Genomic DNA, 42,423 nt, shown 5'->3' on the forward strand with positions numbered 1-42,423 from the left:
CTCAGTCCTTTGAAACGACCACCCCCGCTGGGGAGGTTGCTGCACCCGTAGCGGACGCTGCTACAGCGACCGTTGCGGCTCCCGTAACGGCACAAGCTACGACCCCAGCAACGGCGACTGCTACAGCGCAAGCTACGACCACGGCTACGACACCAGCTACAACTCCGGCTACAGCTTCAGCAACGGCCACAGCTACAGCAACCGCTACGGCATCAGCTACGGCCCAAGGTCCGGCTCCGGTTACGGGTACAGCAACGGCGCGTGCAACGGCCAGAGTTACGACTCCGGCTACGGCTCAAGCAACGGCCGGAGCAACAGCACCAGCCACGGCTTCAGCCAGAGTTCCAGCTGGCGCACTCGCCACCACATCCGCGCCGCTCCTCCACCCAAGTCGCCTCCAAGACGAGTGTCTTCTCCGGTGTCCGCTGCGGTAACAACGCCGCTGAGTTCGTCGTCAGGAACGGGGCAGTCGTGTTGACATCCGTCTGACCAGAGGTATCCTATGGACGTGAAGCAACGGCCACTGCTGTACATCGAGACCTCGGTCTTCGGTTTCTACTACGGCGAAGAACCGCGCAACGCGCTCAGACGAGAGGGAGTGCGGGAATTGTTCAGGCAGCTCGAGCTGGGCATCCTGAATGCCGTCGTATCAAGATTGACGCTACGCGAACTCAATCGCTCCCCCGAGCCGCGCCGAACGGGGACTTTGTCGCTTGCCCGCCTTGCCCAACTGCTTGAGACTGACGATGAGAAAGCGGAGAGACTGGCCTCCCTGTATGTTACCGAAGGAGTGATTCCCGCTGCATTCGAGGCCGATGCGCTTCACGCCGCCTATGCGACAGTGTCCGAATGTGACGTACTGGTAACGCTCAACCTGAAGCACCTCGCGAACGAGTGGGCAGGACGGAAACTCAACGCCGTGAACGTACGTGAAGGCTACCCGCCCGTCAGCATCAGAACTCCCGAGGAGGTAGTGCGCTATGAAGAGTGAGAATCAAGATTGGCTCGACTGGCTGCACAACATGCGACGCGAGGAAGAGGAACGCCGGGTCCGCGAAGGCAAGAGCCTGCGTGAATGGCTGCGTCAGGTCAATGCCGAGGCCGACGCCATGATGGCCCAACTGACAGACCAAGGCCATCCTGCCGTCGCCCGCGACAAGCCGCAGTCGGGCAAGTGAAATATCCCGCCCCGGACTTGACGGGTCCCGAGTTAGGTTGTGTCCCCGTTTCTACCCGTAGTTCCATCATGTCCGCGATGAGGATCGGCGTCCTGCTCTTGTTGCTCGCGTTCTCTCTGGCCGCGGCGTGGGGCCGCAAGCCGCCGAAGGAAGAGGCAGTCAACATGCGACAGCTCTCGACGAGCGAGGTGACGGACATCCTCAGCAAGTTCCCCGTGATGGCGGCCAGCTATCTCACCCCCCACAGAGACGAAATGGATTCGCTTGCCCGCCTAGACGGATTCATCGAAATGACAGCGGCTCCGCTGAAGCGCACTTTCCCTGCAGCCCGGTTCTTTCAGGAACAAGTCCGCAAGGATCCGCCATATTTCTATCTTTGGGCGTTTGCTGGAGACAAGCGGTACATGTTGTTCTGGGACTTCAACCGGCTGCTTCTCGACAATGGTCTACAGGTGAGTGATGACAGCATAGTAGAGCTGGCAGAGGCATTTGTCGTCTTGTCTCTCGGAACTGAGATGCGCTCGTTCCCCGGTATCACATTCCTGGGTGCGACGATGACAAAGCAGATGACAAACGGAGAACCTCACAACGCCATACTGAGGGTGAGGATTGGCGAACGGGACGAGGAGTGGTACTTCAACGTCTGACACAGTCAATTCTCGTTCGTATCCAGGAGAAGCGCAAAGGAAGCGCTCGGTGTGTACCTGCCCACTACGGTCGACTCTCTTCCGGGTTGGGTACACGTTGACACTCCAAGCATAGATATGAAGATGGGTTCGAGTGATGCCTGCGCATCGGGACGGATGTCGGCCGAGGACTCACTGAAAAAACCGGCAGAGGAGGTCAAGGTCACCGTGCGGCCAGCCTCGACGAGCGAGGTAATGGATATCCTTCGGAGGTTTCCCGGGATGGTGCCCGACTACCTTTCCTCGCAGAACAACGATACGGGACTACTCAAATACCTGTTCCCGTTCAAGGAAGTGACGTCTGCCCCAGTGGAACGTGTCTTCCCGGGTGTTCGGTTCTACCAAGGGATCGACCGAAGCAGAAGCTGCGGGGCGGAATATCCGTACATGATTGCTATCGCCGGTCACAAGCGCTATTGGATGCCCGGGGAGTTCAACCGGTTGCTCTTCGACAATGGTTTGTTGGTCACCGAAGGGAACATGGCCGAGCTGGGAAAGGTCCTCTTCATCTTGGCCGTTGGGAGTGGAGGTACCCTCCCCGAGATTGCCTTCCTGGATGGTGCCAAAATAAAGGAGATCAAGGGCGGGGTATCCTATGACGTTAGACTCAAGGTGAAGGTCAACGAACAGGAAGAGGAGTGGTGTCTTACCACCCTGTATGGCCACTTCTCAGGGGCATCGAGAAGAAATACCAAGGACCTCATCATGGATTACTGGCTGAACAGCGTCGAATCTCCTTAGGGTAAATGGAAGACGCCGCTCAGGTTAGGGAGCACCCCAGCACCTTCTCCGTTGACACCCCCGCCCGCGAGTTCTACAATCCAGTCGTGGTCGAGTCTTCCAACGGGCAGGTATATGCATGTGAGCCTTGGCCGAATGGAGTTCTTGTGAAGAACGTGCTGTCACTCAGCCTGCTGACCGCGCTGCTGTTCTCGGCGGGAGGCTGCTCAAAGGTCAGCCTGGAGCCGTTGCAGGGCGGGGTCGCATTCGATGTCGTTGAGAACTACGCCCCTCCTTACGACAGCGGGTATCCGAGGATTGAGCTCTCGATGTCGACCGAGAAAGTGTACCCGGACATCCAACGGACCATCGCCGCGGACGTTCGGGCAATCGGCCCATATGTGTCAGTCGACATCTGGGGAATTCAATGCCCGGATGTCCTCTACGAAGTGCCGGGCCCGGCGAGTTCCGATTGGCCTCTGGACGTAGGCGACGGTCAATACCTGTGTCAGATCACACACGGCTGGGACAGCGACTGGTACGCTTTGGCGGTCACTGACTCCTATCTTCGCGTGTCTCCCATCGAAGGGAACTTCACCCAGACTGCACCGGACCTTTACTGGCGTCACCCGGTGAACTCGTTTGCGTACATCTGCGGGACGACGGATGAAGACACGTGGGTGTACGACGACTTCCTCGATTCTCTCAGAAGCCGCGTGAACCTTACCGAGTTCAGCTTTCCTGATTCCGGTGAGATTCCGTACCCATGTTCCAGCGCGGGCCACTGGCGCAACAGGCCGGCCCGGTACTTCCGGTATCAAGATGATGCCGACTACGAAGCAGCCGGCCGGGTACTGGCAGAGTATGCGAAGAACGTACTCGCGCAGCGCCCAGGAGTCGGCATCATGCTGATAGACTGGAAGAACCGGAGACACACAAGCTGGGAGAGCTAGGAGAAGAGTATCGCCGCCATCGGGGGATTCTGGGGCCGACACCCCATCCAGGAGCTTCGGGACATCGCGCCGCCAGAGGCAGCGAGTGAGCAGTGAGGAAGTTAGCAGTTAGGAGAAGGAAGCCGGGCGTCCTGTCCGGCACGACCTAGCAGCCGACGGCTGACAGCGACTGCCTTCATCCTTGGACCCTAGCCCTAATCCCCCAGCCCCTTCCATCGGTTGACATCCGTCCTCGCGAGTTCTAGAATCCTGTCACGGACAGGACGAGCAGCTCCGATTGTGGCGACACCGAGCCCTGAAGTCTGGTCGTGGCCGCGCGGCTGTCGCTCGTGTAGTTCTGAGAGGAGGAAGACAATGCGAATGCAAACGGTTCCGTTCGTAGTCTTCATTGGGATGCTGGTAGCTCCGGCCCAGGCGCAACTGGACCAGGGCCTTTTCGGCTCCACCGAACCCAGACCCGGGCCGGTTGCGTACACGTTAGAGGGACTCGGCGCGGTGGGAACCGGTGTGCTCTTCGCCCTGGTTCCCTCGATTGTGACCGCCACGCAAACACTGGATGACGACTGGAGCTACGGCGAAGGCTGGAGTACATCATTGATCGCGTGGGGCTGTGTGACTGCGGCGGCCTACTCGGCCGGTAGCGCTGCCGGCGCGGGCTGGGTCGGACAAGCCTTACATTGGGACGGCAGCCCTGCCTGGTCGTACGGTCTCGCCTTCGTGCCGGCGGTCGTCGTGGGCAGTGCGGCGATTATCGGCAAGCGGGTAGCCTATTCCGGCTGGCGGGACGCCAGTATCTGGTTCCTCATCGCCGGAGCGCCGGTTCTGGCCACGGTAGGATACAACCGGCAGGTGAGTCCCGGAGGTTACGGCTACCATCCGGGCAGATTCCTGCCGCCGAGCCTCGCGGCTCGGTTTGAGAGACAACGCGAGGCAGGCGAGCGCCCGGGAGTCACAGTGGACGCCAGGCTTCTGACCGTGCGATTCTGATGGGTGAGGCGATGCCTGGGGCTCGCCCCTCGATTGCGCCCGGCCTTTTGACACCCCCACCCGCAAGTTCCAGAATCCCGCCGTGCCCCGTTCGGCAAGTCCGTGGGAATTCGAGAATGGACACCATACGTGCTGTTGCTCAAGAAGGGAGAGAGGATGGATAACCGGAGTCGCCCGTACTCCTGTGGGCCGCTCGTAAGACTGGCCCTCACTGTTTCATCGGCGGCGGTTCTGCTCGCGGGCTGCGGGCCGTCCGGTCCGAGCCGCACGGTCGAGAACTACTTCCCTTTGGCAGTAGGGAACCAATGGTGCCTGGCCAGGACAAATCCCCGCGATACGGCGGTGATTGAGCTCACCGACAGCCTCATCCTGGAGGGGCTGACGTACTACAAGTCGCCAGACCCCGGCGACACGAACACCGTGCACTGGTACGTGCACCGGAACGGCGAGCTGAGAATGTACAGCACTCGAATTGACAGCACGCCGGAGGACACGGGCAGCTATTTGCTGCTGCTCAGGGAACCGTTCGACAAGGACTCGACGTGGCCTTCGCCGAACGACCCACGGGAGACGCTCAGAGTCATTGACCGGGATTTCACACTCAACGTGCCCGCCGGGACGTTTGAGCACTGCGTCGAGGTCGAAGCCAACATCGCGAGCACCTACTTCTACGCGCCCGGAGTCGGTTTGGCCGAGTTAGGCCCGCTCCCGGACACGTCATACATAATCAACTACCTGCTCCTGAGCTACGTCATCAAGTAGAACCAGGCCGCAGAGCCGTGAGCAGGGTCCACCTCTGCGCGTCCGGTTTCTCAGCCCGATTTGCCCGGCGCCGCATCTTTGGTAGGATTAGATCATGAATCCGTTGATCTTCAGGGAATACGACATCCGAGGAATTGCGGAAACCGAGCTTGAGGACGATGGTGTCTACCGGCTCGGCCAGGCCTTCGGCACCTACGCACTCGAGCACGCCGCGACACTCTGTCCGGTCGGTCGCGACATTCGCCTTTCCGGCCCGCGCATTCAGAAGGCGCTGACCGCCGGCCTTCTGTCAACCGGGCTGAACGTCGTTGACATCGGCGTGGTACCGACGCCGGTCTTCTATTTCTCGCAGTTCCATCTCGACACGCGCGCCGGCATGATGGTAACCGCAAGTCACAATCCGCCGCAGTACAACGGGTTCAAGGTGGGGCTGGAACGGACGACCATCTACGGGGAAGAAATCCAATCCCTGCGTCGCCTGATGGAATCGGGCAGGTTCAGGCAGGGCAGGGGCGTCCTGAGTGCCAAGGACGTCATTCCTGACTACGTAGACACTCTCCGGTCGAAGGTATGCATCAGTAACCAGCTGCGTGTAGCATTCGACCCGGGCAACGGCTGCGCCGGGGTTCTGCTTGAACGGCTGTTCGCCGGCACCAAAGTCACGCCCGAGTATATCAACCTGCGTCCGGACGGTACGTTTCCCGCCCACGTGCCGGACCCGACCGTGCCGAAGTACATGAAGCAGCTTACCGACCTGGTGCTCGCCAAGAACTTCGACTGCGGCATCGGCTACGACGGCGACTCCGACCGCATCGGCGCCATCGACGACAGAGGGAAATCGGTCTACGGCGACCGCCTGCTCGGCATCTGCGCGACCGAGGTCATCAAGAACCACCCGGGCGCCAAGATCGTGTTTGAAGTGAAGTGCTCGCAGGGGCTGGTCGAGTACATTGAGCATATCGGTGGCACGCCGCTGATGTGGAAGACCGGGCATTCCCTGATAAAGGCGAAAATGAAAGAGGAAGGCGCGCTATTGGCCGGCGAGATGTCGGGACACATGTTCTTCGCCGATGACTACTACGGTTACGACGACGCCCTGTTCGCCTCACTGCGTCTGCTGAGCATTATCTCCTCTACCGGCAGGAAGCTCTCCAGTCTGGCCGCAGACATGCCCTCATATCCGACCACTCCGGAGCTGCGAGCTGAGTGCCCGGATGAGCTGAAGTTCAGAATCGTCGATGAGGTACGCGACCATTTCCGCGGGAAGTATGAGGTCATCGACATCGATGGAGCGCGAGTCGTATTCCCGGATGGCTGGGGGCTGATCCGCGCGTCCAACACGCAGGCCGTGCTTGTCCTGCGTTTCGAGGCAAGGACCGAGGAGCGGCTGGCCCAGATACAGAAGCTCTTCTACGACCAGCTCGCCAAGTACCCGCAGGTGCGACTGCCCGATTGAGAAAGCGGACGGCGGCTGGAGTCACCTGCTCCAATACCCGACTTGCCGGTCGGCCATCAGCCGGAACGCCTGAAGGTTCCGACGTCCCAGACTGACTGCGTGCCCCCACACACCTCGATTTCGGCCTGCCCTTTCTCGTGAGCTGGATCACCAGGCGCGTATCGCGGCTGGCCCGCAAAGTCGTTGGTTCGGGCCGCCTGGTTGCGAGAGGTGAACGCATTGTCGCTGGTGTCTCCGGCGGGGTCGACAGCCTTTGCATGATCCACCTGCTCAATGCCATTAACCAGGGCGACGGACATTGCTGGGAACTGCAGGCCGTGCACGTCGACCCGGGGTTCGACGGGTGGAGCACCGCACGGGTTACGCGTGCATGCGCGGCGATAGGAGTCCCCTGCACGGTGCTGCGCACGGACGTACACGGAGCGGCAAAACAGAGCGGACATGATTCCTGTTATGCCTGCGCCCGTGAAAGGCGCAAGGCGCTGTTCGCCTTTTGCGACAAGCAGGGCAGCGCAAGACTCGCCCTCGCGCATATTCTGGACGACGTCAATGAGACTTTTCTCATGAACCTGCTGTTCACGTCCTCAGCCCGCACAATCCTGCCGGTCCAGCCGTTGTTCAGCGGCAGGCTGGCCATCGTCCGGCCGCTGTATTACGTCGACAAAGGCCTGGTCCGGCGCTACGCAAGAGCCGTTGGAATCAGAGCGATCCGGAATCGCTGCCCGTTCGGCCGCTCAAGCTCGAGGTCGTCGGTTCGTCGGTTTCTGAACCGGCTTTACGCCGACGACCCGCGCATCAGGACGAACCTTTTCGCGGGCCTGCACAATCTGAAGGTTGAGTACCTGCCCAAGCCGAGACACGGGAAGCCTCGTTCTGTCGTCGAACGTCACCGGCTTCCGGCGGTCGTGTCGACCCCGTTCGGGAACAGCGCGCCAGGCGGTGGCTCCTGAACCCGTTCGACGACACGCACGAGTCCTGAAAGAGAGAGGCGGCCGCCTGGCCGCCTGATAGCCCCATGCGGATTTGAACCGCAGTCTTCTGGCTGAGAACCAGATGTCCTGGGCCAGACTAGACGATGGGGCCCTCTGGTAGAATACTATTCCGGATTTGGCACAGGTCAAGCACGCCGCTCACACGAACACCGCAAACCGGGTTGAAGCGGGAAACCTACGCCTGCTGGGTGCCGGCCGCGCGCTTGCCCTGCTTCTTGCGCACGTGCTGCCCCTTGTACCTGAGGCCCTTGCCACGGTAGACATCCGGTGGCTTGGTGCGATGGATGATGGCGGCAAGCTGTCCTACTGCGTGGCGATCGATGCCGCGGACGGCTATCTCGAACATCTGCAGCTTGGGATCATCGGGGTCCGGCACTTGATTAACATCTAGCGTGACACCCGGCGGCGGTGAGAAATCAACCGGGTGGGAAAAACCACATGTGACTTGAATGCCGTCCTTCGTCTTCTGCGCCTTGTAGCCCATGCCACGCAGCTCAAGCACCTTCTGGTAGCCTTGGACCACTCCGTCGAAGGCGTTGCCGAGATGCGCACGTAGCGTGCCGACGTGCACTCGCGGCACCGAAGGATCCGAATCCACCGATATGTGCGCGTCCGCGAGTTTCACTGTAAGGCCGGGTACCACCGGGATCGTCAGCGTCCCCAACTTGCCTTTCACCACCACCTGGTCCGGCTGGACCTTCACGTCGACACCGGCCGGCACTGCCAACGGACGGTATGACTTGGCCATTGCTACCAGACCTTGCAGAGAGCTTCGCCGCCGACACGCTTGCGTCGCGCGTCACGGTCGGTCATCACTCCGCGGGAAGTGGTAAGTATCGCGACGCCCAGACCGCCGATGATGCTAGGCAGCTTGTCGACACCGACGTGCAGCCGACGGCTCTGACGCGACATTAGCTCGATGCCACGAATAACCGAGGCGCCATCCTCATCGTACTTCAAGCTGACGATGATGCGCTTGCCGTGCCCTTCGCCTTCGACCTGGAAGTTGCTGATGAAACCCTCTTCCAACAACACCCGCGCCAGTTCGTACTTCATGCGCGCGTAAGGTGCGGACACCTCTCTCTGGCGAATGCGAAGACCATTCCGTATGCGCGTCAGGAAATCAGCGAAAGCATCCAATACTCCTCCTTACCAGGTGGCTTTGCGCACGCCCGGGATTTCGCCGCGTAGTGCGAGGTCCCGGAAGCAGAGCCGGCAGAGCATGAATTCCCGGTATACCGCGCGCGATCGGAAGCAGCGCAGGCACCGATTGTGCTTGCGTACCTTGAACTTCGGTTCCTGTTGCGACTTAACAATCCAGCACCGACGTGCCATGGCTATTTGCCCTTCGCGAACGGTAGGCCCAGCTCGGCCAGAAGCACCCTTGCCTCATCGTCATGCCTGGCGCTCGTGTGGAAAGTAACATTCATGCCGAATATCTTCTTCACCTTCGAGACCTCCAACTCCGGGAAGATCGCCTGCTCCTGCAGTCCCATTGTATATCCTCCCCTGCCATCGAAGGAATCGGCTTTGAAGCCCTGGAAGTCGCGGATTCGCGGGGAGGCGAAGTTGAACATCCGGTCGATGAACTCGAACATCCGGTCTCCACGAAGGGTCACCTTCACGCCAAGCGGGAGTCCCTCACGAATCTTGTAGGTCGAAAGCGCCCGTTTGGCCACCGTGCGGCATGGCCGCTGGCCAGTAACCGTGGCGATGTCCTCGCTGATCAGGTCCAACACCTTCACATCGGCGACCGCGTCCTTAGTGGTTGTGTTGATAACGACCTTCAGCAACCTCGGCACTTGATGTCGGTTCTTGTAACCGAAACGCGCGACCAACGCTGGCACAACGCGCTTCACATAGTCCTGTTTGATTCTGGGCGTCATACGTCGATAATCTCGTCACATTTCCTGCAGATGCGAACCCGCCGGCCTTCGTGGGGTTCGCGTCTGACTCGGCTTCGCTTGCCACACTTCGGGCAGAGCATTGCAACGTTCGAGGCATCGAACGAGTTCGGCAGGTCGACGATCCCTCCCGGCTTACCCGTGCCCCGGGACCGCTGATGCTTCTTGGCCAAGTTCAATCCCTCAACGAAGACGTGATAGCTTCCGTTCTCTTTGTTCAGCTCGACTCTGAGGACCTTGCCGCGCCGACCGCGCTCTTCGCCACTAAGCACTTCGACGAGGTCGCCTTTGCGCAGGTACATCTCAGACCACCTCGGCGGCGAGCGACGCGATTTTCGTGTACTTCCGCTCACGCAACTCGCGCGCCACCGGTCCAAAGACCCGAGTTCCCTTGGGCTCACCCTTGTCATCGACAAGTACGCACGCGTTGTCGTCAAATCGTACGTACGTTCCGTCAGGCCGCCGGTGCTCCTTGCGGCAACGCACAACGATTGCTTTTGACTTCTCGCCGCGCTTAACCGTGCCATTGGGCAACGCGTCCTTCACCGTCACCATCACCGTATCGCCAAGCCAGCCGAATCTTCGCCTCGAACCGCCGTAGACGCGGATGACCATCGCCAGCCTGGCGCCGGAATTGTCGGTTACTACGAGCCGAGTAAAATCCTGTATCACAGCTTCTTTACCACTCGCCAGCGCTTGAGCCGCGACATCGGGCGGGTCTCGACGAGCTGGACACGGTCGCCCTCTCGACACTCGGCCCGCTCGTCATGCGCGTACAGCTTTGTTCGCTTTCGGATGTGCTTCTTGTACTTCGGGTGCATTTCCAGCCGATGGACCGTCACCACAACGGTCTTCTGCATCTTGGCCGATGCGACCCTGCCAACCACGGTTCGGCGACTATCACGCATTGTTCTTGGCCGCGGGCTTTGCCTCACCCGCAATCTCCTTCGCACGCAGTACTGTCAGACAGCGGGCAATGTCACGGCGGAGCAGTCGCAGTCGAAGCGGATTCGGCAGCGCCTCTGCGGAACGCCGCAATCTCAACTTGAACTGCTCGTCCTTCAGCTCCGCCAGCTTGCGCAGAAGCTCGTCCCGCGTCATCTCGCGCAGCTCAGAAGCCCTCATAGCTCATTTCTCCTCTGACCACGACCCTGGTGCGGCAGGGCATCTTGCTGCCAGCCTGACGCAGGGCATCGGACGACTCTGCCGGGGTTAGTCCTCCGAGCTCAAACATGACTGTGCCCGGCTTGACAACCGCCACCCAGAACTCCGGTGTGCCCTTACCCTTACCCATTCGCGATTCCGCCGCTTTCTTGGAAACCGGCTTGTCAGGGAAGATTCGGATCCACATCTTACCTGCTCGCTTGAGCGATTTCGACAGACAGATCCTCGCCGCTTCGATTTGGCGAGCAGTAATCCAGCAGGGCTCGAGCGCGATCAGGCCCTGGTCGCCGAAGTCGACCCGGTTGGCGCGTGTGGCTTTGCCGCTCATGCGACCTCGCATCGCCCGGCGGTACTTCACCCGTTTCGGCATCAACATCGCTCAGGCCCTCTCCCCGGCGGCCGCATCACCCTTATATATCCAAACCTTAACACCGACCGTGCCGGCAATGGTCCGAGCGACATCGGTCGCGTAGTCGATGTCGGCCTTGAGGGTATGCAACGGCACGCGCCCTTCACGATACCACTCAGTACGAGCAATCTCGTGACCGCCGAGCCGGCCCGCCACCATGACCTTGATGCCCGGAGCGCCGAGACGTATAGCCTGCGTCACTGCCCTTTTCATGGCCCGGCGGTGGGCAACGCGCTGCTCCAGCTGGCGAGCAACGTTCTGGGCCACGAGCTTCGATTCGAGCTCGGGCACGCGCACCACCTCAACCATGATCTGTACGTCCCTTCCGATCAGGGCCTTCAGTTCGTCGCGCAATGCATCAAGCGCCTGGCGCCGAGTACCGAACACCATCCCGGGCCTGGCAGTGAAGATAGTAATCGTGGTGCGGTTCGCCACTCGCTTGATCAGGACATCGGAGATCATTCCCTCGTTCAGCTTCGTCTCGACATAACGCCGAATCTTGAGGTCCTCGTGCAGGTAACCGCTGTATCCCTTCTTCGAGAACCAGGATGACTTCCAATCTTTGCTGATCCCGAGCCGGAAGCCGATCGGGTGTGTCTTCTGGCCCACTTAGACTCTCACTCCCTGTTTGGTTGCGACCCGTATGCGGACGTGAATAGTTGGCTTACGTATCGGTGTGGCCATACCACGAGGTCCGGGCTGCCAGCGTTTGGGCTTCAAGATCGGTCCTTGGTCGACTCGTACCTCGGTGACGACCAAGTCCTCTTCCTTGAGCTTCGCCTTTCCCGCCTTGACAATGGCGTTGGACACTGCCGAGCGGAGCGTCTTCATCAACGGAGCCTTCGAAGGCTTGACTAGAAATGCGAGCGTTCTCAGCGCTGTGGGTACATCCCGACCGCGAATCAAGTCCGCGACGAGAGTCAGCTTCTTGGCTGAACCCGGCTGGAAGCGGCCGACAGCAAAAGCCTCAATCATTGTCAGTCCCTAGCTCTTCTTTTCCTCGGCCTTTTCCTTGCGTACACCCGAGTGTTGTCGGAAAGTCCGAGTCGGCGAGAATTCGCCCAGCCGATGCCCAACCATGCGTTCGGTCACATACACCGGCAGGAATTGTCGACCGTTGTGAACGGCTATGGTGTGACCTACGAACTCAGGCGGTATCACACTTCGCCGCGCATAGGTCTTAACCGTACGCTTCTCCCCCGCCTCAACCTGCTGGCGCACGCGGCGAAACAGCTTCTGGTCGATGTAGGGACCCTTCTTGATTGAACGCCCCACTACTTCTTTCTCCTCTGGACAATCATCCGACTAGACTTCTTCTTACGGTTGCGTGTCTTATATCCCTTGGCCGGGATCCCACGCTCGGAACACGGATGTCGCCCGCCCGAGCTCTTGCCCTCACCGCCGCCCATTGGGTGGTCAATCGGGTTCATCGCGACGGCCCGCGAGACCGGCCGAATGCCCATGTGTCGTGACCGACCGGCCTTACCGATGGAAATGTCCTTGTGTTCAGGATTGGAGAGACGTCCGATGGTCGCCCGGCAACCGAGGTGGAATCGCCTGATCTCACCGGACGGGAGCTTGACCACCGCCATGTCCTCCTCTTTGTTGAGGACCTGGGCAGCAGTGCCGGCCGACCGCACGAGAAATGATCGGCTCTGCGGATAGAGCTGAATGTTGTGAACCTCGACGCCGACTGGAACGTCAACGAGTGACATTGCATTGCCGTCGCGGATCGGCAGGCCTCTGCCTGAATTCACGGTGTCACCGACCTTCAGGCCCTGCGGACACAGAATGTAGCGGTATTCGCCATCGGCATGGCAGACCAGTGCAATCCGAGCTGATCGGTTCGGATCGTACTCGACCGAGACGACCTTACCTGCTATCCCAATCTTGTCGCGCATGAAATCGACCACGCGATACTGCTGCTTTTCACCGCCGCCAATCCACTTGTTCGTCTTCCGGCCTGTGTTATTACGTCCGCCGGTTTTCGCCAGAGGACGCAGTAGCGACTCATGCGGCTTATCCCGCGTAATCTCCTCAAAAGTCGGCACCATGAAGTAACGCCGCGCTGGCGTTGTCGGGCGGTAGCTCTTCACGCCCACTTAGCGCTCCAGACTTTCGATTCGCTCGCCCGGCTTCAAGGTCACAATCGCCTTCTTCCAGTCCGGACGACGACCCGAGAAACGACCCATGCGTCGCATCTTGCCCATATAGTTCATGACACGCACGTCCCGCACATGGACCTTGAAAAGCTTCTCAACCGCGTCGCGCACCGCAATCCTGTTTGCCGCCGGCGACACCTTGAACGTGTACCGAGACTGCTCTGCCTTCAGCCGCTCGGCTTTCTCCGTGACCACCTGGCTGAGAATGACTCTCGTCGGCTCCATCATTGCACTCCTGCTGCGAGGCGCTTCAGGGCTGATTCGGTCAGCACTATCCGCTGGTGCGAAATCACAGCGTGAGTGCTTACGTGCCCCGCCGCCATCACGGTAAGATCCGGCAGATTCCGGCTGGCGCGCTTCATCGGTTCGGAAGTTTCACCCGTAAGCAGAAGCACTCTGCCTTCCAGGCCAAGTCCTTTGATCACTTTGACCATCTCCTTGGTCTTGGGTTCGGGCAACTCAAAGTCCTCTACAACCGTGACCGCATGCTCACTCTTTCTTGCGCTCAAGGCAAGTGCCAGTGCCTGCCGGCGGAACTTCTTAGGTAACTCGTAAGCGTAGTCACGCGGCTTCGCGCCCCAGGCAATGCCGCCGCCGACGAACTGCGGCGAGCGTTTCGAACCTTGGCGCGCGTGGCCCGTGTGCTTCTGACGGTGCGGCTTCTTGCCCGTGCCCGAAACTTCGGCCCGGGTCTTGGTGGAGGCGTTGCCTTGGCGCTGGTTTGCGAGGTAGCACTTAACCGCCTCCCAGACCAGGCCTTTCTTGCCTTTCTGGTCGAACAGACCGGCCGGCAATTCGACCTGCCCCTTCACCGCGCCGCCGATGGTCAGCAAGTCCAACGCTTACACCTTCTTCCGAATCAAGACCAGGCCTCCTCGATGGCCGGGTATCGCGCCGTTCACGTAGAGGACGCCCTTTTCGGGCTCAAGCTTGACGATTGACAGGTTCCGGATAGTCACCTGCTCGACACCGTAATGGCCAGCCTGCGTTCGACCCTTCAGAGGGCGACCCGGAGTCGTGCCCGAGCCGAGCGAGCCGATTCTGCGGCTGAACATTGAGCCGTGCGAGGCCGGGCCGCCATGCCAGCCCCAGCGCTTCATTCCACCGGTGAACCCGCGGCCCGTGGTGATGCCGGTCACGTGCACCGTGTCGCCCAGCGCAAACACGCCCACGCCCAGCTTCTGACCGACGCTGTAGTCAGCGACCTTGTCAACTTCTATCTCTTGCAGGGACCGGGCCGGCGGCACTCCGGCCTTCTTGTAGAAACCAAGCAGCGGCTTCGATGACTTCCGCTTCGATACAGCGCCGAAGCCGATCTGGAGCGCATCGTAGCCATGCCGGTCCTGCGTGCGCTTCCCGACGACGACGCATTCACCAACCTTCACCTGGGTCGCCGGGACAACCACGCCACGCTCATCATAGAGCTGGGCCATGTCGCCCTTCTGACCGATGAGCGCGATCATGCCGACCTGATCTCCACTTCCACCCCTGCCGGCACTTCCAGCTTCATCAGGGCATCCACCATTTCCGCAGTGGCGTTGGATATTTCTATGAGGCGCTTATGCACCCGCAGTTCGAACTGCTCGCGCGACTTCTTGTCGACGTGAGGTGAACGGAGCACGGTGAAGAGCGTGCGCTTGGTCGGCAGCGGAACCGGTCCCGATACCTGGGCGCCCGTGCGCTTCGCGACCTCCACGATATCCTTGGCGCTCTGGTCGAGGATGCGGTGGTCGTACGCCTTCAGTTTGATCCGTATCTTCTTTGCACTTCTTATTAAGCTCATACCGATCTCACGTTACGAAACAATACCGTCGAGTCTAGCTCGTCTGCCTTTCTGCTTCTGCCGGTTGTAAAAGGGGCCTCTGTGTTGGCCCAGTCGCCATCCTAGCGAAAGCTGGACAATATAGCCAAATAGCGCTACTTGTCAACACTTAAGTTGCGGTCCCGAATCGCTACCTGCGTCGCGCCGGCACCACGCCTGGTGTCGAACCACCGGCGCAGCGAACCGCGGCCGGAGCGCCGTGGCGCTACGCGCACGTCCTTGACAGTTGAATCTTGGCCTATAGCCTAATCCGACTCGGGCATGCTCGAGCCGATTACCAACACATGAGACTAGGTACGTACTACCGCTACCGAATGCTGGGCTTCTCTGGCCTCTGGAACGAGGTTCGGGCAACCGACGACGTACTCGACGTCGGCGGACTTGACGGATACGTCCTGTCCAGGCTCGAGTGCCGCTCGAAGATGCTGGTGGACCCCGACGCCAGACCGACGTTTGACGGCATTGACTATGTCAAGGCCGATTTCCTAACCCATAACTTCGAGGGCCGTCAATTTGACCGCGTGTTCTCTTTGGACGTCATCGAGCACATCCCAACCGGCACCGAGCCGCTTTTCATCAACCGCATCGCTGAGTTGCTCAAGGACGGCGCAACCGCCTACGTGACAACCCCCTCCAAGGACATCAGGGTGTTCCCCAACTTCCTCCGCGCATGGGTCGCCCGCAAATGGGCGCACGACAAGTGCTTTGGCTACTCCGCGGATGAGTTGAGGACATTCCTTAAGGACACGGACCTGGAGTGTCAACTGGTGGAACTCAATGCGCCGGCATACCTCTTCTGGTATCTTCCGGTACGAGCACTGCAAGACCTCATGCCGGCCGGTTTCGTGAACTACATTCTCACCCGATTGGCGGCCTACGATGCCCGCCACGCCGCCGGTACAAGGGGCTACTTCCTCCTCAAGATACGAAGAAGACCAGCCGCAGAAACCGGCCCCTGGGCGCCCTGACCGTGCTCGGCGCACATCGCGCCCGAGCCTTGACCTACCTGCTGTTGGTTGACATCCAGATGTTTTGCCCTAGAATGGCCCTGCTTTGCCGGGATAGCTCAGTTGGTAGAGCACGGGACTGAAAATCCCGGTGTCCACAGTTCAATTCTGTGTCCCGGCACCTTTTGTACTCGATGGAGGAGTATTGGCAAAGAGAATCGCATCGGCCCAGAAGCAGGCTCGCAAGAGCGAGAGACGCCGTGACTTCAATCGCAGCAAGCGGCAGACGCTCAAGGCCGCACTGAAGAACCTTGCGGCGGCAAAGACCAAGGATGAAGCAGCGAAGTTGCTGCCCGGAGTCCAGTCGCTGATTGACAAGTCGGCCAAGCGGCAAATCGTACACCACAAAACCGCGGGCAGACTAAAGTCCAGGCTCGCCCGCGAAGCGGCCGACCTCAAGTAGCCGAGCGCGGCGAAGGTCGCCGCATCAACTGCTCCTTCCCTATTCACTGATCACTTTGTTGCGTGTGGCCCGCTCCGCGGCGGAGACACGAACGCAGGAGCCTTGATGTCACCCTCACCTGCACCGGCGGGGTCGAACTCCGGCGAGCCGGACAAGACCAGATCTGACATGCCACGCCGCAGCAGGGTCAGCCGACTGCTGAGGTGGACAATCGGCACGCTAGTCGTGGTAGCCTGTTTCTACTTTCTGGTGGCAAAGCTTGCCCATGACTGGCACAAGATACCCTGGAACGAAACCAGGCTGAGCGTCCCGCTGCTGGTTTCGGCCTTCCTTGTGATGTTCATATGGATGGTCGTATACGGCTTAACGTGGAAGGTCCTATTGCAGGGACTGGGCGAACGAATCTCGCTGTTCAACTCGGTCTCGGTGCTCGCGGTTTCTCAAATCGGCAAGTACATACCCGGCAAACTGTGGTTCACGGTCGGGCGAATGTACCTGGCAAAGAAACACGGAGTCAGCGAAGCCAAGACTGCAGTCAGCACGGCCATGGAAATCGCGCTGTCCCTGCTGGGCGCCGTGGTACTCTTCGCCCTGGCGGTCGCGCTCGTGCCCCGCGGCATCATACCGAGCCGTGCGTACCTCGCATTCCTCCTGGCTCCGCTTTGCGTGGTCGCGGTGTATCCGCCGGTCCTGAACTGGGCCACCGGCCTCATTCTGAAATGGCTGCGACAGCCCGTCTTCAGAATCAGAATGTCATTCGCAAGGCTGGTCGGCATCCTCGGACTGTATGTTTGCATGTGGATAATCGAAGGCCTCGGCTGCTATCTCCTTGTCCGTTCCTTCTACCCCATCGGGCTTTCGACTTTGCCCATGGTCGCCGGTGCGTTCGCTCTCTCCTGGATTCTGGGGTTCATCGTCCTGATCAGCCCGGCAGGCCTCGGAGTGAGAGAGAGCATCTTCACATTTGCACTGCAACTGGTCATGCCGGTACCGATAGCCATCATTGCGGCTCTTCTCTCAAGGATCTGGATTACCGGCACGGAGGGTCTGCTGGCTCTGGTCTTTACTTTGCTGCCCAGACTCGGTAAGCTGAGGGCCCGATGAAACATCAGAAAGAGAAGCAACCACAGAAACCCGAACCCGCAAGACAGTTTGGTCCGGACATACCGGATTCTCGTCTGAACGGCATCGCGATAGTTCTCTTCGCAGTGCTGCCGATCCTCTTCTACGGCAAGTATCTGTTCGGCAGCAACATGCTCTTCGGCACTGACTGGCTTGGCGCGGGCAGCTACATGTGGCGCGAGTTCATGGCCACATACATCAGGACCCACGGCAACGTTGCTCTCTGGTGGCCGGCCCTCCTTTGCGGTCAACCGACAGTCGCCGGCTTCTTTGCCGACATGTTCTACCCGACGCTGCTGCTTCGCCTCTTCCTGCCGGTACACGTGGTCTGGACCTGGACCTTCGTGATTCATCACTTTCTCGCCGGCCTCGGCACGTACCTGTTTCTGCGCGAACTCAAACTCTCGGTGTTACCGGCCGCGCTCGGCGGCCTCGCCTACGAGTTTGCCGGCAGCCTGATAACCCTTGCGTACGCAGGTCATGACGGACGCTTGATTGGTTCGGCGCTGATGCCGCTCGCTCTGTTCTTCCTGCACCGCGGCATGACCCGGCGGCAGTTTGTGTGGTTTGCCCTGATGGGCTTCGTCATCGCAATGCAGCTCTTCTCCGGACACGTACAGAAAGTGTACTACACCGGACTGATGTTGTTCGCTTGGTTCCTGTTCATGGTCATCCGCACCGCAACACAAGAGAAATCTGTATCCACGGTGGTCAAGCTGACCGCCTACTTCGGCATTGGAGCCGGGCTCGGCGCCGCCATCGCAGCGATACAGTACCTGCCCGTCTACGGCAATATGGCGTTTGCCTCCCGTGGCGGCGAGCGTGGCTACGCCTACGCCTCGTCCTGGTCGATGCCGATCATCGAGACCTTCGATCTCCTTACCCCTAAGTTCTCGGGCGGACTCGACAGCTACTGGAGCGCAAACGTGTTCAAGCTCCATAGCGAGTACCTCGGCATCATACCTCTGCTTTTCGCGTTCGTCGCTGTCTGGCGGCGTTGGAAGGACCGCAACGTCAAGTTCTTCACCTTCTCCTTCGTTGGGGCGCTGTTGATGGCTTGGGGCGGCAACACGCCTTTCTACTACATTCCCTACTATCTCTTCCCGGGCATCAGCAAGTTCCGGGGCCCGGCGATGATATTCTTCCTTGCCGCATTCTCGCTGGTTGTCCTCGCCGGGCTTGGCATCGACCATGTCCTGCGACGTTTGAAAGACGATGATGGCGGTAAGACGACGAAGACGGTGCTGACCTTTGGCGCAATTCCGGTCGCGCTTCTTCTGCTCTTCGCAACGCTCAAGGGGCCCCTGCTGTCACTGCTCGGCTCGACCACGATTCACACGTCCGAGAAGCTTCAGGCGCTGGCGAACAACTACCCCAACATGCTCAGCGGCTTCCTGCTCGCGGTCGTCTTTGCCGCGCTCGCCTTCATGCTGGTGCGGCTGCTGGTAAGCAGGAGGGCGACCCCGACTGCCTTTGCCGCCGGCATTGCCGCAGTCATGATCCTTGACATGGGACTGTCGCTGAATCTCTGGAATCCCTCCCGAGGATATGTCCGCGGCGTTCCGTCGCCAGATGCGTACTTCACCCCCGATGAAGCCGTCACTTTTCTCAAGCAGGATACCTCGCTCTACCGGGTCCTCCCCTGGCAGTACGAGCGCACCGACGACGGGATTCTTGCGTATAACGGCATCCAGAGTGTCGCCGGCCAGATGCCCAACCCGCTGCAGGACTACCAGGATTTCACCGGAGCCGGCTCAAGTGTGTTCTTCCGTCCGGACAACATGCTGATTCAGAACTTCATGGACCTGTCGAACGTCAAATACGTGATAAGCGTTGTTCTGCCGCAGGACGTGTCACGTTACGACGAACGAACCCGGCAGGTTATTCAGCAGATTCGGGTATACTTCAACCAGTCCCGGTTCGAGCCGGTCTTTGCCGGCCAGAAATATGCCGTCTATCGCAACAAGACCGTTCTGCCCCGCGCCTTTATTGCCTCCGGTTACAGGGTGGTGAGAGACAAAGACGAAGTCCTGAACACCCTGACACAGCCCAGCTTCAACCCGGCGCAGACCGTCCTGCTCTACAAGAACCCCGGTTTCGCGGCTGGCACCGACTCGTCGGCGGGAACCGCACAGGTCTCGAGCTACGACTGCAACGAGGTCAAAGTCAAAGCCAGCCTGACCGCGCCCGGCCTGCTTGTTCTGACCGACAATTACGTGCCGGACTGGAAGGTCTACGTTGACGGCAAGAAGTCGGAACTACTTCAGGCCTACCACACATTCCGAGCGGTGGCCCTCACCGCCGGGCAACACGACGTGGCGTTCCGCTACGAATCCAAGTACTACAAGCTCGGTTCGTACGTCTCCCTGCTTGGCATCATTTTCCTCTGCGTGGTTCTGGTCATCGGTCTCATCCGGAGCCGGCGAACACGAGTGACAACGCTCGGTGGCCAGGCGGTCTAACGCGGCTGTGACTCCACGCGCGCTCCGCGCTCCCGCCTCTGGCCTCTCGCCTCTCGCCTCGTCGCTCCCGCAATGAAGATCGTCTTCCACGCCGTCTACTACCTACCCGAGTTCGGCGGGATGGAGAGTCACATCATGAGCCTGGCCTGGGAGCTGCGCGACCGGGGCCATGATGTCCACATCGTCTGCGGCAAGTCTCTGCCCGGCCTCGCCACCTACGAACTGATGGACGGAATCCATGTCCACCGCGCGGCCTGGTTCGGCCGCAACCCGGTCGGCTGGTTCATCTACACCGGCTGGTCGGTATTCAAACTGCTCAGTGTCGCCAGAGGCGCCGACATTGTCCACGGCGAGAGTTTCCCTTCCGGCTGGCCCCTGACCTTCGTGAAGCTGCTCTACGGCACTCCCATACTCATCACCCTCCACGAGACGCGCTTCCAGAAGTTCGTCAAGAAGGCACTGCTCAGGCCCGGGCTCAGGCTGCTATACTGGGACGTGGACCACATTTTCGCCAACAGCCTGCCGCAGGCCGAAGCCGCCCGCCGGGTCGCGACCTCGAGCAAGGTGGAGCCGTACGTAAACGCCTGCGACACCAAGATATTCCACCGGGTCGCTCCGGCATTCGGCGAACCCGACAAGAAGACTCTCGTCCTCTCGGCCCGGCTCATACCCAAAAAGGGCGTCCGCCATGCCATCGAGGCGATGCCCGCGATACTCGCGCGATATCCTTCGCACCTCTACATTGTCGGCGAGGGCGTACTCAAGCCCGAACTCGAACAGCTTGTCCGGGACCTCAAACTGCAGGACGCGGTTACTTTCCTCGGCAAGCGGCCGAATACTGAGATGCCGCCGTTCCTAAGTTCCGGCGACGTCGCGCTTGTGCCTTCATTCTACGAGGAAACCTCAATCGCCGCACTGGAGGCCATGGCCTGCGAGACCCCGGTTGCCGCCTCGCGGGTCGGGGGCCTGCCCCAGATTGTCGAGGACAGGGTTTCAGGCGCCCTGTTCGAGGCCGGAAACGCGACGGACATCGCCGACAAGGTCATCTGGCTGCTCGGACAGGACCGCGAGAAGATGGGCAAGGCGGCCCGTCAGCGCGTCATGGACAACTGGGACGTGCGCCATTTGACCGACCGCCACCTTGCCGTCTACGAGGAACTGCTCAGCCGCAAGAAGAAAGCCCGCTAGCCCCGGCCCGCAGTGAGCATCACGGATAATCTGGTCGCGCTCGAACAGAGGATCAACTCGGCGTGCGGCCGGGCCGGTCGCGCTCGCTCCGATATCGCCCTCGTAGCCGTCACCAAAACCCGGACCCCAGCCGAAGTGGCCGAAGCCATCAGGGCCGGCGTCGCCCAAGTCGGCGAGAACCGTGTGCAGGAAGCCGCGGCCAAGAAACCTGAAGTCACGCTTCCAGCATCATGGCATCTCATCGGCAGCCTTCAGACCAACAAGGCAAAAAAGGCGCTTGAGCTGTTCGATGTTATCCAAAGCGTAGACTCGCCCCACCTCGCTCTTGAGCTTCAGCGCCGGTGCGAGCAAATGGACAGGCGCGTTGAAGTCATGGTTGAAGTGAACACGTCCGGCGAGGCCTCGAAACATGGAGTCCAACCCGCTGCTGTCCCTGACCTTGTCTCGGAGGTCCTGAAACTCGACCGCCTGCGCCTGAACGGCCTGATGACAATCGGCCCGGGCCTTGCGATTGAGGAACCCGAAGCGTCCCGCCCTTGCTTCAAGCTACTAAGCACCTTGGCCGAGGATTGTCGCCAGCGCTTCTCAACCCCTCTACCACGTCTCTCGATGGGCATGAGTTCCGACTTCGAGGTCGGTATCGAAGAAGGCGCGACCATTATCCGAATCGGCACTGCCATCTTCGGCTCACGGCCCTCTGGCCAGAAACCGGATTAGGAGTTCACCACCAAGACACAAAGGCACCAAGTTCGGTCCGGTCGAAGACGTGTGTCCATGCCCAGCTCATCGTGTCTTAGTGTCTTTGTGGCTGAAGTCCGGTTCCCTGCTATCTGATGGAGGCCGAGCGGTTCAGCGAGCTGGTGGACGAGGCCATTGCCTCGATACCCGAGGACTTCCGCTCGCGCCTTGAGAACATCGCTATCCAGATTCAGCCCATCGCCTCTCCACGACTCTACAGCAAGCTGAGCCGAAATCCATGGGGCCTGCTCGGCCTGTACCAGGGCGTTCCCTATGCCGGGCGCGGCCCCTGGTATGGAGGCGTATTGCCTGATCGCATCCTCATCTTTCAGAAGCCAATCGAGCGGCTCGCCCGCACTGCCGAGGGAATCCGGAAGCTCGTCCGCGAGGTCGTCATCCACGAAATCGGCCACTACTTCGGCCTCTCCGATGACGAACTCCGCCGCCTCGAAGCCGAAGCCGACAAAGCCGACCGCGCCCGCCAGCGACCACAGCACGAGAACCCGGAATAGGAACCCCACATCTGATTAGGATCACTCACGGCTGACCGTCGCGTCCGGTTACCGTCCCGATTCCTTGACTGCGGGCTATCAAAGCGTTCGACGAGGTCCTCTCCAGATCGCTCGGCAAGCCGCCTCGCGAGTCATCCTGCAAGCGGCCCTGCATGTCATCCCGCAGGCAGCGTCGCGAGTCGTCGTCAGAACGACGATGCAGGTGGCCGCGTGAATCGCATTCCAGACGCTTCAGGAAGCGACGCTCTAACTCACCTTGAGAATCATCTCACAGGTCGCGCTCCAAATCGCCGCAACAATCGCGGCCAGAGTCACCATCAGAGTCCCTTTCCGGATAACCTTGGGAACCACGGTCCGAACCGTTCCCGGGACGACCCCCAGGGCGACTCGCCGAGCGATCTTAACTGACTATGATTCCGTCTCTTATCCCCGATTCTCGCCACTTACCCGTATGAGTCTTATTGGTATCATGCGGGCTGTATGAGCCGCTCGAATGGGATGTTCGAGTTCACGCGCGAAACAGGGCTGCGGCTGCGCGGGCTGAGGATAGCTGTGGCGCCTCGCACCTGACCCGCACTTGCCCCTGTTCGACCCGAACAGAACGAACCCGGCAGGACTTCCCGCAGCAAGGCGGTCTCTGGGCCAGACCCCTAGCCGGCCGCCGACGCCTTGACATCCATCAGGTCGATTGTATCCTCTCTCGGTGAAACACCGGCTTAAGGGTCATCGAGCTCTTCGCATCCGCACAACGGAGGAGGTGTTGACCTATGAAGATTGAAGGCCTCGACTGGATCGATTGGCTACACATAACAAGGTGGGAATCAGAGCAGAAACGGAAGCAGCTCGGCCTCAGCCGGGTCGAATGGCTCAGGCGAATCGAGCAGAGGGCGGACCAGATTCGGCAAGAGATGGCCACGAAGCCTCAGCCCGTCGTCCGGGACAAACCTCTGGCCAATGGGTAGCAGTTCTTCACCGCCCGACCGCGCCCGCCTTCGACCCTCGGCCGCGGAGCCCGACGAAGACGGGAAAGATGACCCCGGGCATGAGGCCCGCGGATTTGATAACCCCGGCCGCGAGTCCTAACATGGATTCATGAAACGACTTGCTCTGAGGACCGACCGCGCACACATCCCCACATTCCAGCCCGGCTGTTCGGCTCAGTCAACACACCGCACTTCGCCTCTTCGCGTGAAACGGCAGACGCAACTCCGGTGGCTTGCAGCGACCATCCTTGCCGTATCGATTCTGATGACAGGGTGCATTCGTGAGAAACCTGCCGTGCGCTTCTATCCCACGTGGTCTGACGACATGGTGTTGTCGGCGATCTGGGCCAAGGCCGGAACATCGCTGAAGTACGATTCGCTTGGCGATGGCGAGATACCAACCTACGCCCCGGGCGGTGGGCGCTCGCATGCTGACTACAACCAATCTGATTTCAGGGAGTTCACGGCCATCGTGCGCGGTTGGCTGCCCCGGGACTTCATCGATCTCCGAGTCGCATGTTTGACTGAGAGTGGAACAAGAGAGACAACCTTCGTCGAGCCGGAGTTCATCAGCCCATACAACACCTACCAATGGGCGATTTCCTGGGGCGATGTCAGGCAACAGGCTGACTTCGCGGCATTCAAGATATGGCAACTGAACCCCTACGGCGGCAGAGCACTTCCTAGGGTGAGCCCGGGTCGATACCACGTTTCTCTTGTGAGAAACGGCAAAGAGCTGTGCAGTAGCGACCTAACGATTAGTAAGTAGCCGTCCAGTTACGCCGCAAGCGGAAGCTGCGGCAAGACGTCACCTCTCTCTCAATCCCGCGCGATAGTGGCGATGGCCCCCAGGGTGCGACGGCATCCAGCGCTCTTGCTCTCGGCCCGTGCGCAAGAGAAAGGGCCCGGGGTTGAGCCCGGGCCCGAGTAGCAGCCAAGCGGTCTACTTCTCGAACTTCAGTCCCTTCTGGGCAGGGATTCTCATCGAGTAGAACGACCGGTAGACGAAGACCAGTGCCACCGCCAGCAGCACGACCCCGATGCCCGCGCGCAGCGTGTGGTTCGTCATCGTCACGGCAATCTGCGTAGCCAGCACGCCGAATAGCGTCGTGAACTTGATGACCGGGTTCATGGCGACTGAGGAAGTATCCTTGAACGGGTCGCCGACCGTATCACCGACCACGGTTGCCGCGTGCAGGTCGGTGCCCTTCTGCTTCAGGTCCACTTCGACGATCTTCTTCGCGTTGTCCCAGGCGCCGCCGGCGTTAGCCATGAAGATGGCCTGGAACAGGCCGAAGAACGCAATCGAGATGAGGTAGCCGATGAAGAAGAAACTGTTGAAGAACGAGAGCGCCAGCGCGAGGCAGAAGACAACCACGAAGATGTTGATGAGACCGCGCTGGGCGTACAGCGTGCATATCTTCACGACTTCTTTGGAGTCCTTGATGTCGGCCGTGCGCTTGGACAGGTCCATGTGCTCCTTGATGTAGACAACCGCGCGGAACGCGCCGGTCACGACCGCCTGCATTGAAGCACCGGTGAACCAGTAGATGGTCGCACCGCCCATCAGCAGCCCGAACGCGATTTCCGGCCTCACAAGGCTCAGGTGGCTTATCACCGCGTTGATGCCGCCGGGCAGGGTATTGCCGAGCAACAGGATGATGCCGAAGATCATCGTGGTCGCGCCGACCACGGCCGTGCCGATGAGCACCGGCTTGGCCGTCGCCTTGAACGTGTTGCCCGCGCCGTCATTCATCTCGAGGAACTGCTTGCCGCTCTCGAAGTTCGGCTCGAACCCAAAGTCGCGCTTTATCTCTTCCCTGATATTCGGCACGGCCTCAATCTGCGACAGCTCGTAGACGCTCTGTGCGTTGTCCGCGACCGGGCCGAAGCTGTCGACCGCGATGGTGACCGGGCCCATGCCGAGGAACCCGAACGCGACGAGGCCGAACGCGAATATCGGGCCGGCGAAGCTGAGCGTCGCCGGCATCACGCTCGACACCTGCCCGGACAGCGAACCGGCGATGAACATCAGGCCGAGGATGAGCGACCCGGTCCAGAACGCCGAGAAGTTGCCCGCCACGAGCCCGCTCAGGATACCGAGCGACGCGCCGCCCTGGTCCGCGCTCTTCATAATCTCATCCACGTGCCGGCTCTTGGTCGAAGTGAAGAACTTGGTGAACTCGGGGATAAGCGCGCCGGCAGCGGTGCCGCAGGAAATGATGGTCGAAAGCACCCACCAGAGCTTCGGGTAATCCGCGCTCAGCAGAATATAGGTGGCGGCAAACGTCACCGCAATCGAGAGGATGGAAGTGAGCCACACAAGCTGGGTCAGCGGGTGTTCGGGGTCGAACGTCTTCACCTTGCTGTACCGGGCCATCATCAGCCGTTCGTTGATCCAGTAGGATACGAGCGACGTCAGGATCATCAGGATACGCATTGCGAAGATCCAGATGATGAGCTGGCCGCACAGCTTCGCATAGCCGGCGGCGTGCGCCGCAATCACCGGGTCCGCGGAATTGACCATCGCCGCGACCGGCGCGTAGAGCGCCATCGCCAGGAAGGTAATCAGCGCGACTCCGGTCACGCCGTAGGTCTCGAAGCCGTCGGCGGTCGGGCCGACGCTGTCGCCCGCGTTGTCGCCGGTGCAGTCGGCAATCACGCCGGGGTTCTTGGGGTCGTCCTCCGGCAGCTTGAAGATGATCTTCATCAGGTCCGAACCGATGTCGGCAATCTTCGTGAAGATGCCGCCGCCGATACGGAGCGCCGATGCGCCCAGCGACTCACCGATGGCGAAGCCGATGAAGCATGGCCCCACGAGCGTCGTGGGCAGAAACACGAGGATGCAGATCATGAAGAAGAGCTCGACGCTCACGAGCAGCAGCCCGACGCTCATGCCCGAACTCATCGGCACCGCGGTCGCGCCAATCGGGTACTCCTTCAGCGAGGCGAACGCCGCCCGGCTGTTGGCCATGGTGTTGATGCGGATACCAAACCAGGCCACGCCGTACGAACCGAGGATGCCTAGAATCGAACTGGCCAGGATGAGCAGCAGCGGCCCGAACTTGCCCATGCCGAGATAGTGTTCGAGGAATCCGAAGTAGTAGGTGACGCAGATGCCGATAAGCACCCACAGGATGATGAGGAACTTGCCCTGCTGGAACAGGTAGGTCTTGCAGGTTTCCCATATGGTCTCTGAGACCGCGCTCATGCTCTTGTGCACCGGTGCATTGCTCACGCGCCGATACTGAAGCAGGCCGAACAAGAGCCCGAGCACGCAGACCCCAAGGCCGATGTACATCAGGTTCACGCCCCTGTGCGGCGAGCCGAACACTGTGAACTCAATCTTCTTCAGGTTCGGCAACTCGATGTCGGCCTCGCTCTTGGACTTTGCGGGCTCACCCGCAGGCGCGACCGCGGCGCCGGGCGGCGGCACGGCCAGAGCGCTCTCGGAAACGGGCGCGGGCACCGGCTGGGCGCTCATCGCGGCCGGCTGCGCGAACCCAACGACCCAGAAGGTCGCCAGCAGCAAAATCAACAGTCCGGTCCGGGGCAGGTTCTTCCTCATGTCGATTCTACCTTTCTTTATGAACTACAACGGTAACTCGAAGCAGGATGACCACAGACTGCCCGGCTCAACTGACGACCCCGGGCGGGCGTTAGTCTATGCAACTCATTCCGGATGTCAACATGGCTGGAACAACAAGCATAGTGTGCCTACCGGCCCCTACTGCGTCTTCAGCACTGCTTGTGCAGCCGTAGGCCCGGCTGGCTCTCACGCTTGCAGCACAACCGTGCTGCCCTGAGGCAGCGAGTGACCGGGCTGTTGTGCCGGGCAACAGCAAGTCCTCAATCCTCAATTCCGAGTCCTCAGTCCTCGGTCTTGAATCCTCAGCCCCTGGTCTCCGGCCTCATCTTCATTGACACACCCGTCCCTGTGCTCTAGAATCCGCCCAGACGTAAGAAACTGCTCATGACACAGCGGACGCGAGACTGGCTCCCGTTCTTGATCCCGGCGGCACTGATAGGTTTCTATTTCCCCGTGCTTGCCGGGTTCCGTTTCTTCTGGGGCGACGCCGCGGACTTCTATCCGACCGCTTCCTACGTTGCCAGCTCACTGCACCATTTCCACATACCCTATTGGTCGCCGTACATCTCCGCGGGCTTCCCGACCTGGGACTCGGTTCCCTACCCGCCCAACTGGCTGCTGTCTCTCTTCGTAGGACCGGACGGCCGGTTGAGCTACTGGGTCTACGAGTTGATGGTGATCCTGCACCTCCTGATTGCCGGGCTGTCTACGTACGGTTTGGCAAGGGAGTGGAAACTATCGAATCGGGCCTCGGCTTACGCCGGGTTGACTTTCATGCTCAGCGGATTCATGTCCGCGCGCACCACGCAGCCCGGCGTAGTCGTCACACTCGCCTGGTTTCCCTTAGCCCTGCTGCTGGTCAGTCGGGCTCTGAACCACCGCCGCCTCGCGCCCGCGCTGGGCGCGGGCCTGGTGATGGGACTGGCTGCCCTCGGTGGACACCCGCAGATGCTCATGCACATGGCGTACGCTTTGGCGCTCTATGTTGTCGCCTTCGTGGTTAAGAACTGGAGAACACAGGGATGGAAAACGCTTCTGCGCGGCGCTTACGTACTGACGCTGGTCGGCCTGGTCGGTGTCGCGATATCAGCCGCACGATACCTTCCGATTCTTGATTTCGTCAGGTACTCGGACCGAAGTTCGAGCAGCGTCGCCTTCCTCACCGATTGCTCCTTGTACCCAGGCCACCTGCTCACTCTCCTCGTACCCAAGGCATTCGGCAGCGTCACAGGACCGACTGGGCTGCCCGGTCCGGTTCCGCACTCGCTCAAGGCCGTGGACTACAGCTACGTCGAAACCGTAATCTACGTTGGCGTCCTGCCGCTGCTCCTTTGCGGGTTTGCCCTGACGGACCGGACAAGGTCACTGCGCTGGTTTCTGGCGCTGCTGGCGCTCGGCGCGCTTGTCCTGGCGCTCGGCTGCTACACTCCCGTGTACCGAATCGCGATGGCGGTTCTGCCCGGGTTCAGCCTGTTCAGGATTCCGGCACGCCTGAGCGATCTATTTACGTTCGCGGCGTGTGTCATGGCCGGTCTCGGCATGGACGCGTTCCTGCGCGAGGGAGCGGAGCCCCGGGCCCGGCGTTGGTTGGTACCGGTCGCCCTGTGCGCCGGATGGGCGGTTCTGGTCTGGGCTCTGCTGGCCAGCGGTCTTTTGCGTGGGCAGCACCGCCTCTGGGACCCGAAGCTCGACAACCTGACAAGACAGTGGCTCATATTCACGGTGCTGTCCGTCGTAGCGACCGGAATCATCTTCTGGCGAACCCGAAGCAACTGGTCGCCGGTCGCCGGATACTGGCTTGTGGTCGCGGTCACGTTCCTGGACCTGCTCGCGTTCGGGCACGATGTCAACGCCTCGCACGTCAGACCGACACAGATTCCCTTTGCTCCGAGTGGAGCCGTCGACCACATCCGGCAGGAATCGAAACAGGAGATCTTCCGAACCAGTATGAGCGGAGGCAGCCGTTTTCGCCTGGGCAGCAACCGCGGGAATCTGGACCACGTCGAGATGCTTCAAGGCTACACCGGATGGGTGGTCGCGCGGCTCGCACAAGTCGGCGGCGACAGACACATTCTCGACCTTCTCAATGTCCGGTACGAGATCGACCCGACCGGCCAGCGGCTGATCCCCAATCCAACCTACCTGCCACGGGCGCGGATGGTCTACCAGTATCAGGTGGCGACATCCGACAGCGCGGCGCTCGAGACCGTCCGCGGCGGGACATTCGACTACCGCGGCGTCGCGATTCTGGAGCATGACCCGGGATTCCCGTCCGGCTCGAACGACGAAACTCGAAACGATGTCGTCATTACCCGCCGCGAGGCGAATCGGATGGAACTGCAGGTTCAGACCGACGTGCAGGGCATTCTCGTGCTGTCCGAGGTCTACCTGCCGCAATGGAAAGCGCTGGTCGATGGACGCCCCGCCACGATCTACCCGGTTGACTACGTGCTGCGAGGTCTGACCCTGAATGCCGGCTCCCACCATGTCGAGATGTACTACGACGGCTCGCTCATTCGCCTGGGCTCACTCGTCAGTCTACTGACGCTGGTCATTACGTTCGGACTCATCTTGACGCTCCGACGGAATCGCAACGCTCGCAGGTCACTAGATGGGATACAGACATAAGCCAGTAGCGATCAACTGGCCAGGCATTGACGGCCAGCCATTGTGGTATAGCATGACGCAATGAAGGCGCGCGCGCAACGGGTCGGCCACGAGTCCGAACGTCGTTTCGCGCTGGCTGTCGGAGTCGCGCTCACCGCGGCTCTCGGAGCATGCTGGCTCTGCGGCTGCGGAACCGCGGCCGCGTACTGGCCTCTGCGCCGCGGCCAGTCCGCGCTGGCGCTTGAGGCCGGCGGGCCGGTCGTGAATCTGTCCGGCGCACAACTGCCCGTCCCCTACCCGGTTGCCCGGTTCCGCTACGGCGTCACCGACCGGTTCAACGTCAATGTCGGCGCCCACCTGTTGATGCCCGCGTTCGGTGTCGCCGGATTCGACGGCGGGGCCAGCTATCATTTCCTCGACCAGGCGGGTTGGCGACCCTGCGTGGGCGTGGCCGTCGGTGAAATCGGGCTGATTGAATTCGACGGCAGAAGCGCCACAGTATTCATGCCGCAGGCGGACGTCACCGCCAGCTATCTGCGTGCGAACCACTCGCTCTCGTATTTCGGCGTCCATACGCTCTACCAAATTCGCCCGAGTTTCCACATGACCTTCTCACCCTACGTCGGTCACAACTTCTCGGTCGGCCGCGAACTGTCGGTCGGCCTTGAATTGAAGTGGTACGCGGCATACGAACGCGCGGAGCCGCGCGCAGTCAAGTACAGCCTGCCCATCGCCAACCACGGCGGGCTCGGCTTCGTGGGCGGGATAACATACCACTTCGGAGGCTGGTATCGCTAGGCCGGTTCGGCTCGCGCTCGCCGCCGCGTTCCTGCTCCTGGGCGCGAACTGCCTGAAGCTGGACCGGTTCCTGTTCTCGCCTACGACTGTCGATGAGTACTTGCGTCCCGGCGATATCGACTCGGCAGCGTGGCACGTACGCGGCATCATCCCGGATTCGCTCTATCACGAGGTCGGACTCACTTCGTCAGGCGGCAACCACATCTACGGGTTTCTGGTTCAGCCCAAGGAAAGTACGGCCCTGAACGATGTCACGATTCTCTACTGTCACGGCAACTCGGACAACATCAATCGTTACTGGGGCCGGGTGGAGCTACTGTGGGACATGGGCTATCGTGTTTTCATCTTTGACTACCAGGGCTATGGCAAGAGCGAAGGCGAGGAACGTGGAGACGCATGCCTTGCCGACGGCCGGGCCGCACTTACTTACCTGCGCACTAGACCCGAGGTGAACCCCGACCGGATCGTCTATTACGGATGGTCTATGGGCACTTTCGTTACGACCTATCTTGCGGCCGACTCGGTCACGCCATTCGGACTTATACTGGAATCTCCTCCCGCCTCGGCCGAGGCGCTCGTCAAGGAGGGAACTGTGGTCGACATCCCGGGCAGCATGCTCACAGACTTCTACGCCGACTTCGACAACGAGAGCCGGATTGCGCGTGTCGGCGTTCCGGTCCTGATGATGCAGGGCACGGTGGACAGCACGCTCGCGCCGGCACGTCACGCCCAGCGGCTGCTGGCTGCGGCCGAAGGGCACACCGACATCGACATGTGCTGGGCCGTAGGGGCCGGCCACGACAACGTACCTTATGTGCTGGGCGAGGAGTATGCCCAGCGCATCACCAGCTATGTCGAGTGCCGGGCAAGAGAACAGTGAGGATAGTCAGCGGTCTGCTCCTGGTGACTCTGCTGTCAGGCAGCTTGTACGGCGCGGACGCCTCGCGCGAAGTCCCGCCCATCGACCCCGGCATCCTCCTCGTGGAAGGGAGCGGCGCGGCGCTCGGTGGCGCTGCGTGTGCTGCCGGGTTCGGATTCCTGCTGACGAAACTGTATGATCCATCCCAGAATGTCTGGAAGACCTTCGGCGGGACTGTGCTCGGAGGTAGCCTCGGTTACCCGCTGCTCTGCGGCGTCGGCTGTTGGGCGGCAGCGAAACTGGTCATGCAGCAGGGCACATTGGACGGGGCCGTGGTCGGTGGACTGGCCGCAACGCCGGTTGCGCTGACTGTCGCCTGGGTCGGGACTCTGGTCGAGAAACTGCCGCCGGGCTCGATCAAGAGCTCCCCCATCTACGTCGCGGCGGCACTGATACCTCCTGCCGGTGCGGTTCTCGGCTACAACCTCAGCCGACCGAAGACCCCGCCCGGCAACGCCTGGCTTAGCCGGTTCAACCTGCCTGCAGTATCATGGCGGCCGGACCGCCGTGCCGGAACGTCGGTCGACGTCAGGCTGTTGAACGCAAGGTTCTGATGGGAATCCTCTACCCTATTTCATCGCCTCGGCCTTGCCGAAGCTGCGGGAGAGGAAGAACTCGTCGAGCGGAATCGAAGCGCTGCCTTTGACCATCTGCTCGGCCATCAGCTTGCCCAAGGCAGGCCCGAACATGAAGCCGTGGCCGCTCATGCCGCTGGAGACGTAGAAGCCCCGCAGCGACGTGCCGCCGCAAATGGGATTCCCATCCGGGCTCATCTCGTAAGAGCCTGCCCACTGGCGGAGCACCTTTACGCCTGCCAGCCTGGGCACCAGCCGCACCATTCGGCGCGGCATCTCGGTGATGAACTCGTCGGTGGCGTCATAGTTGTGCCCGGGCACCAGCGGTACCGGCGTATAGCAGCCGATGAAGTGGCCGGTGCCCGAGTGCTGGACGAAATAACAGCCGTCCGGCCGATAGTCGACCAGCATGGGATTGAAGACGCGCTCGACCGCCTCGGTGACCAGGGACTCGTGACGGTCGGCAGTGACCGGCACCCTGACACCGGCCATGGTCCCGACCTCGTCGGCCCAGCAGCCGGCCGCGTTGAGCAGCATGTTGCAGGCGTACACATCGCCCTTCGCGTCTGTGACCGAGACAACCTTGTCGCCGACCTTGTTGACCTGCTTGATGTCACAGTCCATCACCAGCGCACCACCCAGCCGCTTGATGCCTTCGAGATAACCGTAGGTGACCTTGAACGGATTGGCCTGTCCGTCGGTCGGGCAGTACGCGCCTCCCAGCAGCCCGACCGGGTCAAGCCCGGGAGCAATCTTCACACATTCGTCCGGCGGGACGAAGCGGACGTCGAGGCCATAAGTCTTCTGGATAGCAATCGCATCAAAGAAGGCCTGCTTCCGCGTCTCGTCAAAGGCAAGGAAAAGGTACCCGCCCGCAAACCACTCGACGTCCTCACCCAGCTCCTCGCTTAGGCCCTGGAACATCCGGACGCTCTCAATCATGACCCTAATGGTCAGGTCGTGGGTAAACTGGGCCCTGATACCGCCGATGCACCGGCCGGTTGAACCGGCACAGGGGAATCCGCGCTCCACCACCAGCACTTTCAGGCCGCTCTTCGCAAGATAGTAGCCGGTGGCCGCGCCGGTGATGCCGGCGCCGATCACGACGACGTCGGCCGAACGCTTCATGGGACAGCGCCTTCCTTGTCGGTCCGGTCAGGCGTATCCGACTCGGCCGACACGAATGACCCCAGCAGCCCCAAGGGCAGAGGCTTAAGCGGCGGCCTCGGCCTCGGTTGCTGCTGCTCTGACGCGGGAATCCCGGTCTCTTCCTGTATCAGCCGGGCGATGAGCCTCAGGCACCCGCGGCCCTGGCAATGTCCCATGCCCGTCCGGAGATACCGCTTGACCGCTTCAAGGGAATGATAACCCATGCGGATGGCCCGGCGTACCTCGGCCTCGGTCACTTCTTCGCAGCGGCAGACGACCACCGACGATTGACGATTGACGATTGACGATTGGCGATTCCGGGCCCTGGCCTTTGGCCTGCGGACTTTGGACTTCACTGCAGGGCCTTCTTCACTTGATCCTGGGCGAAGTCACTGACCATAGAACCAAGCCCGGAACCGGCTGCCGGCAGGACAATATAGTCACACTCCCCGAGTCTCGCGACCTTCTTCGCGTACCCGATCGCGTCAAGGAACCCGCCCAACGTATCAACGATGCCGACACGCTTCGCGTCGAGCCCCGACCATATCCTGCCTTGTCCTATCGAATCAACGTGCTCAAATGAGAGCTTCCTGCCGGTCGCGACCTTCTGTACGAACTGGTGGTAGAAGTAATCAACCTGCGCTTGCATGATTGAATCTTCTTCCGGGGTCATCGCACGCATATCTGACATCGCCCCGGCGTGCTCGCCGCGCGTTACCGCCTGACGCCGCGCCCCGAGCTTGTTGTACAGCCCTTCGGTCACAAACTTGTAGTCGAATACCCCGATCGAACCGGTGAGCGTGGTCGGCAGGGCGAAGATCCGGGTCGCGTTGCAGGCAATGTAGTAGCCGCCCGAGCCCGCGACTCCGGCCATCGAGACGATAACCGGCTTCTGCTTGCGGCACAGCTCAAGCTCGCGCCAGATCATGTCCGAGGCAAACCCGTCGCCACCCGGAGAGTCAATCCGCAGCACGACCGCCTTGACTCGTTTGTCCTCGCGCGCCTGACGCACGGCCTGCACCATAGTCTGCGCGCCCATCGTCGTCGAGCCGCTGAGCAGGTCGGTATGTGACTCGCCGGCGGTGATGTCACCGGTGGCATAGACAATCGCGATCGCCGGCCTCGGAGTCCAGTCATCATTTGGAATCGCCTCGGCCAGGTAGTCATTCTCGCTGACCTTGGCGAGCCCCTTCAGTTCCTTCTTCAGCACGCTGTCGACCTGGTCGTGGTAGTAGACATCGTCCACCAGCCCGTTCTGTTTTGCCTCCTCGGAGTTGAAGAAGCCGATGTTCACCAGTGCCTCGATGCTGTCGCGGCTGACGTGACGGCCCTGCGCTGCCGCCGCCAGGAACTCATTGTAGGGCGCATCAAGGTAGGCCGTGTACTGCTCTCGGTTGGGTGCGGTGAGCGAGTCCTCGGTAAACGTCTCGATGGCCGACTTGTACTTCCCGTGTCGGGTGCCGTTGAACTGGATGCCCAGCTTCGCCAGCGTCCCCTTCAGGAAGATCGTCCCCATGCTCATGCCGGGAATCGTGACATCGCCGAGCGGATGGGTCCAGATCCGATCCGCCACTGAGGCGACATAGTAACTCGTCATTCCCATGCTCGGCGCGTACACGATGACCTTCTTGCCTCGCGCCCGGAATGCGGCCAGCGCCTGCCGCAGTTCCTGCGCGTGCGCAAAGCTCGTGCTCAGGTCGTCGATCCTGAGCACCAGGGCCTTGACGCTGCTGTCCCTGCGCGCACGGTCAATCAGGTCGAGCAGTTGCCAGGCTGTGCGCACGCTTTGCGAGCTCAGGCTGAAGCCCGGCTTTCGGTCGGCAATCTCCTCGTTGAGTTTCAACTCGACGTATCGATTCCCGGCGGGCGACAGGGAACGCTGCGGCGCGGTTCCAACCCGCAGGTAGCCACCGACCTCGTTGAGTCCCTCGGTGCCTGCCGCACCGACGCCGGCCTTGCCCAGCCCGAGCGAGACCGTTGCCGCGAAATGCAGATCCGCAAATTGGTCACTCGACAGCACCTTCATACCGAGCGTCAACCCGTCGATCGGCTCCACCTCGAACCCCGCCATCGGCTGCAGCGGCGTGATCAAGTACGTCTCGCCGAACAAGGTGAACCGGTTGCCGAGCGGGCGTACTGCCGCCCCGACCGCCAGTCGGCCCCAGTCGTGGTTCAGGTCGTCCCAGACTGCGCCGACCGAGACCTGCTTCACCGGACGCACCAGCGCCGACAAGTCCCACCGGCTCAGCGAGTCATGCCTGAATCGCAGGCCACCATAGACACCGCTGCCGCCCATGCCAAGGGCGACGCCGTACCGCGCCGGCTCGGGTTCCCAGTAGGCAGCGAGCGGCCCGGACCTGGCAAGGAATGTGGTGTTGGAGAAGAAATCGGACCAGAGCACGGGCTCGAAATTGTAGAAAGCGTAGACTTCCGAACCGGGTCGAACCCCGAGTCCGGCCGGGTTGGCTAACGCCGCCAGCGCGTTGTCGGTCCCGGCCAGCGACAAGGGCAGGTCCGGGACGAGCGCCTGAACCGGGAACGCAAGCACAAGCAGAGTGAGAATTACCATTTGCCAATTCCTAATGCCCAACGAATTCCCGACTACATCCGAGGCGCGGCCATTCGTTTGGAATTGGGTATTGGTCATCAGGAGTTGGTCGCTGCGACTTTGATACTCCGCACCGTGTTCCAGTACCGCTTCGGCACGGCCACGGTGATGACGGCGCATCGGTTCATGGCCTTGGTATCAAGCACCTTCAACACCCTGGCCTTGCACACGGCTCGACCGGCCCGGTCCAGACCGGTGACCCGCGCGCCGGTTTCAGGCCTCGGCAGCAGCTCATAGGGTATGGTCACCGCCGCCTCGGTCTTGGAGAAGTGCTTGTGCACGACGAATATCGCCAACCCCGGGCACTTGGAAAGACAGAGCGTGCAGCCGTTGCACTTGGAGAAGTCGACCTCGGGCGTGTCGGTCAGTTCACCCTTGATGGTTATGGCCTGGCGCGGGCAGGCATAGGCGCAGGGGTTGCAGGGGATGTTCTCGATGCACTCGACCATCACCACCGGGCCGGCTGCCAGCCTTTCCTCGGACGGCACCGCGCCCCTTGCGGACAGCTCCCTTGTCGAGATCACGCCGGTCCTCTGGCAGGAGGTAGGATGGGACTTGCCCGCAGATGGTGACGGTCGCCGGGGTTCGGGCTTTGGCATGGTGGGCGATTATAAACGCGCTGTCGCGCTAGTCAAGACGGCCTCACCGCGCTCTGCAACAGCAGCGGCAGGCCTCATCGAGGCCTGCCGCAAAGTCTCGATACCCCGACTACTGGCCCTTGGTGTAGGTCAGAACAATGGTAGTCTTGCCACCGTCGCCCTTGCTGACGGTCATGCTCGTCCACTCCTTGGTCGCATCGTTGCCGTAGACGAGCGTGGTTCCCTGCTCACCTTCGGATATCATCGACTGCTTCCAGCCCGCGAACGCAGCCTTGTAGAAAGTCACGACCGTCGCGGACGGATCGGTCGTTTCCAGCGTATACACGGTGCCGGTCCCGTGCTCGCTCGTCATCGAATAGCGCGCCGTCGGCTTGGCACCCGGATAGCGCAGCGCTGCCGGCAGGCCGGAGATGTCGACGTCGCTGCCGACGTCGATTGTCGCCTTGCCGCCGGTGGTCTTGTTGACCGCAGCCTCAAGCGCCTTCTCGGTGACCTTCCTCGACACGTTCTCGCCGCACTTCATGCAGCCGATTCCGGTGACGACCAGGAACCCCAGAACCAGACACAGCGCGGTCATACTCGTCCGTGACATGTTGCCTCCTCTTTCCCTATTCTGACTTTGTCGCTGTGAACTCGCCCGAACCATCAGTCGGCGCGACCTCCAGCGTGTACGTGTTGCGGTTGTACAAATCGAGTTCGTCGCTGTCGGACAAATCCTGTTCGTCCGTGACCTTGCCCGATGCGTCCAGCGCCCGGACGAGGAAAGTCGCGTCCTGCGGCCACGTGAACCGCCAGGACTCCTTCTCGCCGGTAGCGGCGCAGGTAGCACGCGCGTGGTGCTTGGCGTCAGCGGAACTGCCGAACCCGAGCAGCACCGGGTCTCCGGTCATAGTCTTGCACGTCCACTGCCCGGCCCCGGAATCACGAGTTACCGTGATTTCGTAGGTCGTCGGCACGCGCAAGTCAACGACCCCGGGCATGTTCAGCCTGGCAGTGATGCTCGCGCCCGTATCCGGCTTCGCGACCACCGTGGCACCCGAGTGTTCGGGCAGACTGAACAGCAGCTTGGCGCCGCCCTCGCCGGCCATGACCTTGAGCGAGCTACGGACCCAGGCTTCGCTCATGTTGCCTTGAACGGTGAAACCTGCACCCGCCGCCAGGCAGATGCAGGCCGTCACCAGAATCATGAATCGACTCAAAACTCCTCCTCGTCCTCCTCATCGGTCCTGACGTCGTCAGACTCGTTCTCGTCGAAGCTGGGCAGCATGTTTTCGAACTGCATCACCGACCAGGCGGCCACGAACCCCTGGAAGTCCACCTCGGTCAGTCCGGGCGGAGGCTTCGGAGCCGGAAAGTCCTTATAAACCAGCGGCGGAAACTCGACCAGCGGCAGGCTCAGTCCCGGAATGCTCGCGCCCGGCGAGAAACCGACGATCCGGCGCGTCCGGTCCGAGATAATGAGGTCCTTCCAGAATCCGCGATGCTCGCCGCGCAGGTCGTAGACTGACGTACCAACCACGTATCCGCGCGGCCTGCCCTTGAAGTCGTATATTTCCGTCCCGCGCAGACGGAAGATCGCCTTGCCCCACCTGTTGTAGAGAGGAATCTCTCGTGGCGGCGTCGGTGTATACTTCGGAGTCTCATCTCTGATGTACTTGGAAAGATCAACGTTCACTTCTATCAGTATGGCCAGGAACGCTTATAAGTCAAACTGAACGCAGCCCCGCGCCGGTGCCCGCTTCATCCGCGGGTACGCACCGGCATTGACCCTTGTTAAGATCCGCGCCGCACGCCGCACAGATTCCGCGGCAATCCGGACGGCAGCGTGGTGCGATCGGCACGGCCAGGTGGATTGCGTCGTGCACCATCGGCAGCAGGTCAAGCCAGCTGCCATGCAGGCCGCCCTCACCTTCGCACTCGGCGTTCCGGTCGGTCTCCACACCCGCATCGTCGCAACTCAGGAATTCGGCCGCCAGTGGCTCGCTCAGGTCGCACTCATACTCGCAACCGCAGTACGCGCACTCGAGCCTGGCACGGTAGGAAACCGAACCCGCCACTATCAGTCGCTGGCCGCTGCGGGTTATCGAAAGCGATACTTCTACCGGGCCCACGAAGAACTCGAACGAAGGATTCTCCGCCACCTCCCGCGGTCGCAGGGCAATGTCTTGCGGCAGCAGCTTGAAGCTCAGCTTGTTCTGCCCCTGCTTCAGCGAAGCGAGCGGTATGTTCAATACGTTCTTCACAGCTCCTCCACCAATCGCCGCACAACCGTATCGGCCTTCACATTCTCCGCCTCGGCCGCGAAGTTGGTAACGATGCGATGTCTGAGCACGGGGCGGGCGACCGCCTTCACGTCGTCAATCGCCGGCGTGTACCGGCCATCGAGCATCGCGCGGGTCTTGGCCCCGAGAATCAGATACTGCGACGCACGCGGCCCCGCGCCCCAGCTCACCCAATCGCGGATGAACTGCGGGCTCGTCTCGGCTGATGGCCGGGTGGCGCCGGCCAGCTTCACCGCATAGGCGATGACCTCGTCCGCCACCGGCACCCGGCGCACCAGCCCCTGCAGCTCGGCTATCTCCGCGGCAGTCAGCACCCGGGAAAGATCCGGCACGTACGCCGAGGTCGTGCTCTTCACAATATCCATCTCCTCGGCCGGGCTCGGGTAGTCTACGAACACCGAGAACATGAACCGGTCGAGCTGAGCCTCAGGTAATGGATAGGTGCCTTCCAACTCAATCGGGTTCTGGGTCGCGAGGACGAAGAACGGCTTGGGCAGCGGATAGGTCCGGCCCGCCACGGTCACGTGATACTCCTGCATCGCCTGCAGCAAAGCAGCCTGGGTCTTGGGCGGGGTCCGGTTTATCTCGTCGGCCAGCACCACGTTGGCGAACACCGGCCCCTCGACGAACCGGAAGGCCCGTCGCCGGGTGGTCGAGTCCTCCTCGATTATCTCGGTGCCGGTTATGTCCGAAGGCATCAGGTCGGGCGTGAACTGCACCCGGTTGAACGACAGGTCGAGGACCTGGGCCAGCGTGTTCACGAGCATCGTCTTGGCCAGCCCGGGCACACCGATGAGCAGCGCGTGGCCGTGCGCCAACAGGCAGGTCAGCACCTGCTCAACCACGACCTTCTGCCCGATTATCGCCTTGGCGACTTCCTGCTCAATCCGCGACCTCGCCTCGCCGAGCCGCCGTACCGCCTCAACGTCGCCCTGCGTCCGCACGCTACTCATACGCGACCTCGCGGCCCGCCAGGCTTGTACGTGTCCGTCTCATTATCAGCCATTATCTACCTTGTCACTCCAAAGCCCGAAGTTCGAAGCTCTAATGACGATTGAAACTCGAATGACCAAACGGAGACAGCGCCAACAAACGCGTCGCCCTTCGGCTCCCGCATTTCGCCACTTGGTCATTGAATCGACATTCGGACTTCGTCATTCGGACTTAGTCCGAGCGCCGAGCTCGACCGCGGTAGCTACTTCTTCTTCCCGACCAGCTTGTCGAGCACAAGCGGCAGGGTCGTGTACTCCATGTCCTTGAGGCCCAGCCGGTGCGGCTCGAACGGCCCATGCCGGCGCAGCATCTCCCCGATCTCATTCGCCTGCTGGCGGGCAAGGTCGAACGACGGGTCGTCGAACATGTCCCGCGGCCCGACTAGCGTGCCTTCGTTCACCTGGAAACCGAGCGCGATGACCCGCGGCGGCCCGTCGAACCGAGAAGGCGTCGCCTGCGGCACCGACACCGGCATCAGCGGCCCGTAGTGCGAGCCCCGCATCCAGCCGGAAACGATGTGCGGGAACGAGAACGGCTCCAGAATCTCGCCGATGGCAGGCAACCCGGACTGACCGCGCACGATGCACACCGGGTCGTCCTTGCCCACGTACTTGCCAGCTATGAGGGCCAGCTTCTGGGTCGAACTCGCCGCGGCAATCTCGCCACCCTTGGTGTAGACGTTCTTGATGATGTAGTTCTCGGGCGAACCGATGAGGCACAGCAGATCGTACATCTGCTCCGGGCAGGAAAGGAACATGTCCCGCCCCTGATGGATGTCGTGCACCTCGAACTTGAACCCGTCGTGCATGCTCGGGTCGATGACGAGCCCGATGGTGTTGAACGGGTCCGCGAACATCTTGTACAACGGATAATTCCAGGCCCCGGGCGCGCACTTATCCCCGCAGAAGACCACGATCGGCTCGCTCTTCCGCTCTACGAACGTCAACTCGGCCACGCCCGGCCCCATACCCTTCACGTTGCCGCAGAAAGAATCGGCCAACATGTCCTGCCCGGCGCCGTACAGCTTCAGCTTCTTCGCCAGTTCGGTGCCCTTGGAGAAAACGTCCCAGGCCAGGCCATGAATGACCTTGGAATCATTCCCCAGCCAATGGGTCATGACCAGCTCAAGGTCGTCACCGCACGCGGAAACGTGGAAGTCGGCGATGGTGCCCGACGCCATGGCCTTGTCGAGATGCTTCTCGGCCAGTTCCATGATGTCAGGGTGCGACGCCGAATGGCCCACGTAGCCGCCGATGTCGGCCTTGATAACCGAGACGGTGACGGGCTTCTGCTTGACAACTGCTGATGTCTTCTTAGGCAAGGGTCCTCCTTAGGTAAGTTAGAAATCTTAGGCCAAGACCGCCTGAGAGTCAACCCGCGCCGAGACGATCAACCGCAGATGTCGCAGATGTGAAGACCGCCAAGTCGGGGACATGACCGCCCAAATGGGGACTGTACCGCGCTGAGTCCGACGCAAGCGCTCCGTGGGACTGTCCCCATTTGGCACCATCGGAACTGCATCCTGCCTTCGCGCCTGATCGTGTCCCAAACCCGACAGAGGAGACTAACCGCAGATTACGCAGATGTCGCAGATGGCACAGACGTGAAAGACGCCAAGAGCGCCAAGGACGGGGACATGACCCAATTCCGTCGAGGAATTGGGATCGTGTCCCAAGTCCGACCCGGATGAGACTATCCACAGATTTCGCAGATTACACAGATTCCATCCGCTCTTCATCCGCCACTGGATCCCCAGACCACTTGGCCACTACTCGCCCACAGACGGACGCAGATTCGCGTGCAACGGAACGCGGCCAGTTTCTTATAAGTCCCCAAGAATTCCGACCCGGAAATCCACTAACTTCTCTCTTTTCAATTCACTATTCACTCTTTCCGAATCTCCCCTATCCCATCCCCCCGGCTATTCTGGAGATTACTCCCCGAGTTACCCGGAGGCCAATTCCGAGGGTTACCCGGAAGGCTATTCGAGGAGCAATTCGGAGAGCTACCCGGACAGCTATTCGGAGGATTACCCGGAAATCTATCCTCCCCGCTAGTCGGAGATCTACCCGGGAAGCTATCGGGAGAGCTGTCCCGAGGATTGCTCGCGGAATTCCCCGGAGAATTGCTCAGGAAGTAATCCTGAGAGCAATCTACCGAGCTATCGGGAGGATTACCCGGAGAATAACTCGGGGAACTCCAAGGCGGGTCGCCTGCCCGGCTATCTGGCGAGCAGTCTGACGGACTCCGGTCGTGACCTACTCAGTCACGACAACCTTGCGGACAGCTTGCGGCTTGTGGCTTGAGGCTTGTGGCTGCTCCCGCACAAAGTACACGCCGGACGACAGCGCCCGCACGTCATTCGCGCCGGGATGAAGGTCCAGCACCTTCCGGCCGGAAGCGTCGAGCAACTCGTCATTGACCTCGGAGGCCCCTGTCGGACAGCGCGCACGTCGCTCTTGGCTGGCAACTCAGCCAGCCTCATGCCCAGTTTCTGCGGAAACCAGAGCGAATCCTCAGTACGTTTCGCCATGGCTCCAGTTTACCCAAGAGGGGAGCGTGGCATCAATGCTGTTGGAAATCGGGGCTATTGCAGGTGAAAGGTGCATGCAGACGGACGTAAGCTGTCATCCGGCGTTGGATCGCGTCGACGGTGCTGAGTCCGGAGACGACTTCCCGTAGGCTTCCGTGCAT

Annotated in this window: 51 protein-coding genes and 2 tRNA genes; 23 read left to right on the forward strand and 30 right to left on the reverse strand. The window is 61.0% G+C overall.

Going from position 1 to position 42,423, the window contains the following annotated elements; translation table 11 throughout:
* Window positions 1–508 precede the first annotated feature (508 nt).
* From VMH22_08240 to VMH22_08280, 9 genes are all read left to right on the forward strand, one after another.
* Window positions 509–991 (forward strand): hypothetical protein, encoded by a 483-nt coding sequence (locus VMH22_08240; protein ID HTW91684.1) that lies wholly within the window; start codon window positions 509–511, stop codon window positions 989–991.
* Window positions 981–1,178 carry a hypothetical protein gene (locus tag VMH22_08245; GenBank protein ID HTW91685.1) on the forward strand — a complete coding sequence of 66 codons (198 nt, stop codon included), beginning with the start codon at window positions 981–983 and terminating at the stop codon, window positions 1,176–1,178. Before VMH22_08240 ends, VMH22_08245 begins: the two co-directional genes overlap by 11 nt.
* Window positions 1,179–1,246: 68 nt before the next feature.
* On the forward strand, window positions 1,247–1,825 hold the full coding sequence (locus VMH22_08250) for a hypothetical protein (protein HTW91686.1): 579 nt from the start codon (window positions 1,247–1,249) through the stop codon (window positions 1,823–1,825).
* A 123-nt stretch (window positions 1,826–1,948) separates the two neighbouring features.
* Complete coding sequence (locus VMH22_08255) at window positions 1,949–2,605, forward strand: hypothetical protein (GenBank protein ID HTW91687.1); 657 nt, start codon at window positions 1,949–1,951, stop codon at window positions 2,603–2,605.
* Window positions 2,606–2,751: 146 nt separating this feature from the next.
* Window positions 2,752–3,537, forward strand: a complete 786-nt coding sequence (locus VMH22_08260; protein ID HTW91688.1) for a hypothetical protein — start codon at window positions 2,752–2,754, stop codon at window positions 3,535–3,537.
* 360 nt (window positions 3,538–3,897) lie between these two features.
* A complete protein-coding gene (locus VMH22_08265; GenBank protein HTW91689.1) occupies window positions 3,898–4,524 on the forward strand; it encodes a hypothetical protein in 627 nt (208 codons plus the stop codon).
* A 156-nt stretch (window positions 4,525–4,680) separates the two neighbouring features.
* A complete protein-coding gene (locus tag VMH22_08270) occupies window positions 4,681–5,286 on the forward strand; it encodes a hypothetical protein (GenBank protein ID HTW91690.1) in 606 nt (201 codons plus the stop codon).
* A gap of 94 nt (window positions 5,287–5,380) precedes the next feature.
* On the forward strand, window positions 5,381–6,742 hold the full coding sequence (locus tag VMH22_08275; GenBank protein HTW91691.1) for a phosphomannomutase/phosphoglucomutase: 1,362 nt from the start codon (window positions 5,381–5,383) through the stop codon (window positions 6,740–6,742).
* Between the two features lie 137 nt (window positions 6,743–6,879).
* On the forward strand, window positions 6,880–7,692 hold the full coding sequence (locus tag VMH22_08280; GenBank protein HTW91692.1) for a tRNA 2-thiocytidine biosynthesis TtcA family protein: 813 nt from the start codon (window positions 6,880–6,882) through the stop codon (window positions 7,690–7,692).
* A gap of 58 nt (window positions 7,693–7,750) precedes the next feature.
* Here VMH22_08280 and VMH22_08285 read toward each other — a convergent pair.
* The 18 genes from VMH22_08285 to rpsJ form a co-directional block, all read right to left on the reverse strand.
* Window positions 7,751–7,825 (reverse strand) — tRNA-Glu (locus VMH22_08285).
* A gap of 84 nt (window positions 7,826–7,909) precedes the next feature.
* A complete protein-coding gene (gene rplF / locus VMH22_08290) occupies window positions 7,910–8,482 on the reverse strand; it encodes a 50S ribosomal protein L6 (protein ID HTW91693.1) in 573 nt (190 codons plus the stop codon).
* A 2-nt stretch (window positions 8,483–8,484) separates the two neighbouring features.
* Complete coding sequence (rpsH, locus tag VMH22_08295; protein ID HTW91694.1) at window positions 8,485–8,874, reverse strand: 30S ribosomal protein S8; 390 nt, start codon at window positions 8,872–8,874, stop codon at window positions 8,485–8,487.
* 9 nt (window positions 8,875–8,883) lie between these two features.
* On the reverse strand, window positions 8,884–9,069 hold the full coding sequence (locus VMH22_08300; protein ID HTW91695.1) for a type Z 30S ribosomal protein S14: 186 nt from the start codon (window positions 9,067–9,069) through the stop codon (window positions 8,884–8,886).
* Window positions 9,070–9,071: 2 nt separating this feature from the next.
* Window positions 9,072–9,620 (reverse strand): 50S ribosomal protein L5, encoded by a 549-nt coding sequence (gene rplE, locus VMH22_08305; GenBank protein HTW91696.1) that lies wholly within the window; start codon window positions 9,618–9,620, stop codon window positions 9,072–9,074.
* A complete protein-coding gene (rplX, locus tag VMH22_08310) occupies window positions 9,617–9,940 on the reverse strand; it encodes a 50S ribosomal protein L24 (protein ID HTW91697.1) in 324 nt (107 codons plus the stop codon). Before rplX ends, rplE begins: the two co-directional genes overlap by 4 nt.
* 1 nt (window position 9,941) lies before the next feature.
* Window positions 9,942–10,310 carry a 50S ribosomal protein L14 gene (gene rplN, locus VMH22_08315; protein ID HTW91698.1) on the reverse strand — a complete coding sequence of 123 codons (369 nt, stop codon included), beginning with the start codon at window positions 10,308–10,310 and terminating at the stop codon, window positions 9,942–9,944.
* Window positions 10,307–10,546, reverse strand: coding sequence for a 30S ribosomal protein S17 (gene rpsQ / locus VMH22_08320; protein HTW91699.1), 240 nt, complete (start codon window positions 10,544–10,546; stop codon window positions 10,307–10,309). The genes rplN and rpsQ overlap by 4 nt, the downstream gene beginning before the upstream one ends.
* Window positions 10,539–10,763 (reverse strand): 50S ribosomal protein L29, encoded by a 225-nt coding sequence (rpmC, locus tag VMH22_08325; protein ID HTW91700.1) that lies wholly within the window; start codon window positions 10,761–10,763, stop codon window positions 10,539–10,541. The genes rpsQ and rpmC overlap by 8 nt, the downstream gene beginning before the upstream one ends.
* Entirely contained in the window at window positions 10,750–11,178 is a 429-nt protein-coding gene (gene rplP / locus VMH22_08330) for a 50S ribosomal protein L16 (protein HTW91701.1), read from the reverse strand. Before rplP ends, rpmC begins: the two co-directional genes overlap by 14 nt.
* A 3-nt stretch (window positions 11,179–11,181) precedes the next feature.
* The gene (rpsC, locus tag VMH22_08335; protein HTW91702.1) at window positions 11,182–11,820 is read right to left on the reverse strand and encodes a 30S ribosomal protein S3; all 639 of its coding nucleotides are present in this window, start codon (window positions 11,818–11,820) and stop codon (window positions 11,182–11,184) included.
* On the reverse strand, window positions 11,821–12,186 hold the full coding sequence (locus VMH22_08340) for an uL22 family ribosomal protein (protein ID HTW91703.1): 366 nt from the start codon (window positions 12,184–12,186) through the stop codon (window positions 11,821–11,823).
* Between the two features lie 9 nt (window positions 12,187–12,195).
* The gene (gene rpsS, locus VMH22_08345; protein ID HTW91704.1) at window positions 12,196–12,486 is read right to left on the reverse strand and encodes a 30S ribosomal protein S19; all 291 of its coding nucleotides are present in this window, start codon (window positions 12,484–12,486) and stop codon (window positions 12,196–12,198) included.
* Window positions 12,486–13,313 (reverse strand): 50S ribosomal protein L2, encoded by an 828-nt coding sequence (rplB, locus tag VMH22_08350; protein HTW91705.1) that lies wholly within the window; start codon window positions 13,311–13,313, stop codon window positions 12,486–12,488. Before rplB ends, rpsS begins: the two co-directional genes overlap by 1 nt.
* On the reverse strand, window positions 13,314–13,601 hold the full coding sequence (locus tag VMH22_08355; GenBank protein ID HTW91706.1) for a 50S ribosomal protein L23: 288 nt from the start codon (window positions 13,599–13,601) through the stop codon (window positions 13,314–13,316). It lies immediately after the preceding gene.
* Window positions 13,598–14,212 carry a 50S ribosomal protein L4 gene (gene rplD / locus VMH22_08360; protein HTW91707.1) on the reverse strand — a complete coding sequence of 205 codons (615 nt, stop codon included), beginning with the start codon at window positions 14,210–14,212 and terminating at the stop codon, window positions 13,598–13,600. Before rplD ends, VMH22_08355 begins: the two co-directional genes overlap by 4 nt.
* Before the next feature lie 3 nt (window positions 14,213–14,215).
* Window positions 14,216–14,836: a 50S ribosomal protein L3 gene (gene rplC / locus VMH22_08365; GenBank protein HTW91708.1), complete on the reverse strand. Its 621-nt coding sequence runs from the start codon at window positions 14,834–14,836 to the stop codon at window positions 14,216–14,218.
* Window positions 14,833–15,156 (reverse strand): 30S ribosomal protein S10, encoded by a 324-nt coding sequence (gene rpsJ / locus VMH22_08370; GenBank protein ID HTW91709.1) that lies wholly within the window; start codon window positions 15,154–15,156, stop codon window positions 14,833–14,835. Before rpsJ ends, rplC begins: the two co-directional genes overlap by 4 nt.
* 323 nt (window positions 15,157–15,479) lie before the next feature.
* Here rpsJ and VMH22_08375 point away from each other — a divergent pair, with 323 nt between their 5' ends.
* The 10 genes from VMH22_08375 (at window position 15,480) to VMH22_08420 (ending at window position 24,379) form a co-directional block, all read left to right on the forward strand.
* On the forward strand, window positions 15,480–16,163 hold the full coding sequence (locus VMH22_08375; GenBank protein HTW91710.1) for a methyltransferase domain-containing protein: 684 nt from the start codon (window positions 15,480–15,482) through the stop codon (window positions 16,161–16,163).
* Window positions 16,164–16,250: 87 nt separating this feature from the next.
* Window positions 16,251–16,323, forward strand: a tRNA-Phe gene (locus VMH22_08380).
* 24 nt (window positions 16,324–16,347) lie between these two features.
* On the forward strand, window positions 16,348–16,605 hold the full coding sequence (gene rpsT, locus VMH22_08385) for a 30S ribosomal protein S20 (protein HTW91711.1): 258 nt from the start codon (window positions 16,348–16,350) through the stop codon (window positions 16,603–16,605).
* A gap of 168 nt (window positions 16,606–16,773) precedes the next feature.
* Entirely contained in the window at window positions 16,774–17,709 is a 936-nt protein-coding gene (locus tag VMH22_08390) for a lysylphosphatidylglycerol synthase transmembrane domain-containing protein (GenBank protein ID HTW91712.1), read from the forward strand.
* Window positions 17,706–20,189: a YfhO family protein gene (locus tag VMH22_08395; GenBank protein HTW91713.1), complete on the forward strand. Its 2,484-nt coding sequence runs from the start codon at window positions 17,706–17,708 to the stop codon at window positions 20,187–20,189. The genes VMH22_08390 and VMH22_08395 overlap by 4 nt, the downstream gene beginning before the upstream one ends.
* A 72-nt stretch (window positions 20,190–20,261) precedes the next feature.
* Complete coding sequence (locus VMH22_08400) at window positions 20,262–21,377, forward strand: glycosyltransferase family 4 protein (protein HTW91714.1); 1,116 nt, start codon at window positions 20,262–20,264, stop codon at window positions 21,375–21,377.
* A 12-nt stretch (window positions 21,378–21,389) separates the two neighbouring features.
* Complete coding sequence (locus VMH22_08405) at window positions 21,390–22,094, forward strand: YggS family pyridoxal phosphate-dependent enzyme (protein HTW91715.1); 705 nt, start codon at window positions 21,390–21,392, stop codon at window positions 22,092–22,094.
* A 116-nt stretch (window positions 22,095–22,210) separates the two neighbouring features.
* Window positions 22,211–22,627, forward strand: coding sequence for a metallopeptidase family protein (locus VMH22_08410; GenBank protein ID HTW91716.1), 417 nt, complete (start codon window positions 22,211–22,213; stop codon window positions 22,625–22,627).
* A gap of 767 nt (window positions 22,628–23,394) precedes the next feature.
* Complete coding sequence (locus VMH22_08415; protein ID HTW91717.1) at window positions 23,395–23,589, forward strand: hypothetical protein; 195 nt, start codon at window positions 23,395–23,397, stop codon at window positions 23,587–23,589.
* Window positions 23,590–23,719: 130 nt separating this feature from the next.
* Complete coding sequence (locus VMH22_08420) at window positions 23,720–24,379, forward strand: hypothetical protein (protein HTW91718.1); 660 nt, start codon at window positions 23,720–23,722, stop codon at window positions 24,377–24,379.
* Window positions 24,380–24,553: 174 nt separating this feature from the next.
* Here the strand turns inward: VMH22_08420 and VMH22_08425 are convergent, their stop codons facing one another.
* Window positions 24,554–27,094, reverse strand: coding sequence for a sodium-translocating pyrophosphatase (locus tag VMH22_08425; GenBank protein ID HTW91719.1), 2,541 nt, complete (start codon window positions 27,092–27,094; stop codon window positions 24,554–24,556).
* Window positions 27,095–27,616: 522 nt separating this feature from the next.
* Between VMH22_08425 and VMH22_08430 the strand changes: the two genes are divergently transcribed.
* The 4 genes from VMH22_08430 to VMH22_08445 all read left to right on the forward strand — a co-directional run bounded on the left by VMH22_08430 (window position 27,617) and on the right by VMH22_08445 (window position 32,077).
* Window positions 27,617–29,827: a YfhO family protein gene (locus VMH22_08430; protein ID HTW91720.1), complete on the forward strand. Its 2,211-nt coding sequence runs from the start codon at window positions 27,617–27,619 to the stop codon at window positions 29,825–29,827.
* Window positions 29,828–29,887: 60 nt separating this feature from the next.
* The gene (locus VMH22_08435; protein HTW91721.1) at window positions 29,888–30,604 is read left to right on the forward strand and encodes a hypothetical protein; all 717 of its coding nucleotides are present in this window, start codon (window positions 29,888–29,890) and stop codon (window positions 30,602–30,604) included.
* A 100-nt stretch (window positions 30,605–30,704) separates the two neighbouring features.
* Window positions 30,705–31,484, forward strand: a complete 780-nt coding sequence (locus VMH22_08440) for an alpha/beta fold hydrolase (protein HTW91722.1) — start codon at window positions 30,705–30,707, stop codon at window positions 31,482–31,484.
* Complete coding sequence (locus VMH22_08445; protein HTW91723.1) at window positions 31,481–32,077, forward strand: hypothetical protein; 597 nt, start codon at window positions 31,481–31,483, stop codon at window positions 32,075–32,077. Before VMH22_08440 ends, VMH22_08445 begins: the two co-directional genes overlap by 4 nt.
* A gap of 15 nt (window positions 32,078–32,092) precedes the next feature.
* Here the strand turns inward: VMH22_08445 and VMH22_08450 are convergent, their stop codons facing one another.
* The 11 genes from VMH22_08450 to VMH22_08500 all read right to left on the reverse strand — a co-directional run bounded on the left by VMH22_08450 (window position 32,093) and on the right by VMH22_08500 (window position 42,140).
* A complete protein-coding gene (locus VMH22_08450; protein ID HTW91724.1) occupies window positions 32,093–33,226 on the reverse strand; it encodes an FAD-binding oxidoreductase in 1,134 nt (377 codons plus the stop codon).
* Entirely contained in the window at window positions 33,223–33,603 is a 381-nt protein-coding gene (locus VMH22_08455; GenBank protein HTW91725.1) for a (2Fe-2S)-binding protein, read from the reverse strand. The genes VMH22_08450 and VMH22_08455 overlap by 4 nt, the downstream gene beginning before the upstream one ends.
* Entirely contained in the window at window positions 33,600–35,816 is a 2,217-nt protein-coding gene (gene sppA / locus VMH22_08460; protein HTW91726.1) for a signal peptide peptidase SppA, read from the reverse strand. The genes VMH22_08455 and sppA overlap by 4 nt, the downstream gene beginning before the upstream one ends.
* 77 nt (window positions 35,817–35,893) lie before the next feature.
* Window positions 35,894–36,454, reverse strand: coding sequence for a 4Fe-4S dicluster domain-containing protein (locus VMH22_08465; GenBank protein ID HTW91727.1), 561 nt, complete (start codon window positions 36,452–36,454; stop codon window positions 35,894–35,896).
* Window positions 36,455–36,563: 109 nt separating this feature from the next.
* Window positions 36,564–37,046: a hypothetical protein gene (locus VMH22_08470; protein HTW91728.1), complete on the reverse strand. Its 483-nt coding sequence runs from the start codon at window positions 37,044–37,046 to the stop codon at window positions 36,564–36,566.
* Between the two features lie 16 nt (window positions 37,047–37,062).
* On the reverse strand, window positions 37,063–37,653 hold the full coding sequence (locus tag VMH22_08475) for a hypothetical protein (protein HTW91729.1): 591 nt from the start codon (window positions 37,651–37,653) through the stop codon (window positions 37,063–37,065).
* On the reverse strand, window positions 37,650–38,129 hold the full coding sequence (locus VMH22_08480) for a hypothetical protein (protein ID HTW91730.1): 480 nt from the start codon (window positions 38,127–38,129) through the stop codon (window positions 37,650–37,652). Before VMH22_08480 ends, VMH22_08475 begins: the two co-directional genes overlap by 4 nt.
* Window positions 38,130–38,160: 31 nt before the next feature.
* A complete protein-coding gene (locus VMH22_08485; protein ID HTW91731.1) occupies window positions 38,161–38,697 on the reverse strand; it encodes a DUF177 domain-containing protein in 537 nt (178 codons plus the stop codon).
* Window positions 38,694–39,689, reverse strand: a complete 996-nt coding sequence (locus VMH22_08490) for a MoxR family ATPase (GenBank protein HTW91732.1) — start codon at window positions 39,687–39,689, stop codon at window positions 38,694–38,696. The genes VMH22_08485 and VMH22_08490 overlap by 4 nt, the downstream gene beginning before the upstream one ends.
* Window positions 39,690–39,931: 242 nt before the next feature.
* Window positions 39,932–41,050, reverse strand: a complete 1,119-nt coding sequence (gene fbp / locus VMH22_08495) for a fructose-1,6-bisphosphate aldolase/phosphatase (GenBank protein ID HTW91733.1) — start codon at window positions 41,048–41,050, stop codon at window positions 39,932–39,934.
* 937 nt (window positions 41,051–41,987) lie between these two features.
* On the reverse strand, window positions 41,988–42,140 hold the full coding sequence (locus VMH22_08500) for a hypothetical protein (protein ID HTW91734.1): 153 nt from the start codon (window positions 42,138–42,140) through the stop codon (window positions 41,988–41,990).
* Between the last annotated feature and the right edge of the window lie 283 nt (window positions 42,141–42,423).

The organism is bacterium, assembly GCA_035505375.1.
Taxonomy (GTDB): Bacteria; Hydrothermota; Tepidihabitantia; order Tepidihabitantales; family Tepidihabitantaceae; genus UBA2258.

Bases quoted from the DNA above. Each gene is read 5' to 3' on its own strand.
- VMH22_08245 (HTW91685.1), top strand. From the start codon at position 981: ATGAAGAGTGAGAATCAAGATTGGCTCGACTGGCTGCACAACATGCGA.
- VMH22_08250 (HTW91686.1), top strand. From the start codon at position 1,247: ATGTCCGCGATGAGGATCGGCGTCCTGCTCTTGTTGCTCGCGTTCTCT.
- VMH22_08255 (HTW91687.1), top strand. From the start codon at position 1,949: ATGGGTTCGAGTGATGCCTGCGCATCGGGACGGATGTCGGCCGAGGAC.
- VMH22_08265 (HTW91689.1), top strand. From the start codon at position 3,898: ATGCAAACGGTTCCGTTCGTAGTCTTCATTGGGATGCTGGTAGCTCCG.
- VMH22_08270 (HTW91690.1), top strand. From the start codon at position 4,681: ATGGATAACCGGAGTCGCCCGTACTCCTGTGGGCCGCTCGTAAGACTG.
- VMH22_08275 (HTW91691.1), top strand. From the start codon at position 5,381: ATGAATCCGTTGATCTTCAGGGAATACGACATCCGAGGAATTGCGGAA.
- rplF (HTW91693.1), bottom strand. From the start codon at position 8,482: ATGGCCAAGTCATACCGTCCGTTGGCAGTGCCGGCCGGTGTCGACGTG.
- VMH22_08300 (HTW91695.1), bottom strand. From the start codon at position 9,069: ATGGCACGTCGGTGCTGGATTGTTAAGTCGCAACAGGAACCGAAGTTC.
- rplE (HTW91696.1), bottom strand. From the start codon at position 9,620: ATGACGCCCAGAATCAAACAGGACTATGTGAAGCGCGTTGTGCCAGCG.
- rplX (HTW91697.1), bottom strand. From the start codon at position 9,940: ATGTACCTGCGCAAAGGCGACCTCGTCGAAGTGCTTAGTGGCGAAGAG.
- rpsQ (HTW91699.1), bottom strand. From the start codon at position 10,546: ATGCGTGATAGTCGCCGAACCGTGGTTGGCAGGGTCGCATCGGCCAAG.
- rpmC (HTW91700.1), bottom strand. From the start codon at position 10,763: ATGAGGGCTTCTGAGCTGCGCGAGATGACGCGGGACGAGCTTCTGCGC.
- rplP (HTW91701.1), bottom strand. From the start codon at position 11,178: ATGTTGATGCCGAAACGGGTGAAGTACCGCCGGGCGATGCGAGGTCGC.
- VMH22_08340 (HTW91703.1), bottom strand. From the start codon at position 12,186: ATGATTGAGGCTTTTGCTGTCGGCCGCTTCCAGCCGGGTTCAGCCAAG.
- VMH22_08355 (HTW91706.1), bottom strand. From the start codon at position 13,601: ATGATGGAGCCGACGAGAGTCATTCTCAGCCAGGTGGTCACGGAGAAA.
- rplC (HTW91708.1), bottom strand. From the start codon at position 14,836: ATGATCGCGCTCATCGGTCAGAAGGGCGACATGGCCCAGCTCTATGAT.
- rpsJ (HTW91709.1), bottom strand. From the start codon at position 15,156: ATGAGCTTAATAAGAAGTGCAAAGAAGATACGGATCAAACTGAAGGCG.
- VMH22_08375 (HTW91710.1), top strand. From the start codon at position 15,480: ATGAGACTAGGTACGTACTACCGCTACCGAATGCTGGGCTTCTCTGGC.
- VMH22_08390 (HTW91712.1), top strand. From the start codon at position 16,774: ATGCCACGCCGCAGCAGGGTCAGCCGACTGCTGAGGTGGACAATCGGC.
- VMH22_08395 (HTW91713.1), top strand. From the start codon at position 17,706: ATGAAACATCAGAAAGAGAAGCAACCACAGAAACCCGAACCCGCAAGA.
- VMH22_08400 (HTW91714.1), top strand. From the start codon at position 20,262: ATGAAGATCGTCTTCCACGCCGTCTACTACCTACCCGAGTTCGGCGGG.
- VMH22_08410 (HTW91716.1), top strand. From the start codon at position 22,211: ATGGAGGCCGAGCGGTTCAGCGAGCTGGTGGACGAGGCCATTGCCTCG.
- VMH22_08415 (HTW91717.1), top strand. From the start codon at position 23,395: ATGAAGATTGAAGGCCTCGACTGGATCGATTGGCTACACATAACAAGG.
- VMH22_08420 (HTW91718.1), top strand. From the start codon at position 23,720: ATGAAACGACTTGCTCTGAGGACCGACCGCGCACACATCCCCACATTC.
- VMH22_08425 (HTW91719.1), bottom strand. From the start codon at position 27,094: ATGAGCGCCCAGCCGGTGCCCGCGCCCGTTTCCGAGAGCGCTCTGGCC.
- VMH22_08435 (HTW91721.1), top strand. From the start codon at position 29,888: ATGAAGGCGCGCGCGCAACGGGTCGGCCACGAGTCCGAACGTCGTTTC.
- VMH22_08450 (HTW91724.1), bottom strand. From the start codon at position 33,226: ATGAAGCGTTCGGCCGACGTCGTCGTGATCGGCGCCGGCATCACCGGC.
- sppA (HTW91726.1), bottom strand. From the start codon at position 35,816: ATGGTAATTCTCACTCTGCTTGTGCTTGCGTTCCCGGTTCAGGCGCTC.
- VMH22_08465 (HTW91727.1), bottom strand. From the start codon at position 36,454: ATGCCAAAGCCCGAACCCCGGCGACCGTCACCATCTGCGGGCAAGTCC.
- VMH22_08470 (HTW91728.1), bottom strand. From the start codon at position 37,046: ATGTCACGGACGAGTATGACCGCGCTGTGTCTGGTTCTGGGGTTCCTG.
- VMH22_08490 (HTW91732.1), bottom strand. From the start codon at position 39,689: ATGAGTAGCGTGCGGACGCAGGGCGACGTTGAGGCGGTACGGCGGCTC.